At 56.6% G+C, this 56,587-nt stretch carries 55 protein-coding genes and 1 tRNA gene (2 of these 56 only partly in view); 24 read left to right on the top strand and 32 right to left on the bottom strand.

The genetic code is table 11. The features are described 5' to 3' along the window. The 4 genes in view from yidC to rpmH are tightly spaced (at most 14 nt apart) and all read right to left on the bottom strand, a layout consistent with a single transcriptional unit that may run on beyond the window. On the bottom strand, positions 1-331 hold the beginning of the coding sequence (yidC, locus tag K5Y33_RS20665) for a membrane protein insertase YidC (protein ID WP_137386829.1). The gene continues 1,316 nt to the left of window position 1, outside the view; 331 of the gene's 1,647 nt are visible here — the first part of the coding sequence; it begins with the start codon at positions 329-331; its stop codon lies off the left edge, out of view. A 2-nt stretch (positions 332-333) separates the two neighbouring features. Beyond that, entirely contained in the window at positions 334-591 is a 258-nt protein-coding gene (gene yidD / locus K5Y33_RS20660; RefSeq protein ID WP_007893564.1) for a membrane protein insertion efficiency factor YidD, read from the bottom strand. Next, complete coding sequence (gene rnpA / locus K5Y33_RS20655) at positions 555-914, bottom strand: ribonuclease P protein component (protein WP_036648555.1); 360 nt, start codon at positions 912-914, stop codon at positions 555-557. The genes yidD and rnpA overlap by 37 nt, the downstream gene beginning before the upstream one ends. A gap of 14 nt (positions 915-928) precedes the next feature. Next, positions 929-1,069, bottom strand: a complete 141-nt coding sequence (gene rpmH / locus K5Y33_RS20650; RefSeq protein WP_003849659.1) for a 50S ribosomal protein L34 — start codon at positions 1,067-1,069, stop codon at positions 929-931. 602 nt (positions 1,070-1,671) lie between these two features. On the opposite strand from rpmH, the gene dnaA reads away from it, so the two are divergent. The 11 genes from dnaA (at position 1,672) to K5Y33_RS20595 (ending at position 15,424) form a co-directional block, all read left to right on the top strand. Beyond that, on the top strand, positions 1,672-3,072 hold the full coding sequence (gene dnaA, locus K5Y33_RS20645) for a chromosomal replication initiator protein DnaA (RefSeq protein WP_222235015.1): 1,401 nt from the start codon (positions 1,672-1,674) through the stop codon (positions 3,070-3,072). Positions 3,073-3,077: 5 nt separating this feature from the next. After that, a complete protein-coding gene (gene dnaN / locus K5Y33_RS20640; RefSeq protein ID WP_008105300.1) occupies positions 3,078-4,178 on the top strand; it encodes a DNA polymerase III subunit beta in 1,101 nt (366 codons plus the stop codon). Between the two features lie 167 nt (positions 4,179-4,345). Then, a complete protein-coding gene (gene recF / locus K5Y33_RS20635) occupies positions 4,346-5,431 on the top strand; it encodes a DNA replication/repair protein RecF (protein ID WP_101763896.1) in 1,086 nt (361 codons plus the stop codon). 17 nt (positions 5,432-5,448) lie between these two features. Further along, a complete protein-coding gene (gene gyrB / locus K5Y33_RS20630; RefSeq protein WP_101763895.1) occupies positions 5,449-7,854 on the top strand; it encodes a DNA topoisomerase (ATP-hydrolyzing) subunit B in 2,406 nt (801 codons plus the stop codon). Positions 7,855-8,024: 170 nt separating this feature from the next. After that, a complete protein-coding gene (yidA, locus tag K5Y33_RS20625; RefSeq protein ID WP_110868242.1) occupies positions 8,025-8,834 on the top strand; it encodes a sugar-phosphatase in 810 nt (269 codons plus the stop codon). 260 nt (positions 8,835-9,094) lie between these two features. Continuing rightward, positions 9,095-9,793: a FadR/GntR family transcriptional regulator gene (locus K5Y33_RS20620; RefSeq protein ID WP_101763893.1), complete on the top strand. Its 699-nt coding sequence runs from the start codon at positions 9,095-9,097 to the stop codon at positions 9,791-9,793. Next, entirely contained in the window at positions 9,790-10,668 is an 879-nt protein-coding gene (locus tag K5Y33_RS20615) for a 2-dehydro-3-deoxygalactonokinase (protein ID WP_222235014.1), read from the top strand. The genes K5Y33_RS20620 and K5Y33_RS20615 overlap by 4 nt, the downstream gene beginning before the upstream one ends. Further along, on the top strand, positions 10,652-11,269 hold the full coding sequence (locus K5Y33_RS20610; RefSeq protein WP_222235013.1) for a 2-dehydro-3-deoxy-6-phosphogalactonate aldolase: 618 nt from the start codon (positions 10,652-10,654) through the stop codon (positions 11,267-11,269). The genes K5Y33_RS20615 and K5Y33_RS20610 overlap by 17 nt, the downstream gene beginning before the upstream one ends. Beyond that, complete coding sequence (gene dgoD / locus K5Y33_RS20605; RefSeq protein WP_210081073.1) at positions 11,266-12,414, top strand: galactonate dehydratase; 1,149 nt, start codon at positions 11,266-11,268, stop codon at positions 12,412-12,414. The genes K5Y33_RS20610 and dgoD overlap by 4 nt, the downstream gene beginning before the upstream one ends. Positions 12,415-12,720: 306 nt before the next feature. After that, positions 12,721-14,016: an MFS transporter gene (locus tag K5Y33_RS20600; protein WP_101763891.1), complete on the top strand. Its 1,296-nt coding sequence runs from the start codon at positions 12,721-12,723 to the stop codon at positions 14,014-14,016. A gap of 145 nt (positions 14,017-14,161) precedes the next feature. Then, a complete protein-coding gene (locus tag K5Y33_RS20595; protein WP_222235012.1) occupies positions 14,162-15,424 on the top strand; it encodes a DUF3748 domain-containing protein in 1,263 nt (420 codons plus the stop codon). On the opposite strand, the gene K5Y33_RS20590 is transcribed toward K5Y33_RS20595, so the two are convergent. Further along, positions 15,402-15,761 carry a YceK/YidQ family lipoprotein gene (locus tag K5Y33_RS20590; RefSeq protein WP_304622225.1) on the bottom strand — a complete coding sequence of 120 codons (360 nt, stop codon included), beginning with the start codon at positions 15,759-15,761 and terminating at the stop codon, positions 15,402-15,404. The genes K5Y33_RS20595 and K5Y33_RS20590 overlap by 23 nt on opposite strands. 286 nt (positions 15,762-16,047) lie before the next feature. Here K5Y33_RS20590 and ibpA point away from each other — a divergent pair, with 286 nt between their 5' ends. Then, positions 16,048-16,461, top strand: coding sequence for a small heat shock chaperone IbpA (ibpA, locus tag K5Y33_RS20585; protein WP_101763888.1), 414 nt, complete (start codon positions 16,048-16,050; stop codon positions 16,459-16,461). A 46-nt stretch (positions 16,462-16,507) separates the two neighbouring features. On the opposite strand, the gene K5Y33_RS20580 is transcribed toward ibpA, so the two are convergent. Genes K5Y33_RS20580 through K5Y33_RS20555 form a run of 6 tightly spaced genes read right to left on the bottom strand, consistent with a single transcriptional unit; the run spans position 16,508 to position 22,225 of the window. Further along, positions 16,508-17,413, bottom strand: coding sequence for an EamA family transporter (locus tag K5Y33_RS20580; RefSeq protein ID WP_222235011.1), 906 nt, complete (start codon positions 17,411-17,413; stop codon positions 16,508-16,510). A gap of 21 nt (positions 17,414-17,434) precedes the next feature. Next, positions 17,435-17,935, bottom strand: coding sequence for a YbaK/EbsC family protein (locus K5Y33_RS20575; protein ID WP_217549521.1), 501 nt, complete (start codon positions 17,933-17,935; stop codon positions 17,435-17,437). A gap of 27 nt (positions 17,936-17,962) precedes the next feature. Beyond that, the gene (locus tag K5Y33_RS20570) at positions 17,963-18,763 is read right to left on the bottom strand and encodes a hypothetical protein (RefSeq protein WP_192236807.1); all 801 of its coding nucleotides are present in this window, start codon (positions 18,761-18,763) and stop codon (positions 17,963-17,965) included. 5 nt (positions 18,764-18,768) lie between these two features. Next, entirely contained in the window at positions 18,769-19,476 is a 708-nt protein-coding gene (locus K5Y33_RS20565) for a class II glutamine amidotransferase (protein WP_110868247.1), read from the bottom strand. Then, positions 19,464-20,741 carry an acetyl-CoA carboxylase biotin carboxylase subunit family protein gene (locus K5Y33_RS20560; RefSeq protein ID WP_222235010.1) on the bottom strand — a complete coding sequence of 426 codons (1,278 nt, stop codon included), beginning with the start codon at positions 20,739-20,741 and terminating at the stop codon, positions 19,464-19,466. Before K5Y33_RS20560 ends, K5Y33_RS20565 begins: the two co-directional genes overlap by 13 nt. Before the next feature lie 17 nt (positions 20,742-20,758). Beyond that, positions 20,759-22,225: a hypothetical protein gene (locus K5Y33_RS20555; RefSeq protein ID WP_222235009.1), complete on the bottom strand. Its 1,467-nt coding sequence runs from the start codon at positions 22,223-22,225 to the stop codon at positions 20,759-20,761. Between the two features lie 196 nt (positions 22,226-22,421). On the opposite strand from K5Y33_RS20555, the gene K5Y33_RS20550 reads away from it, so the two are divergent. Then, positions 22,422-23,855, top strand: coding sequence for a PLP-dependent aminotransferase family protein (locus K5Y33_RS20550; protein WP_101763882.1), 1,434 nt, complete (start codon positions 22,422-22,424; stop codon positions 23,853-23,855). A 72-nt stretch (positions 23,856-23,927) separates the two neighbouring features. On the opposite strand, the gene K5Y33_RS20545 is transcribed toward K5Y33_RS20550, so the two are convergent. The 9 genes from K5Y33_RS20545 to K5Y33_RS20505 all read right to left on the bottom strand — a co-directional run bounded on the left by K5Y33_RS20545 (position 23,928) and on the right by K5Y33_RS20505 (position 33,152). Then, a complete protein-coding gene (locus K5Y33_RS20545; protein ID WP_192236810.1) occupies positions 23,928-25,175 on the bottom strand; it encodes a valine--pyruvate transaminase in 1,248 nt (415 codons plus the stop codon). Between the two features lie 81 nt (positions 25,176-25,256). Continuing rightward, the gene (gene ghrB / locus K5Y33_RS20540; protein WP_222235008.1) at positions 25,257-26,231 is read right to left on the bottom strand and encodes a glyoxylate/hydroxypyruvate reductase GhrB; all 975 of its coding nucleotides are present in this window, start codon (positions 26,229-26,231) and stop codon (positions 25,257-25,259) included. Positions 26,232-26,281: 50 nt separating this feature from the next. Then, on the bottom strand, positions 26,282-27,565 hold the full coding sequence (locus K5Y33_RS20535; RefSeq protein WP_101763879.1) for an MFS transporter: 1,284 nt from the start codon (positions 27,563-27,565) through the stop codon (positions 26,282-26,284). Between the two features lie 179 nt (positions 27,566-27,744). Further along, a complete protein-coding gene (locus tag K5Y33_RS20530; protein WP_222235007.1) occupies positions 27,745-28,689 on the bottom strand; it encodes a sugar kinase in 945 nt (314 codons plus the stop codon). A gap of 10 nt (positions 28,690-28,699) precedes the next feature. Beyond that, a complete protein-coding gene (locus K5Y33_RS20525; RefSeq protein WP_192236812.1) occupies positions 28,700-29,446 on the bottom strand; it encodes a sugar phosphate isomerase/epimerase in 747 nt (248 codons plus the stop codon). A gap of 125 nt (positions 29,447-29,571) precedes the next feature. Beyond that, positions 29,572-30,597, bottom strand: a complete 1,026-nt coding sequence (locus K5Y33_RS20520; protein ID WP_222235006.1) for a LacI family DNA-binding transcriptional regulator — start codon at positions 30,595-30,597, stop codon at positions 29,572-29,574. Positions 30,598-30,655: 58 nt separating this feature from the next. Further along, a complete protein-coding gene (locus K5Y33_RS20515) occupies positions 30,656-31,660 on the bottom strand; it encodes a LacI family DNA-binding transcriptional regulator (RefSeq protein WP_137384838.1) in 1,005 nt (334 codons plus the stop codon). Between the two features lie 159 nt (positions 31,661-31,819). Further along, positions 31,820-32,482: an OmpA family lipoprotein gene (locus tag K5Y33_RS20510; RefSeq protein WP_222235005.1), complete on the bottom strand. Its 663-nt coding sequence runs from the start codon at positions 32,480-32,482 to the stop codon at positions 31,820-31,822. A 109-nt stretch (positions 32,483-32,591) separates the two neighbouring features. Further along, a complete protein-coding gene (locus K5Y33_RS20505; protein ID WP_222235004.1) occupies positions 32,592-33,152 on the bottom strand; it encodes a DNA-3-methyladenine glycosylase I in 561 nt (186 codons plus the stop codon). Between the two features lie 140 nt (positions 33,153-33,292). Here K5Y33_RS20505 and K5Y33_RS20500 point away from each other — a divergent pair, with 140 nt between their 5' ends. The 5 genes from K5Y33_RS20500 to K5Y33_RS20480 all read left to right on the top strand — a co-directional run bounded on the left by K5Y33_RS20500 (position 33,293) and on the right by K5Y33_RS20480 (position 37,266). Further along, a complete protein-coding gene (locus K5Y33_RS20500) occupies positions 33,293-33,988 on the top strand; it encodes an autotransporter (RefSeq protein WP_192414301.1) in 696 nt (231 codons plus the stop codon). A 73-nt stretch (positions 33,989-34,061) separates the two neighbouring features. After that, a complete protein-coding gene (locus tag K5Y33_RS20495) occupies positions 34,062-34,739 on the top strand; it encodes a hypothetical protein (RefSeq protein ID WP_192236815.1) in 678 nt (225 codons plus the stop codon). A 111-nt stretch (positions 34,740-34,850) separates the two neighbouring features. Continuing rightward, a complete protein-coding gene (gene dnaT, locus K5Y33_RS20490) occupies positions 34,851-35,387 on the top strand; it encodes a primosomal protein DnaT (protein WP_101763871.1) in 537 nt (178 codons plus the stop codon). Further along, entirely contained in the window at positions 35,387-36,127 is a 741-nt protein-coding gene (dnaC, locus tag K5Y33_RS20485; protein ID WP_007893471.1) for a DNA replication protein DnaC, read from the top strand. The genes dnaT and dnaC overlap by 1 nt, the downstream gene beginning before the upstream one ends. A gap of 8 nt (positions 36,128-36,135) precedes the next feature. Beyond that, positions 36,136-37,266 carry an ROK family protein gene (locus tag K5Y33_RS20480; RefSeq protein ID WP_137384842.1) on the top strand — a complete coding sequence of 377 codons (1,131 nt, stop codon included), beginning with the start codon at positions 36,136-36,138 and terminating at the stop codon, positions 37,264-37,266. Positions 37,267-37,311: 45 nt separating this feature from the next. Here K5Y33_RS20480 and K5Y33_RS20475 read toward each other — a convergent pair whose 3' ends face one another. Next, positions 37,312-38,775 (bottom strand): sugar porter family MFS transporter, encoded by a 1,464-nt coding sequence (locus K5Y33_RS20475; RefSeq protein WP_101763868.1) that lies wholly within the window; start codon positions 38,773-38,775, stop codon positions 37,312-37,314. A 401-nt stretch (positions 38,776-39,176) separates the two neighbouring features. Between K5Y33_RS20475 and K5Y33_RS20470 the strand changes: the two genes are divergently transcribed. Beyond that, positions 39,177-40,169, top strand: a complete 993-nt coding sequence (locus K5Y33_RS20470; protein ID WP_101763867.1) for a LacI family DNA-binding transcriptional regulator — start codon at positions 39,177-39,179, stop codon at positions 40,167-40,169. 334 nt (positions 40,170-40,503) lie between these two features. Next, on the top strand, positions 40,504-40,902 hold the full coding sequence (locus K5Y33_RS20465) for a helix-turn-helix domain-containing protein (protein WP_101763864.1): 399 nt from the start codon (positions 40,504-40,506) through the stop codon (positions 40,900-40,902). Here K5Y33_RS20465 and K5Y33_RS20460 read toward each other — a convergent pair. Beyond that, complete coding sequence (locus tag K5Y33_RS20460) at positions 40,859-41,707, bottom strand: AraC family transcriptional regulator (RefSeq protein WP_222235003.1); 849 nt, start codon at positions 41,705-41,707, stop codon at positions 40,859-40,861. The genes K5Y33_RS20465 and K5Y33_RS20460 overlap by 44 nt on opposite strands. A 268-nt stretch (positions 41,708-41,975) precedes the next feature. Here K5Y33_RS20460 and K5Y33_RS20455 point away from each other — a divergent pair, with 268 nt between their 5' ends. Then, positions 41,976-42,635: a DUF1345 domain-containing protein gene (locus tag K5Y33_RS20455; RefSeq protein WP_101763861.1), complete on the top strand. Its 660-nt coding sequence runs from the start codon at positions 41,976-41,978 to the stop codon at positions 42,633-42,635. A gap of 18 nt (positions 42,636-42,653) precedes the next feature. On the opposite strand, the gene K5Y33_RS20450 is transcribed toward K5Y33_RS20455, so the two are convergent. From K5Y33_RS20450 to xylF, 5 genes are all read right to left on the bottom strand, one after another. Next, positions 42,654-42,748: transfer RNA gene (locus tag K5Y33_RS20450), tRNA-Sec, on the bottom strand. A 61-nt stretch (positions 42,749-42,809) separates the two neighbouring features. After that, positions 42,810-43,988: a D-xylose utilization transcriptional activator XylR gene (gene xylR / locus K5Y33_RS20445; protein ID WP_222235002.1), complete on the bottom strand. Its 1,179-nt coding sequence runs from the start codon at positions 43,986-43,988 to the stop codon at positions 42,810-42,812. Between the two features lie 93 nt (positions 43,989-44,081). Further along, positions 44,082-45,263, bottom strand: coding sequence for a xylose ABC transporter permease XylH (gene xylH, locus K5Y33_RS20440; protein ID WP_101763860.1), 1,182 nt, complete (start codon positions 45,261-45,263; stop codon positions 44,082-44,084). Further along, positions 45,256-46,776, bottom strand: a complete 1,521-nt coding sequence (locus K5Y33_RS20435; RefSeq protein ID WP_222235001.1) for a xylose ABC transporter ATP-binding protein — start codon at positions 46,774-46,776, stop codon at positions 45,256-45,258. Before K5Y33_RS20435 ends, xylH begins: the two co-directional genes overlap by 8 nt. 28 nt (positions 46,777-46,804) lie before the next feature. Next, positions 46,805-47,797, bottom strand: coding sequence for a D-xylose ABC transporter substrate-binding protein (gene xylF, locus K5Y33_RS20430; protein ID WP_101763858.1), 993 nt, complete (start codon positions 47,795-47,797; stop codon positions 46,805-46,807). 345 nt (positions 47,798-48,142) lie between these two features. On the opposite strand from xylF, the gene xylA reads away from it, so the two are divergent. The 3 genes from xylA (at position 48,143) to K5Y33_RS20415 (ending at position 52,086) form a co-directional block, all read left to right on the top strand. Beyond that, entirely contained in the window at positions 48,143-49,465 is a 1,323-nt protein-coding gene (gene xylA, locus K5Y33_RS20425) for a xylose isomerase (RefSeq protein WP_101763856.1), read from the top strand. Between the two features lie 17 nt (positions 49,466-49,482). Next, positions 49,483-50,925 carry a xylulokinase gene (gene xylB / locus K5Y33_RS20420; protein WP_222235000.1) on the top strand — a complete coding sequence of 481 codons (1,443 nt, stop codon included), beginning with the start codon at positions 49,483-49,485 and terminating at the stop codon, positions 50,923-50,925. Between the two features lie 228 nt (positions 50,926-51,153). Next, a complete protein-coding gene (locus tag K5Y33_RS20415) occupies positions 51,154-52,086 on the top strand; it encodes a GlxA family transcriptional regulator (protein WP_222234999.1) in 933 nt (310 codons plus the stop codon). On the opposite strand, the gene K5Y33_RS20410 is transcribed toward K5Y33_RS20415, so the two are convergent. The 5 genes from K5Y33_RS20410 to K5Y33_RS20390 form a co-directional block, all read right to left on the bottom strand. Next, complete coding sequence (locus K5Y33_RS20410) at positions 52,071-53,066, bottom strand: acyltransferase (RefSeq protein WP_192414326.1); 996 nt, start codon at positions 53,064-53,066, stop codon at positions 52,071-52,073. The two genes, K5Y33_RS20415 and K5Y33_RS20410, sit on opposite strands and share 16 nt — an antisense overlap. Before the next feature lie 199 nt (positions 53,067-53,265). Beyond that, on the bottom strand, positions 53,266-54,381 hold the full coding sequence (locus K5Y33_RS20405) for a mandelate racemase/muconate lactonizing enzyme family protein (protein WP_101763852.1): 1,116 nt from the start codon (positions 54,379-54,381) through the stop codon (positions 53,266-53,268). 32 nt (positions 54,382-54,413) lie between these two features. Next, on the bottom strand, positions 54,414-55,175 hold the full coding sequence (locus K5Y33_RS20400; RefSeq protein WP_101763851.1) for a GntR family transcriptional regulator: 762 nt from the start codon (positions 55,173-55,175) through the stop codon (positions 54,414-54,416). Positions 55,176-55,189: 14 nt separating this feature from the next. Further along, the gene (locus K5Y33_RS20395; RefSeq protein ID WP_222235025.1) at positions 55,190-56,566 is read right to left on the bottom strand and encodes a dihydroorotase family protein; all 1,377 of its coding nucleotides are present in this window, start codon (positions 56,564-56,566) and stop codon (positions 55,190-55,192) included. Next, positions 56,566-56,587, bottom strand: the final stretch of a protein-coding gene (locus tag K5Y33_RS20390) for an ABC transporter substrate-binding protein (protein ID WP_222234998.1). 902 nt of this gene lie beyond the right edge of the window; the window shows 22 of its 924 coding nt (coding positions 903-924); the start codon falls outside the window, past its right edge — the gene reads right to left on this strand; its stop codon occupies positions 56,566-56,568. The genes K5Y33_RS20395 and K5Y33_RS20390 overlap by 1 nt, the downstream gene beginning before the upstream one ends.

The following is a 56,587-nucleotide window of genomic DNA, read 5'->3' as shown; positions in this document are numbered from 1 at the left end:
GCGCCTGATAAACGAAGGCCGGTGTAGTTTCAAGCAGCTGGAACGGTGCATCTGAACCCAGTTTGTCCGGGTAAGTCAGCAGCTGAGCCTGCTCAATATCGCCACCACGCGTATTGATGTTGAGTGACAGGACATCTGTCTTAACGGTGATCGTTTTGCCCTGTCCGCTAGCCGGCACGCCGGAAGTGGCGGCATCACCCGCTGCGCTGTTTGTGTTTTGCGTGGTCTGGGTTTGCTGTGGCTGCGGAGCGTGGTCCGTCTGCCAGGCTTGCCAGATCATAAAAGACACGAACAGAAAAGCGATGAGAAAGAGATTGCGTTGCGAATCCATCGTTAATGTTCTCTGGTATCAAAGGTTTTTGGCGGCACAGGATCGTCACCACCCGGGTTCAAAGGGTGGCATTTTAATACGCGTTTTATCGTCAACCAACTGCCTTTTACAACGCCAAAGCGGCGCAAGGCCTCAATCCCATACTGCGAACAGGTGGGATGGAACCGGCAATGAGGTCCCAGCAGTGGGCTGATGGCGCGTTGATAAACGCGTATCAGGGCAATCAGGAGCCGCGAGCCAGGCGACAGTGACGACGCCATAGTTTCTCCAACGCTTCCGTCAGCGCACGGTTATCCAGGTCAGCAATCCCTTTTTTAGCCACGATCACAAAATCCATTGCAGGGAGCTCATGTTGACGCAGACGAAAGCTTTCGCGGGTCAATCGCTTGATCCGGTTGCGTTCATGGGCGCGTTTTACATGTTTTTTTGCGACGGTGAGACCGATGCGGGGATGCCCCAGCGCGTTAAGTCGGCCGAGTATGGTGATTTGCGGCGTACCGGCTCGTTGTGGCTGCTGGAAGACGAAAGTGAAATGAGTGGGAGTTAACAAACGTAACTCCCTGGGAAATGCGAGCTTAACCACGAGGGTTAGCTTTATTACTTAGAAACGGTCAGACGAGAACGGCCTTTAGCACGACGACGTGCCAGAACCTGACGACCATTTTTTGTTGCCATACGAGCACGGAAACCGTGTGAACGGTTGCGCTTCAGTACGGACGGTTGAAAAGTGCGTTTCATGGCGATTTCTACCTAAACTTGAAAATTTTCACTGGGTGACGCGTTTTCGGGCCAGTAAATCGACCAACGCCTCAATGTGTCTTTAATAAAGAGGCGGGATTGTAATAATTGTACAGTCCAGAGTCAATTCACTTCGCTGGTCGCGGCACCTGGAAACCCAGATACAGCCCGCTGATTCCGGGCATCAAGGCTTCACGCAATAATGCCGGGTGGGGAATTATACGGGCTGTGGGTTAAAGCGCAAGGATCGCGCAGGATCTTCTTGCGATCAGTTTGCAGATTTGCTGCACGGAAACGAGAGCTTGCCAGAAAAATTAACGCTTTCAGCCACATTAACGCTGGCTTTTTTCGCAGAAAGCGTAAACTCATTATCACTTCAGTAGCCTGTGGATAAATTGGATCAAAACTGTGTAGAAAGGGAAGATCTCTGTGCAGCTTTACGTTATGATCCGCCCTTCCGCTGACGATCCTCGCTGCGATCGCCGGGGAAGACTACCGCGAATAGCGGTCGCAGGCGTTTTCCAACCGTCTGTGTCTAAAAATTACGTTTCTATTTATTAGCGCCTAAAATTCTTATCGATTTTGTACGAGTGGAGTCCGCCGTGTCACTTACGCTTTGGCAACAGTGTCTTGCCCGTTTGCAGGATGAGCTTCCTGCCACCGAATTCAGCATGTGGATTCGTCCGCTGCAAGCTGAATTAAACGACAATACGCTGACCTTGTATGCACCAAATCGGTTTGTACTCGACTGGGTTAGAGATAAATATCTCAATAGTATCAATGGGCTGCTGAATGAATTCTGCGGTGCAAATGTGCCTTTACTGCGTTTCGAAGTCGGTACGCGCCCTGCAGCACAGGTCACCACTAACCAACCGGCGATGGCCAGTTACAATGCGCCCGCGCCGATCGAAAATCGTCCGGCACCCGCGCAAATTTTGCGTCCAAGTTGGGATTCCGTTCCCGCACCGGCCGATGTGACTTACCGCTCCAATGTGAATAACCGTCATAACTTCGACAACTTCGTTGAAGGTAAATCGAACCAGCTGGCGCGCGCGGCGGCACGTCAGGTGGCGGATAATCCTGGCGGCGCTTATAACCCACTGTTCCTTTATGGCGGCACCGGCCTGGGTAAAACTCACCTGTTGCACGCGGTGGGTAACGGCATTATTGCGCGCAAGCCCAATGCCAAAGTGGTGTACATGCACTCTGAGCGTTTTGTGCAGGACATGGTTAAAGCCTTGCAGAACAACGCCATCGAAGACTTTAAGCGTTACTACCGCTCGGTTGATGCGCTGCTGATCGATGACATTCAATTCTTTGCCAATAAAGAGCGCTCGCAGGAAGAGTTCTTCCATACCTTCAACGCGCTGCTGGAAGGCAATCAACAGATCATCCTGACCTCGGATCGCTATCCAAAAGAGATCAACGGCGTAGAAGATCGCCTGAAATCACGTTTTGGTTGGGGATTAACCGTGGCGATCGAGCCGCCTGAACTGGAAACGCGCGTCGCGATCCTGATGAAGAAAGCCGATGAAAACGATATTCGCCTGCCGGGTGAAGTCGCCTTCTTTATTGCTAAGCGTTTGCGTTCTAATGTCCGCGAGCTGGAAGGCGCGCTGAACCGCGTGATTGCCAACGCGAACTTTACCGGTCGCGCGATTACCATCGATTTCGTGCGCGAAGCGCTGCGCGATCTGCTGGCGCTGCAGGAAAAGCTGGTCACCATCGATAATATTCAGAAAACGGTGGCCGAGTATTACAAAATTAAAGTGGCGGATTTGCTGTCGAAACGCCGTTCGCGTTCGGTAGCGCGTCCGCGCCAGATGGCGATGGCGATGGCGAAAGAGCTCACCAATCACAGCTTGCCGGAGATTGGCGATGCGTTTGGTGGTCGCGACCATACCACCGTGCTTCACGCTTGCCGTAAAATTGAGCAGCTGCGTGAAGAAAGCCACGACATTAAAGAAGATTTCTCTAACCTCATTCGAACACTATCTTCCTGACGCATATGAAATTTATTGTAGAACGTGAGCAGTTACTGAAGCCACTGCAACAGGTTAGCGGTCCACTTGGCGGACGCCCGACGCTGCCAATCCTCGGAAATTTACTGCTGCAAGTAAGCGAAGGCTCGCTGCGCTTGACCGGTACCGATCTGGAAATGGAAATGGTAGCCCGTGTTGCGCTGACGCAGCCACATGAGCCGGGCGCCACCACGGTTCCCGCGCGTAAATTCCTCGATATTTGCCGCGGTTTGCCGGAAGGTGCTGAGATCAGCCTGACGCTGGAAGGCGACAGAATGCTGGTGCGTTCTGGCCGCAGCCGTTTCTCGCTGTCAACGCTGCCCGCCAGCGACTTCCCGAATCTGGATGACTGGCAGAGCGAGGTGGAATTCACCTTGCCGCAGGCGACGCTAAAACGCCTGATTGAAGCCACCCAGTTCTCAATGGCGCATCAGGATGTGCGTTATTACCTCAACGGTATGCTGTTCGAAACCGAAGGCGAAGAGTTGCGTACCGTCGCCACCGATGGTCATCGCCTTGCCGTATGCTCCATGCCGATTGGTCAGGCGCTGCCGAACCATTCGGTGATCGTGCCGCGTAAAGGGGTGATTGAGTTGATGCGTTTGCTCGACGGTGGCGAAACGCCGCTGCAGGTGCAAATCGGCAGCAGCAATATCCGCGCACACGTTGGCGACTTTATCTTTACGTCGAAGCTGGTTGATGGCCGTTTCCCGGATTATCGCCGCGTACTGCCGAAGAATCCCGACAAAGCGCTGGAAGCCGGCTGTGATATTTTAAAACAGGCGTTTGCGCGTGCGGCGATTCTCTCGAATGAGAAATTCCGCGGTGTTCGCATCTACATCACCGAAAATCAGCTCAAGATCACGGCGAATAACCCAGAGCAGGAAGAAGCGGAAGAGATGCTGGATGTCTCTTACAACGGCACCGATCTGGAGATTGGCTTCAACGTCAGTTACGTGCTGGATGTGTTGAATGCGCTCAAGTGCGAGAACGTGCGTTTGCTGCTGACTGATGGCGTATCGAGCGTGCAGATTGAGGATGTGGCCAGTCCGGCTGCAGCCTACGTCGTCATGCCAATGCGTTTATAAATATCGGCCTGGCTTACTTGCCATTCTGGTCCCGGGCAGTGCTCGCCCTTGGTCACATACTTCAGTATGCTCCCAAGTTCTGCGCGCTGGCCGTAACCAGACTGGCTGCGCCGTCGACGGCCTGGATCTCAAATGTTAGGTAAAATCCCCTTCTCGCTGGATTCGTTATGGCTTTAACCCGCCTCCTGATTAAAGATTTTCGCAACATCGAGCAGGCCGATCTGGCTTTGGCGCCGGGGTTTAATTTCCTTGTCGGTGCCAATGGCAGCGGTAAAACCAGCGTGCTGGAGGCGATTTACACGCTGGGGCACGGTCGCGCATTTCGCAGTTTGCAAGCGGGCCGCGTGATTCGTCACGATCAGGACGCCTTTGTGCTGCACGGCCGTATTGAAGGCAGCGAACGTGAAATGTCGGTCGGTCTGACCAAGAATCGCGCTGGCGACAGCAAAGTGCGTATTGATGGCAGCGATGGTCACAAAGTCGCCGAGTTGGCGCAGCTGCTGCCGATGCAACTGATTACGCCGGAAGGTTTTACCCTGCTCAATGGCGGTCCAAAATATCGTCGTGCCTACATCGATTGGGGCTGCTTTCACGCCTCGCCTGGTTTTTTCCATGCCTGGAGCAATTTGCGTCGCCTGCTGAAACAGCGCAATGCGGCGCTGCGTCAGGTTTCGCGCTACAGCCAGATTCGTCCCTGGGATCAGGAACTGGTGCCGCTGGCCGAACAGATCAGCGCCTGGCGCGCCGAATACAGCGCGGCGATTTCCCGCGAGATCATCGCCACCTGCGGTCAGTTTTTACCGGAGTTTGCGTTGACGTTCTCTTTCCAGCGCGGCTGGGATAAAGAGAGCGACTACGCCGAACTGCTGGAACGCAATTTCGAGCGCGACCGCGCGCTCACGTATACCGCCAGCGGCCCGCATAAAGCCGATTTTCGCATTCGTGCTGAGGGCACGCCGGTGGAAGATTTACTCTCACGCGGCCAGTTAAAACTGCTGATGTGCGCGCTGCGCTTAGCGCAGGGTGAATACCTGACGCGCAGCAGCGGACAACGCTGTTTGTATTTGATTGATGACTTTGCCTCAGAGCTGGATGACACCCGTCGTCGGCTGTTAGCTGAACGCCTAAAAGCCACGCAGGCTCAAGTATTTGTCAGCGCCATTGGTGTCGAGCATGTAATCGACATGAGTGATGAAAAGGGCAAGATGTTCCGCGTGGAACAGGGTAAAATAGTGGTTCAACCTGAAGATTAAATGAGCGAGAAACGTTGATGTCGAATTCTTATGACTCCTCAAGTATCAAAGTCCTGAAAGGGCTTGATGCGGTACGCAAACGCCCGGGTATGTACATCGGCGATACGGATGACGGCACCGGTCTGCATCACATGGTATTCGAAGTCGTGGATAACGCAATCGACGAAGCGCTCGCCGGTCACTGTAGTGATATTACCGTTACTATTCATGCAGATAACTCTGTCTCGGTGCAAGATGATGGCCGTGGTATTCCTACCGGCATTCACCCGGAAGAGGGAGTCTCTGCTGCTGAAGTGATCATGACCGTCCTGCACGCAGGCGGTAAATTTGATGATAACTCATATAAAGTTTCCGGTGGTCTACATGGCGTTGGCGTTTCAGTCGTAAACGCCCTGTCACAGAAGCTGGAGCTGACCATTCGCCGTGAAGGCAAAGTGCATCAGCAGGTTTATCAGCACGGCGTGCCGCAGGCACCGCTGGCGGTGTCCGGTGATACCGATGCAACCGGTACTCGCGTGCGTTTCTGGCCGAGCTACGAAACCTTCACCAATGTGATTGAGTTTGAGTACGAAATCCTGGCGAAACGCCTGCGTGAACTGTCGTTCCTGAACTCTGGCGTTTCGATTCGTCTGGAAGACAAACGCGACGGCAAGAACGATCACTTCCACTACGAAGGCGGCATCAAGGCGTTCGTTGAGTATCTCAACAAGAACAAAACCCCGATTCACCCAACGGTGTTCTACTTCTCGACGGAGAAAGATGGCATTGGCGTGGAAGTGGCGCTGCAGTGGAACGATGGTTTCCAGGAAAACATCTACTGCTTCACCAACAACATTCCACAGCGCGACGGCGGTACGCACCTGGCGGGCTTCCGTGCGGCAATGACGCGTACGCTGAATGCCTACATGGATAAAGAAGGCTACAGCAAAAAAGCCAAAGTCAGTGCGACCGGTGACGATGCGCGTGAAGGCCTGATTGCAGTGGTTTCCGTGAAAGTGCCGGATCCGAAATTCTCTTCTCAGACCAAAGATAAGCTGGTCTCTTCTGAAGTGAAATCGGCGGTTGAGCAGCAGATGAACGAACTGCTGGCGGAATACCTGCTGGAAAACCCGTCTGACGCGAAAATCGTGGTTGGCAAAATCATCGATGCAGCGCGTGCGCGTGAAGCTGCCCGCCGTGCTCGTGAGATGACGCGCCGCAAAGGCGCGCTGGATTTGGCCGGTCTGCCGGGCAAACTGGCCGACTGTCAGGAGCGCGATCCGGCGCTGTCTGAAATCTACCTGGTGGAGGGTGACTCTGCAGGCGGATCAGCCAAACAGGGTCGTAACCGTAAGAATCAGGCGATTCTGCCGCTGAAGGGTAAAATCCTGAACGTGGAGAAAGCGCGTTTCGACAAGATGCTCGCTTCGCAGGAAGTAGCCACGCTGATCACCGCGCTGGGCTGTGGTATCGGTCGTGACGAATACAATCCGGACAAACTGCGTTATCACAGCATCATCATCATGACCGATGCGGACGTCGACGGCTCGCACATTCGTACGCTGCTGTTGACCTTCTTCTACCGTCAGATGCCAGAAATCGTCGAACGTGGTCACGTCTATATTGCGCAGCCGCCACTGTACAAAGTGAAGAAAGGCAAGCAAGAACAGTATATTAAAGACGACGAAGCGATGGATCAGTATCAGATTTCCATCGCCCTCGACGGCGCAACGCTGCACACCAACGCCAGCGCACCGGCGTTAGGCGGCCAGCCGCTGGAAACGCTGGTGGCGGATTTCAACGGCACGCAGCGCATGATCAAACGTATGGAGCGCCGTTTCCCTACGGCTCTGCTGCGCGGCCTGATCTACCATCCGACCTTAAGCGACCTCAGCGATGAAGCCGCTGTAAAAGGCTGGATCGACGGTTTAGTGGCGTATCTGACTGAGCGTGAAGCGCACGGCAGCAGCTATCTGGCCCATGTCCGCGCCAACCATGAGCAGAAGTTTGAACCGGTGCTGCGTGTGCGCACGCACGGCGTTGATACCGATTATCCGCTGGATAGCGAATTCATCGATGGACCGGAATACCGCAAAATCTGTGCGCTGGGCGAGCAGCTGCGCGGCCTGATCGAAGAAGATGCCTATATCGAACGTGGCGAACGTCGTCAGCCGGTCACCAGCTTCGAGCAGGCGATTGAGTGGCTGGTGAAAGAGTCGCGTCGCGGTCTGTCAGTACAGCGTTATAAAGGTTTGGGTGAGATGAACCCAGAGCAGCTGTGGGAAACCACCATGGATCCCGATAGCCGCCGCATGTTGCGCGTGACCATCAAGGATGCGATTGCTGCCGATCAGCTGTTCACCACCTTGATGGGCGATGCGGTAGAACCGCGCCGCGCCTTCATCGAAGAGAATGCGCTGAAAGCCGCCAACATCGATATCTGATCGACACGGCAACACGTAAAAACCCTTCCCTGGTGGAAGGGTTTTTTGTTTTCCGCCCGGCAAAACGCGCAAAGCCCGCTGCGGTAAAAAATCTGAATGGGGCGCGAAACTGGTCAATGTGAGCTGAATCGCGCTAGCATTGATCAAAACCCTGACTCAATGAGGACGTTATGGCTATAAAACTGGTTGCAATCGATATGGACGGCACGCTGCTCAATCCGCAGCACGAGATCACGCCTGCCGTTAAATCGGCCATTGAACGCGCGCATAAAAAAGGTGTGATGGTGGTGCTCACCACCGGCCGTCCGTTTGTCGGTATTCAGCGCTATCTGATGGAGCTGAATCTGGTTGATGAAGGCCAATATTGCATCAGCTATAACGGTGCGCTGGTGCATCGCGCTAATGATGGCGAGTGCGTCGCGGAAATCACCTTGGGTTTTGACGACTATCTGTATATCGAACAGCTGGCGCGCGATCTTGGTGTCCACTTCCAGGCCTTCGATAAATCTTTCCTCTATACGCCGAACAAAGACATCAGTGAGTTCACCATCCACGAAGCGAGCCTGACCGGCATTCCGGTGCGCTATCGTTCTGTGGAAGAGATGGATCGCGCCACGCGTTTCCCTAAGCTGATGATGATCGATAAGCCCGATCTGCTGGATTCTGCCATTCAGCGCTTGCCGCAGCAGGCGCGTGACAACTACACCATCCTCAAAAGCGCACCTTATTATCTCGAAATCCTCGATGCCCGCGTGAATAAAGGGCAAGGCGTGAAAATGCTGGCTGAGAAGCTCGGCCTGGCGCGTGAAGAGGTGATGGCGATTGGCGATCAGGAAAACGATCTGGCGATGATTGAGTATGCTGGAACCGGCGTAGCAATGGGCAATGCGATTGATTCCGTGAAGAAAATCGCGCAGTTCATTACCAAAACCAACATGGAACACGGCGTAGCGCACGCCATAGAAGAGCTGGTGCTGTAAACCCTCGTTATTCCTCGTCACGCTGTTTTTAGGTTGCCATACATGGTGACCCTTCAAATCTCACCAAGCCTTCATAAGGTCGCCATTTATGGCGACCTTGTCGCGTTATGACACATGACTTGTCTAATTTGTGATCCACATTGTAGTACAACTTAGATTAATGGTACTACAATCGACAACGCAGGCCAGGGCGGCCGTTAGGCTTCGCTACGCGAAAGCAGTAATCTGATGCGTACCTGCCTTTCACTGAATGGAACATCATGACGCAAGAACAACTAAGCAAAACAGAGCGCATCATCCTGACGCTGGGTGAAGAGATTGTGGCCGGCAAGTTTGTGCCGGGCGCGGCGTTACCCGCGGAAGCTGAGCTGTGTGAACGCTTCGGCACCTCGCGCAATATCATCCGCGAAGTGTTTCGCTCGCTGATGGCGAAACGCTTGATGGAGATGAAACGCTATCGCGGCGCGTTCGTCACGCCGCGCAATCACTGGAACTATCTGGATAGCGACGTATTGCAGTGGGCGCTGGCGCACGATCAGGACCCGCGTCTGATTGCTGCCATGAACGAAGTGCGTGTGCTGGTCGAGCCGCAGATTGCGCGCTGGTCTGCCGAACGCGCCACCTCAAGCGATCTGGCTGCGATTGAACTGGCGTACAACGACATGGTGGCCAATCATCTCAATCGTGATGCCTTTAATGAAGCGGATATCCGCTATCACGAAGCGGTGCTGAATTCGGTACACAATCCGGTGCTGCAGCAACTCAATGTGGCGATCAGCCAGCTGCAAAAAGCGGTGTTCGCGCAAACCTACATGGCGGACGAAGGCAACATGCCGCGCACGCTCGCCGAACACAAAGCGCTGTTCGATGCCATTCGTCATCAGGATGGCGATGCTGCCGAGCAGGCGGCGAAAGCGATGATTGCCAGCTCAACGGCGCGACTCAAGGAGATTATGTGACCAGCTATATCGCGATTGATTGGGGCTCAACCAACCTGCGCGCCTGGCATTATCAAGCCGGCGTTTGCATCGATGAACGTCGTTCGGAAGCCGGCGTCACGCGCCTGGGCGATCGCACGCCAGCCGAAGTGTTTGCCAGCGTCACCGCAGGTTGGCCAGTCGATGACGTGCCGGTGGTGATGGCGGGCATGGTAGGCAGCAATGCCGGCTGGCTGTCGGTGCCCTATCTCTCCTGTCCGGTGGCGCTGGGCGACATCGCTAGCCGCCTGACGCGCGTCGAGGATAAAGCGTGGATCGTGCCGGGATTGAGCGTCGAACGTGCCGACAATTACAACGTGATGCGCGGTGAAGAGACGCAGCTGCTTGGCGCGCTGGAACTGCAGCCTGCGCCGCTCTATGTGATGCCAGGCACGCACGCCAAATGGGTGCAGATGGAACAGGATCGCGTGCTGGATTTCCGCACCGTGATGACCGGCGAACTGCATCATCTGCTGCTCAAACAGTCGCTGGTTGGCGCAGGTTTACCCGAACAGCAAGAGAACGCGGCGGCTTTCCGCGCAGGTGTGCAAGTCGGCAGCAACGATGCCTCGATTCTCTCGCGCCTGTTTGAAGTGCGTGCTTCACACGTACTCGGCGCGCGCGATCGCCGCCATATTAGCGACTTTCTTTCAGGCTTGCTGATTGGTCACGAAGTGGCGCTGATGACGCAGCAGGCCGACGCCGCAAGCCAACCGATCACCATTATTGCCGGTAGCGCGCTGGCGCAACGTTATCAGCAGGCGCTGCAGTTTATCGGTATGGATTCAGTCACGCTGGAAGGCGATCGTGCTTTCCAGCACGGAATAAGGAGTATTGCGAATGTCCTGGCAAACTAAAGTCCCGCTGATCGCCATTCTGCGCGGCATCACGCCGGATGAAGCCGAAGCGCACGTTGGCGCGCTGATTGAAGCGGGTTTCGATGCGATTGAAATCCCGCTCAACTCACCGGAGTGGGCGAAAAGCATCGGCGCGATGGTGAAAACCTTCGGCGATAAAGCGCTGATTGGCGCCGGTACGGTGCTGAATCCGGCGCAGGTCGATGAGTTGGCGACGCTGAACAGCAAATTGGTTGTCACACCGAACACCGATGCTGCGGTGATCCGCCAGGCGGCCGCCAAAGGGATGATCGTTGCCGCCGGTTGCGCTACCGCGACAGAAGCGTTCACCGCCTTACAGGCCGGTGCGCAGGCGCTGAAAATTTTCCCATCGTCAGCCTTTGGTCCGGGCTACATCAAAGCGCTTAAAGCGGTGCTGCCGCCAGAGGTGCCGGTGTTTGCCGTGGGCGGCGTGACGCCGGAAAACCTGCATGAATTTATGGCCGCAGGCTGCATTGGCGCGGGCTTAGGCAGCGATCTCTATCGCGCCGGTCAACCGCTGTCACGCACTGTGGAACAAGCTCGCGCATTTATTGCTGCATATAAGGACGCTGTACGATGAAAATTACCAAACTGACCACTTATCGCCTGCCGCCGCGCTGGATGTTCCTGAAAATCGAAACTGACGAAGGCATCGTTGGCTGGGGCGAACCGGTGATTGAAGGCCGCGCGCGCAGCGTGGAAGCGGCGGTGCATGAGCTATCGGAATACCTGATTGGTCAGGATCCAGCGCGCATTAACGACTTATGGCAGGTGATGTATCGCGGCGGCTTCTATCGTGGCGGCCCGATTCTGATGAGCGCCATCGCCGGTATCGATCAGGCTTTGTGGGATATCAAAGGCAAAGCGCTCGGCGTGCCGGTTTATCAACTGCTTGGCGGATTAGTGCGTGACAGCATTAAAGCCTACAGCTGGGTGGGCGGCGATCGTCCGGCCGACGTGATTGATGGCATTAAGAAACTGCGCACCATCGGTTTTGATACCTTCAAACTCAACGGCTGCGAAGAGATGGGCATTATCGATAACGCGCGCAAAGTCGATGAGGCGGTGAATACCGTAGCGCAAATTCGTGAAGCCTTCGGTAAAGAGATTGAATTTGGCCTCGATTTCCACGGCCGCGTCAGCGCGCCAATGGCAAAAGTGCTGATCAAAGAGCTGGAGCCGTATCGCCCGCTGTTTATCGAAGAGCCGGTGCTGGCGGAGCAGGCGGAATATTATCCGCGTCTGGCGGCGCAGACTCATATTCCGATCGCCGCTGGCGAACGCATGTTCTCGCGCTTCGAGTTCAAACGCGTGCTGGAAGCGGGTGGACTGGCGATTCTGCAACCGGATCTGTCACACGCGGGCGGTATCACCGAGTGCTACAAAATTGCCGCGATGGCCGAATCTTACGATGTGGCGCTGGCGCCTCACTGTCCGCTCGGCCCAATTGCGCTGGCTGCGTGCCTGCACGTTGACTTCGTGTCACGCAATGCGGTGTTCCAGGAACAGAGCATGGGCATTCACTATAATCAGGGCGCTGAACTGCTCGATTATGTGATCAATAAAGACGATTTCAAAATGGATGACGGTCATTTCTATCCGTTAAATAAACCGGGCCTCGGCGTGGAAATTAACGAAGAGCTGGTGATCGAGCGCAGTAAAAATGCCCCTGACTGGCGTAATCCATTATGGCGATTCCCGGACGGTTCAGTCGCTGAATGGTAAATACCCGTCATAATTCAAGCTACAGATGCGTTGGCTGCGCTCATTCTTCCAGTCACTTACTAGTGTAAGCTCCGGGGGATTCATTCGCTTGCCGCCTTTCTGCAACTCGAATTCTTTAGGGTATTAAATTTTATTAAATCTCGATAATTATATGCCGGTGAAATAAGGCATAGGGCTGCGCTCAGCCTGATTCCCGGCACAGCTTATTTACCGCTGACGCGGTTTTACCTTTGATATCGCTACCCTACATTTGCCGGGGCGTGCTCTGTCGTGCCCAAACGGCAAAACCGATTACGGAGAAACACCATGGATCTCTCTGCTGTTCACGCCAAACCGACGCGCCGTCGTTATATCACGCTGCTGATGATATTTATTACGGTGGTCATTTGTTATGTCGATCGCGCTAATTTAGCCGTCGCTTCCGCGCATATTCAAGAAGAGTTCGGTATTACTAAAGCGCAAATGGGTTATGTATTTTCGGCCTTTGCCTGGTTATATACGTTATGCCAGATTCCCGGCGGCTGGTTCCTTGACCGCGTGGGTTCACGCTTAACCTATTTTATTGCCATCTTTGGCTGGTCGGTTGCGACGTTATTGCAGGGTTTTGCCACCGGCTTATTATCATTAATTGGTCTGCGTGCGATTACCGGCATATTTGAAGCGCCGGCTTTCCCGACCAATAACCGGCTGGTGACCAGCTGGTTCCCGGAGCAGGAGCGCGCTTCCGCCGTCGGCTTCTACACGTCCGGTCAGTTTGTTGGTCTGGCGTTCCTCACGCCCTTGCTGATCTGGATTCAGGAACTGCTGAGCTGGCATTGGGTCTTCATTATTACCGGCGGCATCGGCATCATCTGGTCTTTCATCTGGATTAAGTTCTATCAGGCACCCAGCCAAAGCAAAGGCATCAATAAAGCCGAGCTGGATTACATCCGTGAAGGTGGCGCGATGGTGGATGGTGATGCGCCGAGCGAAAAGAAAGCCCGCACCAAACTTACCGCCGCCGACTGGAAACTGGTGTTCCACCGCAAGCTGTGCGGCGTCTATCTTGGCCAGTTCGCCGTCACATCCACGCTGTGGTTCTTCCTGACCTGGTTCCCGAACTATCTGACGCAGGAAAAACACATCGCGGCGCTCACCGCGGGCTTCATGACCACCGTGCCCTTCCTCGCGGCATTCGTTGGCGTGATTCTCTCGGGTATCGTCGCCGATCGTCTGGTGCGCAGTGGCCGTTCGCTGGGCTTTGCGCGCAAAACGCCGATCATCTGCGGTCTGCTGATCTCCACCTGCATCATGGGCGCGAACTACACCAACGATCCAATATGGATTATGACGCTGATGGCGATCGCCTTCTTCGGCAACGGTTTCGCCTCAATTACCTGGTCGCTGGTCTCCTCGCTGGCACCGGTGCGCCTGATTGGTTTGACCGGCGGCATGTTCAACTTTGTTGGCGGCTTGGGTGGCATCACCGTGCCGCTGGTGGTGGGTTATCTGGCGCAGGATTACGGCTTTGCACCGGCGCTGGTGTATATCTCGGCGGTGGCGCTGATTGGCGCGCTCTCCTACATCCTGCTGGTCGGTGATGTAAAACGCGTAGGTGAATAAATTCGCGCGATGAATCGCGCCGCTACAAATACGGGCACAATCCGTAGCGGCGCCGTTCATTGCGTAATCAACAGCGGTGAAATTGCTGCTTCTCACTGCAGAATCACGTAATTTATCCGGCAACTGTTAGATGGAAGGTTGCCTCATGTCAGAAAAACAAATCACCTTTGCCGCGCGTCATCATCAACTTACCAACATCAACGTCTGGACCGGCGACAGCCAGTGGCTGGCATTTGATGTGCGACCTTCCGGTGCCTCTTTTACCAGCCTGACTATCGAGCGCGTCAACGTGGCGAGCGGTGCCGTTGAAGTGTTGTATCAGGCTCGCGATGGTGCGCACGTTGGCGTGGTCACCGTCAGTCCGGATCTGCCGCCGCGTTACGTTTGCATTCATGGTCCGGAACATCCGGATGCGCACTGGCGCTACGATTTTCATCATCGGCGCGGCGTGATCGTGCAGCAAGGCATCGCCGAGAACCTCGATGCCTGCGATATCACCTCGCCTTACACGCCTGGCGCGCTGCGCGGTGGCTCGCATGTCCACGTCTTCAGCCCGGATGGTTCGCGCCTGAGCTTTACCTACAACGATCATGTGATGCATGAAAAGGATGCCGGCGAAGACCTGCGTAACGTCGGCGTGGCCGTGCCGCTGCATCCGGTGTGTCCGCCCAAACAGCATCCGCGTGAATATGAGGGCAGCCATTATTGCGTGCTGGTTAGCCAGACGCAGCGCGATCCTCAGCCGGGCAGCGACCAGATTGACCGCGCCTATGAAGAGTGCTGGATCGGGAATCAAGGCTATCAGAAAGCGGATGGCAGCTGGCAGCGCTGGGCTATCGCCTTTATCGGCGATACGCGCGCCGCCAACGGCGACAAAGTGCCGGAAGTGTTTGTGGTGGATCTGCCCGCCGCGTTAGCCGATTACGCCAAAGCGGGCGCTTCGCCCTTACAGGGCACGGCGGATAAATTGCCTGCGCCGCCAGCTGGCGTGCAGCAGCGACGCATCACGCACACCCATGGCCTGGCACTGCAACCGCGCCACTGGCTGCGCGCCTCCGCGGATGGCAGCGCCATCGCCTTTTTGCTGGCGGACGAACAGGGCGTGATTCAGCTGTGGACGGTTTCACCGAATGGCGGCCAGCCACGCCAGGTGACGCAGCTGGCGAGTAGCATTCAGTCGGCCTTTAGCTGGCATCCACAAGGCGGCGCGATATGCTTTATCTGTGATAACAGTGTGATGCGCTGTGAAATGGCGACGGGAGCCTGTACGCGCTTAACGCCGCGTAGCGATCACGCGCCATCCGGTGATGCAGTGGTCTGGTCGCCGGATGGAGAAAAGATCGCTTATATGCGGGAAGTGGACGGCTGGCGGCAGCTGTTTTGCGTCAGTGCGGCTGCGCGGGCATAGACGCGGCGGTCGCCAGGCTGGCTTGCGTGCCGGCCATTTTTTCGCTCTGCATCACGCGCTCGTGAATCGAATCCTTACTTTTATCGTCGTCAGAACGGAAGTAATCCCATGGCAGCAGCACGGTGTCCATCACCGCTGAGAACGGGAGATCGATCAGCGCCAGCGGCTTGATCGCCCAGCTGGTGTTGTCGTCAGTGATCATCTCTGCGCTGGCGCGCGTGCCGGGATAGTAGCCCTGACTGGCGCCAGTGTGAGACATAACGCTGGAGCAACCTGAAGTAACAAAGGTACTGCAAACCAGCACAGCTGTGAGTGGAAAGCGTTTCATCATATTCATCATCATCATCCCTTCAGTCATGGCATGGCCCTGGCTGGAGTGTGTCACCTGACGTTAAGCAAAGCTCTGTGGCTGCGTCTTGGATCTCAGGCGATTGGTCCCCTGAGTGTATGTCATATCGTCAGATTTGCTGTAAAAAAATACGCATCAGCCCTTGAAAGCGACCAGGCTGCACCCACTTTTAAGGAACGGTCTTGTTGCTGTTGCCGGAAGGGACAGCAACGGACTGCACAACCTGTCCATGGTGGAAGGTTGCCTAAACTTGCTGAATATCAGGAGTCTTATTATGCGTAACTTTGATCTCACCCCACTTTATCGTTCTGCCATTGGTTTCGATCGCCTGTTTAACCTGCTTGAGTCCAACCAAAACCAGGCCAATGGTGGCTACCCTCCGTATAACGTTGAGCTGGTGGATGAGAATTTCTACCGTATCACCATTGCCGTGGCGGGCTTTGCCCAGAGCGAGTTAGATATCACCTCGCATGACAACGTGCTGGTGGTGCGTGGCGCACATCCTGAAGAGCAGCCGGAGCGTAAATACCTGTATCAGGGTATCGCCGAGCGCAACTTCGAGCGCAAATTCCAGCTGGCCGATCACATCACGGTGCGCGATGCGCGTCTGGAAAATGGTCTGCTGAGCATCGATCTGATTCGCATCGTCCCGGAAGAGGCGAAACCGCGTCGTATCGAAATTCTGTAATCAGGATGTGAGTTAAAAAAACGCCGCTGAAAAGCGGCGTTTTTGTTTAGGTGCGCACCAATAATCGCTGACTGACCATGCCGCCAAACACATTCACCAGCAGGCCGAGGATGATCACTGAAACGCCGATCATCTGCTGAATCGACAAGGTTTCACCGAGGATCAGCGCCGCGCTGAGAATCCCCACCACCGGCACCAGCAGCGACAGCGGTGCCACGCGCCAGGTTTCATAGCGGCTCAGCAAATTACCCCATATCGCGTAGCCGACAATGGTGGCGATAAAGGCGAGATAGATCAGCGCCAACACCGTTTGCAGTGAAATGTGCAGCAGGCTGGTGATAATCGCCGCTTCGCCATCGAACAGCCATGAGCAGGCAAAGAACGGCACGATCGGCACCAGCGCACTCCACACCACCAGCGACATCACCGGCACTTTGCGGTTACGCAAAATGATTTTGTTGGTGATATTGCCGAGGCCCCACGACAGCGCCGCAGCCAGCGTCAGCATCATGGTAGTGAGCGTAATGCCCGCTGTGGTTTGGCCTGCCATGCCTGCGGTTGCCAGCATAAACATGCCGAGCGTCGCCACCAAAATACCGACGATATGATTCCAGCGTAACTTCTCCCCCAGGAACAGCGCCCCCAACAGTAGCGTGAAAAAGGCCTGCGCCTGTAACACCAGCGACGCCAATCCTGCCGGCATGCCCAGCTTGATCGCGAGGAACAGAAAGGCGAACTGGCCGAAGCTGATGGTCATGCCGTAGACGATCAGCCAGCGCAGCGGAATCGCCGGACGCTTCACAAACAAGATCGCCGGAAACGCCACCAGGCTAAACCGCAATCCCGCCAGTAAAAAAGGCGGCATATCCTGCAGGCCCAGCTTAATCACCACAAAATTCACGCCCCACGCCACCACAACCAGCAGGGCTAACAACATATCTTTCACTGACATACACAGTCCTTACTGCCGCGATCAGGCGGTTGCCGTCACCGGTGTTGCGATCTCGGCACAACATTCATCACCGACAACCTTAAAGAAATCATCCACCTGTAAAGCCACGGAGCGATCCAGTGCCCCGGCGTTAAACCACAGCGTGCCGACATCGCGCAGGCGCACATCGACGCGCAGCGCTAGCCGGTCATCAAAACTAAACGGCGGCACCGCGCCCATCACGCACTGGGTTAACTCCTGCGCTTTCTCTGGCGCCGCAAAGCTCGACTTCTTGCCGCCAATGGCGCGTGCGGCGCTTTTGAAGTTGATCTTGCAGTCGCCTGGCACAATCGCCAGCAGATAGCGCGCATCCGCGCCATCCGGCATCGTCACTTCCAGCACCATCGCTTTGGCCGCCTGATTGAGATCGTTACCGCGAATCTCGCTAATCAGGTCGGTCTGGCCGATGGCTTCATGCTCCACCACGCGATAACGCGCCTGATGGTGATCCAGCAGGGCCGCTACTTTTTCAAAGGTATTCATGTTCGTCTCCTCGTCGAAAACCTGGCGTTAACTCCAGGCGATGGCGTGTTTCATTTTTTTGTCGGTCAGGCCAAAGAAGAAGCCCATGGTGATGCGCGTGTCGCCTTCCACGCGATCAATTTCGTGATAAAACGCCGGATTAAACAGATAGATATCGCCACTGCGCGGTGAGAACTCGCATACCTCGCTGTGTTCGATGACGCCGGTTTGATAACCCAGTTCGCCCGGCGTTTTGTACCATTCATCCACCGGCTGCCACTTCTTGTTGAAGATGCGCAGCGCGCCGCCGGCGTTGCACTCCTGCAAACAAACCACGCAACTCAGCTGGTGCAAGATGCGGGTCACCGCCAATCCGCTGCCGGCGGCATCGCGCACGATGTTGTCGTTATGCAGGGGATTGGCGACGCCGTCAGCGTGGAAGCGCACAATCGAACCGGCGTAATCGCCAAGTTCGGGCTCATTAGCGGTTTGCAGGCTTTCCAGGCGCAGCGCGTGCTGCACCCAGTTGTAGATCTGATCGCGCAGGCAGTGCAGCGACGACGGCAGCGCGTGCTGAATATCGCGCAGCTCTGTGAAGTAGTTTTCCGGCGCGGCGGTGTGCTTCGCCAGATAAGGGCCGAGCGTGGTCAGCGCGCCGTTTGGATAGTGCGATACCCGCACCTGTTCGCGGCACTGCTGCAAATCCTCCACTACCGCTGCGCGCACGTCCGGCTTGAGGAAGTTACGTAACACCAGCAGCGGCACGCGCGCCGTCACGATGTCATCCAGCCAGGTGCTCTCCACAAACATGTTTGGATGAATAACGCGGATCTGATTGAAAATCGCCATGTTGATCACTCCCCAATTGGAAATTCATGAAGTTCATGGTTGTTCATACGACGCCATTCAGACGCCGTGCCCAGTGCTGAAATAGGTTCAGAAGAGATGAAAGTGGTGTCGTTTTTCTGTAAGCGGTGCAGCGTGAAATAGTTGGGATAGGGCGTGTCGTCGGGATGCCATTGCCACGCCCAGGCTTTATCGCGGGTGACAAAAATGGCGTTGGCCGAACTGCCGCCCGGCGCGACCTGCGCCATCTTGTCGCGCAGATAATCGCGGGTGAAATCGGCGGGCGTGGCGCGATCCACCATATATTCGAGATACTCCGCGGAATCGAAACGCGACTCCGCCATGCCCAATTGCTGATAAACGGTGGGCAAAAAACCGTTATGCATCATGTACCACTGCGTGTCGCCGCTGGTGCGCCACAGCGGATGGGAAAATTCGATACCGTGATTTTTGCTCAGCGTGGCGTGGCGCACATGTACCGCCAGAAAGCGGCCGCGCAGGCGATCAACATCAATGGTCGGCAGCGCATCGGCGAACGTGCCGGTGCCGTGCAGCGTGCGAATGTGCCCTTGCTCCAGCCATAAACAGCCCCAACCGTTAGGATGCTGTTTAATCGGACCTTCGTGCGTGGCGGTTTCGCCGCAGCTCATGGCACGCGCGGCGTCCAGCACTGCGGCGGCATCAAATTGGCCGTGCGCCACAATCATTCTGCACATAGTAAATCTCTCCGAATGGTGAGCGATGAGGCCTCAAGGATCTGATGGAACACCGCCAGAATGTCGTCGCGGCTGGTGGCTGCGAGACGCAAGGTGGCGAGAATGCCGGCGTGGCGGGTTAAATCGGCATACAGCGAAGAGCGTGGCGAAACTGCCAGCGCGGGCAGATTGAGCGGCGGCAACAGCTGACCGCGCTGATGCTGTGCGATCCAGCGCTCAGCCGCGTCATACTGCAGGCGCTGACGCAAACGCACGCGGCCCACTGCCTGCGGCTGCGCCGGAAAATGCAGCGGCGGCATGCCGTGACCGGCTTCGATGTGGAACGCCACTTCCGCCCAGTTGATGCCGGTGACTTCCTGCACCAGATTCACCACGCCCATGCCGGAAAGGCGGAAGCCCATTTCAAGGAAATGCGGTTCGCCGTTGACCAAAATGAAGTCGATGTGAAATGCGCCCTGACGATAGCCGAAGGTTTCGCAGCAGAAGCTCATCAGGCTGCTAAAGCTGGCGGGCAGCTGCTGCGCGGCGACTGCCACATGGCCGGATTCGTAAAAACTGACGCAGCCGTCGGCATCGCTATGGTGTTCGATCACCTTTTGGCAGCAGGTCAGCGCCACCGCATGGCCGTCCGCCACCACGCCTTGCAGCGAATACTCATCGCCCGCCAGCCAGCTCTCCACGATAAAACCGCTGAAGCCGCGCCCGCCGTAATTCATGGTGTCGACCAGCTTGCCGATCACCGCATCAAGCTGGCTGGCCTGTTTCACCAGCCAGACGCCAAGACCGCCGCCGCCGTCAACCGGCTTGATCACGCAGGGATAGAGCAACGCGTCTCGCGCATCCCGAATGCTGAGCGGCGAGGCAAAAAAGCGAAACTCCGGCTGCGGAAAGCGCTGCCAGGCTTTGCGCAACGCCATACGCTGCGCGTACTTATCCGGCGGAATAAAGCTGGCACCGGCGTCGGGCCCCGCCAGCAGTTCGCGTACGCGACCGGCGCTGGCGTTGTAAGCTTCAAAGCCCGCCAGCACCACGTGAGGATGCTCCATCAACCCGGCATGCAAACAGGCTTGCAGTACATCCCACGGATTTTCCGGGCGATCGAGCCGCACAATCAGATCGAACGGCAACGGGATGCTCAGCGATTGGTAATCGACGAAATCGCCCATCTCCGCCAGCACGGTAAAGTAGCCCTTGCGTTTGGCCACCGCGCAGTAAGGATTTTGTCCGTCGCGGGTGGCACCAATCTGCAGGAAAATCTTTCTCATCGCGTTGCCTTACCGGGTTAACGCCCGGAGATCACTTCAGTGACGACGTCGTGCATGACCCCGTTATTCACCTGAATCACTGCTTTGTGCGGGTCAAAACGCAGCACGCGCGAAAGCGCATCGCCGCGCTGATCGTCCAGCAGTGAACTCACCTGCTTGCTACGCCAGCAGTGACGCATCTGCGCCACGGTCAAACCAGAGCGTTGCTCCAGCTGCTGCGCCAGCCCCAGGTCGTCGCTTTCGCCGCGCAGCAAGGCGCGCACCGCCGCTTCGTCCGGCGCATCGACTAGCTGCTGCAGCCAGCTTTTCAGCTGATTGCCTTCGGCGATAAACGGCGAATAGATCATGCAAACCAGTTGGGTTTCATTGAGGCCAAATGCCTGTTCGGCGAACTGCGCGGCACGCTGGCGGGCGCGCTTAATCGCTTCATCGTCCTGATAACGTGCCGCCATCTCATCAATCAGCTGCGGCGGGAAATCTTTTTTCACCATCAGCCCGAGCGCAAAGCGCACATATTCGCGAATGCCTTCGGCGTAGCTGCGCTGCAACAGCGTCTCCGCACGCAGACCGCGAATATGTGCCATTAATGTCGGGTTCCCGCAGTCCGATTCGGAGAAGCTGAACATCAGTTCATCAAAGCGGAAATGCATAAATTCAGTCAGCAGCGCCCAGTGCGCGCCCGCTTCATAGGCGGTGTCCTGATAGATATTGAAGAACAGCGGATCGCGTTCCAGCTGCCAGGTAATGCGGTGCGCGGGCGTCACCTGATCGGCACCGTAGATATCGGCGAAATAGCGCTCGGCCACGCCATCCAGCGTCTGCAGGAAGCCGCTAAAGCCGCGCGATTTATCCGCCACCGGAGCCGCAAACAGCCGCGAAAGGTGGCGCGCCCACGCCAGATAAGCGGTTTGTTCCTGCGGCGAATCGCCGGTGATGATCACATCAACGCCGCCGTCGTAATGCGCCGCCAGGCCAAACGAGTTCACCATGCTGAGATTACAGGCGTTACAAAACGTCGAGCGCGCATCGGCGCGGAAGCGATGGCCATTCATCAGCACATCGTTGCGATTCTGCTGGCGCACGCTGTCTGGCATCGGTAAATGGCGATCGAAGTGGCGGATTTGCAGGCCGTCAGTCACCAGACATTCGGTAAAGTCATCATCGTGGATGTGCAACACGCGATACACGCGATCGATATTCTCCATTACGCTGTCGTTCATTGCTGCATGGCGATTGGTGCTGATGCGCAGCTGAAAGGTGCTGCCATGTTGCTGCCAGATCAGCCCCTGAATGTAGCGCACGTACGCCACCATATAGCTGCTGTCTTTGCCGCCGCCGTAGGCCAGCAGCACGCGGTTATTCTCCGGGTGAGTGGCATCCGGGAGCGCGGCAAGTAAACGGCGTGAACAGTGTTGCGCGGAATCAATAATCGTGGGGGTGAGATATCCACTAATCTCTCGCATCAGGGTGGACAGATTATTCATTTTTCACTTCATCCTTTGGCTAAAAAGTCGCTGCTGCCGTGCTGGCGGCATCAGACGGGAAATGGGCCACGAAGGTGCTACGGAATGAATGCCTTAAAGACGATTGCGCGGGTTATCAATTAACTAATGCAGCCTAAAGTACTTTGAATGTAATCTGGTGAAAACGCACAGATCCGGACGAAATAGGGTGGAACAGATGGCGGGTGAAACGGAACAGGGCAGTCGTTACCGTCAAATCGCAGAGCAGATAAAACAAGCCATTCACAGCGGCTCGCTGCCGCCCGACAGCCGTTTACCGTCGGTGCGCACGCTGGCGACGCAATACAGCGTCAGCATGACCACCGCGCTGAAAACATTACGCACGCTTGAGGATGAGCACTACGCGGTGGCGCGTCCCAAGTCCGGTTTTTTTGTCGCCCCGCGGCCTGTTAATAAAACCTTTCCCACGCTCATCAACGAGCAAGCGCGCGAAGTGGCGCCGCTCGATGAGCAGACCGAGCTGCATCTGGCGATGCTCGGTTCAGACTGCCGCGTGCGGCTGGATCTGGCCAACGGCGACCTTTCACTCTATCCGGTGAAGAAGATTGGTTTGCTGATGCGCCAGATGGGTTACAGCAAACCGGCGCTGCTGGGGAATACCGTAAAAGGCACCGGCTACGCGCCGCTGAAAAATGAAATTGCACGCCGCGCGGTGGATTATGGCTGCAATATCAATGCGGATGACATCCTGATCACCAACGGCTGCATCGAAGCGATTTCGCTGGCGCTACGCGCCACCACGCGGCCAGGCGATATCGTCGCGGTGGAATCGCCGTGCTATTTCGTGTTGCTGCAGATGCTGCATAACCTCAATCTGCGGGTGATTGAGGTGGAAGCCGGGCCGGAAGGTTATGTCAATGTGGAAAAACTCACTTCACTGTTCCAGCGCAAAGCGGTGCAGGCGTATCTCACCATCAACAACATCAATAATCCGCTCGGCAAAAGCATTCCCAACGAGCAGAAAGCCTATATCGCGCGTCAGGCCGACGAGAACGATGTGGTGATCATTGAGGATGATATCTTCGGTGATACCGCGTTTGGCGAGCGCCGTCCGTTCCCGATGCGTGCCTTCAGCCCGAACGCTATTTTGTGCAGCGGCTTCTCGAAAACGGTTGCGCCGGGCATTCGCATTGGCTGGGTGCACAGCAGCAACTACATGCGCAAAATCGCCTCGCTGAAATACACCACCAGCATGGGCACGTCGGTGTTGTCTCAAGCAGCGATTGCCGAACTGCTGCGCAGCGGCGGCTATGATGCGCATCTGCGTAAGCTACGGCGCGAGTTGAAGAATCAAATCCAGCATATGCGTCAGGCGGTGCTGCGCTACTTCCCGCCGGGCACGCGGGTGTCTGATCCTGAAGGCGGCTATGTGTTATGGGTGGAAATGCCGATCGGTGCGCTGAATGTGCGCGCGCTGTTTCTCAAGGCGCGCAACGCGGGTATCGGTATCGCGCCGGGCCACATTTTCGCTACCGATCACCGCTACGATCACTGTTTTCGACTCAATGCCGGTTTTGGCTGGAATGCCGAAGTGGAGCAGGCGATTCAACAGCTGGCGCAGTGGTGCCAGCTATCTATAACGCAGGGATAGCGCAATAGATTGCGCCGCTACGGAATGTGCACACAATCGTAGCGGCGCGATTCATCGCGCGATTTTGAAGCTTTAATTCTTAAACGCGGCTTCCAGCTCTTCCGCCAATATCTGCACCGCGCGCTCAATCTTCTCTGCATCCGGCACATAGTTCATGCGCATGCATTGATGGGTGTGTGGCCATTCATGTTCCAGCCCGGGGAAGAAGAAGTGGCCGGGCACCATCAGCACGCCGCGCGCTTTCAGGCGCTGATACAGCGTTTCGGTGCTGATCGGCAGATCGCGGAACCACAGCCAGAGGAAAATCGCGCCTTCGGGTTTATGAATCAGGCAGCGATCTTCCGGCAAATAGCGGCGCAGAATCGCAATCGTCTCGCTGACTTTGGCCTGATAGAACGGCTTAATCACCTCTTGCGACAGCCGCAGCAAATCCCCGCGTACGATCATCTCATTAGCAATCGCTGGGCCGATGCTGCCCGGCGCCAGGCTAATAATGCCGTTCATGTTGCCAATGGCGGTGATAGTGCTCTCATCGGCGACGATAATGCCGCAACGTGCGCCGGGCAGGCCGAGTTTCGACAGGCTCATGCACAGAATGGTATTGGGGTTCCACAGCGGGCGCGCTTCGCTAAAGATGATGCCGGGGAACGGCACGCCATACGCGTTATCAATCAGCAGGGGTACGCCGTGCTGCTGCGCCAGCGCATCCAGCTGCAGCAGTTCATCATCGGTGATCACGTTGCCGGTTGGGTTGGTCGGGCGTGAAACGCAGATCAGGCCGACATCGTCATTCAGCGGCAAATGGTCGAAATCAACGTGATATTTGAACTGGCCTTCCGGCAGCAGCTCAATGTTTGGCTTGGCGGAGACAAACAGATCCTCTTCCAGGCCGGCATCGGCGTAGCCGAGATATTCCGGTGCCAGCGGGAACAGCACGCGCTTTTTGCTGCCGTCGGCGCGACGTCCGGCGAACAAGTTGAAGAGATAGAAAAACGCACTCTGGCTGCCGTTGGTCAGCGCGATGTTTTGCGCGGTTAATGGCCAGCCAAGTTCCTCACGCAGCATCTTCGCCAGCGCATCCAGCAGCAGCGCTTTGCCGCGCGGACCATCGTAGTTGCACAGCGCTTCGCTCAGCTGGCCGTCCTGATGCATCTGCATCAGCAACTGGTTGAAATAGTCATTCATCGCCGGGATCTGCGCCGGATTACCGCCACCAAGCATGATGGTGCCGGGCGTGCGCAGGCCTTCACCCATGTCTTCCATCAGACGTGAGATGCCGGAGTGTTGAGTAAATTTGTCGCCGAACTGAGAAAAGGACATAGGAAGTTAAAACGTTGTGAAATCGAATGGGGAACCACCATAGCGCCCGCCGCTGGCAGGCGCAATGGGTAAAAGGCAAGCTTAGCCTTGGATCTGCGGGTTAACGCAGTTTTTCTCGACTTTGCCGCTCAGGGCGGCGATCAGGTTATCTACCGCGTCGCGCGCCATGCCGTAACGGGTTTCATGGGTGGCGGAACCGATGTGCGGCAGCGCGACCACGTTCGGCAGCGTCAAAATTTCGGCATCGGCAGGCACCGGTTCAACTTCGAACACATCCAGACCGGCGGCGTGGATAGTGCCGTCTTTTAGCGCTGCCGTCAGCGCCTGCTCATCCACCACCGGACCGCGACCGGCGTTGATCAGAATTGCGCTTGGCTTCATCAACTTGAGCTGCGCCGCGCCAATCATATGGTGCGTCTGTTCGGTCAGCGGCAGGCTGATGCAGACAAAATCACTCTCTTTCAGCAAGGTTTCCAGATCGCAGGCACTCGCACCAAAGTGGGTTTCCGCTTCTTCATGCTGACGACGCGCGTTGTAGAGAATGTTCATGCCGAAGCCAAAGTGCGCACGCTGCGCCAGCGCGAGGCCGATGCGGCCCATGCCGAGAATGCCGAGGGTTTTGTGGTGCACATCGATGCCGAAATGATCCGGTCCGATGCTCTTTTTCCACTCGCCGTTTTTGACCCACTTATCCAGCTCGGTCACGCGGCGCGCGGTGCTCAAGACCAGCGCCATCATGGTGTCGGCGACGGTTTCGGTTAGCACGGTTGGCGTATGCATCAGCAACACTTTGTGTTGATTCAGCGCATCAACGTTGAAGTTATCGTAACCCACCGACACAGTGGAGCAGGCGCGCAGCGCGGGCATTTTTGCCAGCAGCTCGCCATCCACTTTGCCGCCAGAGCCGAGCAAACCTTGCGCCTGTTCGAACTGTGCCGCGTGCTTTTCGATAGTTTCCGGGGAAATGTCATGCACTTCAGTGACGGTGAAATGGGCATCCAGTTTGGTGCGCAGGTCATCTGGCAGGCTCTTATAAAGAATCACAGCAGGTTTCATCTTTTGCTCCCTTTAAAATGTAGGGGAGGCTTTAAGGCCTCCCGAATCGATTACGCGTGCTTCGCCCCGTGAACGGGCGGCGGCGTTTTGTTCTGGGCGGGTTTGACGATCAACGTCAGCCAAACCGAAGCCAGCAGCGCAGCACCCATGAAAATGTAGGAGGCGGCAGGCGAACCGGTCGCGCCATTAAGATAGCCTACAATCCACGATCCGACGAAGGAACCCAGTGCGCCCATGCTGTTGATTAATGCCATCGCACCACCGGCGACGTTGCGCGGCAACATCTCCGGAATGATGGCGAAGAACGGACCATAAGGCGCATACATCGCCCCACCGGCAATTACCAGCAGCGTATACGACAGCCAGAAGTTGCTGGAACCCACCAGATACGAACCGAGGAACGCCAGCGCGCCAATCAGCAGCAGCGGCCAGACAAACAGTTTACGGTTCTGAGTTTTATCCGACGCCCACGACACCACGATCATCGCAATGGTCGCCACCAGATACGGCACCGCAGACAGCCAACCGGCTTCCACCATGCCCATCTGCGAACCGTTACGCAGAATGGACGGCAGCCACAGCACGAAACCGTACACGCCGATGCTCCAGGCAAAATATTGCAGGCACAGCAGGATCACGTTGCGATTACGGAACGCTTCACCGTAGTTACGTACCGCTTTAATCCCTTCCTGCTCTTTTTGCAGCTGCGCCTGCAGCGCGGCTTTCTCGCTTTCGCTCATCCATTTGGCCTGGGCAGGTTTGTCCTGCACCAGGAACCACCAGGCCACCGCCCAGATCACTGCCGGGATGCCTTCAATGATAAACATCTCGCGCCAGCCAAAGGACTCAATCAGATAGCCGGAAACCACCGACATCCACAGCACCGTCACCGGATTACCGAGGATCAGGAAGGTATTGGCGCGCGAACGTTCGGATTTGGTAAACCAGTTGCTGATATAGATCAGCATCGCCGGCATTACCGCCGCTTCCACCACGCCGAGCACAAAGCGGATCGCCGCCAGCATCGGAATGTTGCTGACCACGCCGGTCAGCGAGGCGCAGCCGCCCCATAAAATCAGGCACCAGAAAATCAGCTTCTTCACGCTGCGACGTTCGGCGTACAGCGCGCCGGGGATCTGGAAGAAGAAGTAGCCGAGGAAGAACAGGGCGCCCAGCAGCGATGACATGCCTTTGGTGATGCCGAGATCGTCATTTATCCCTGCGGCAGAGGCGAAGCTGAAGTTCGCCCGGTCCAGATACGCCAGACTGTAGGTGATAAACACGATGGGCATGATAAACCACCAGCGTTTTGGCGCGATTGTCTGCGATTTCATGGGTGACTCCTCTGGTTGAGGTGGACGCATTCAGTGGATGCGCCTCGCGATATTGTTGTAGTGGGTACAGCTATTTGGTTTCGTACGGACCCGTAGCGGCGCAATTTATTGCGCTTCTGGCAGCGAAGCCGCTGCGAAAAGCGCGCGATGCATCGCGCCGCTAAGGGATTGTGCTGTTATCAGTAATCGCCCAATGCCGCGCGCGTCGGCAGGCCTTCACTGTCGCCAGCGACCTGAATCGCCAGCGAACCGATCTTATTACCGCGCAGAATCGCCTGCGGCAGGGATTTGCCCTCCAGCAAAGCGCTGATCAGCCCAACCGCAAAGCCGTCGCCGGCACCCACGGTATCGACCACATTCTCGACGCGAATCGGTGCGACCTGGCCTTGCTGGCCGTCGGCGGTTTTGTACCAGGCGCCGTCGCCACCGGTTTTGATCACTACCGCTTTCACCCCTTTATCGAGGTAGAAATCGGCGATGGCTTCCGGCTGGCGGTAGCCGGTGAGAATCAAACCCTCTTTCTCGCCCGGCAGCACCCAATCGGCGTATTCCGCCAGATGATTGAGTTGCTTACGCATCTCCTCTTCGCTGCGCCATAACACCGGACGCAGATTGGGATCGAAGGAGATGGTTTTGCCCCGCGCGCGCATCTCTTTTGCCGCGTGTTGCGCCAGGGCAAGCGAGCTGTCAGAGATTGCCGCCGCCACGCCGCTCAGATGCAGATGGCGCGCGCTGCCAAAGTAGCCGTCGTTGAAATCGTCGGGCGACAGATGGCTGGCGGCGGAGCCTTTGCGGAAATATTCGACTTCCGGATCGGAGCCGTCATCGACGCGGGATTTGAGCTGGAAGCCGGTGCGATAGCGCGCGTCCGTGGTGACGCAGCGGTGATCGACGCCCTCTTTTTCCAGCTGTTGCAGTGTGAAGCGACCAAAACTGTCGTCGCCGACGCGGCTCACCCAACCGACCTGCAAACCGAGGCGCGCCAGGCCAATCGCCACGTTGAGTTCGGCCCCAGCAATGCGTTTGACGAAGCCTTCTGCTGCGGCGAGATCGCCGGTTTGCTGGGCGATAAACATCGCCATCGCTTCACCAATCGTCACCACATCCAGCGTTTTTTGCGTCATCACCGGCTCCTTACGCTGCACGCAGCAGGTCAACGTAATGGCGCGTGACCGCCAGCAAATCCGCGCCTTCCAGCGGGAATTCGATGCCGCGCGGTGCGTCGGTTGGCAGCGCGTTCAGCAGCGTGCGCCAGCTATCGTCGGCCTGATCCAGCGCGATCGCGCGGAAAGTAGCGCCGTGTGGCACCGCCGCTTTAACGTGGATGTAGCTAACGTAGCGACTGAGTTGCGCGGCGGCCTGCAAACCGTCTTCGCCGGTCCACTGCCAGTTGCCCATATCGAAGGTCATATCCAGCGGCAATGCGGCATCGCAAGCCTGATGGAAGAAGCGCAGCATCGGCGCCAGTTTGCTGTCTGGCGTTTGATCGTTCTCAACCACCAGCGTCACCGTTGATGCTTTAAGTACATCGAGCAGCGCGCGCGCATCAAGTTCAACGAAATGGCCAAGCGCCACTTTCAGGCGCTGAGCGCCGATTTGTTCGGCTTCCTGCAGGAACTGCGCCAGACGCGGATTCAGCGCACCATCATCCAGCCACAACGCTTCCGGCACGGAATAGCTGGCGCTCAGCTGATGCTGGGAAATCGCATTGCCCAGCGCATGCAGCAGGCAGAGTTCATTTTCGTTGAACAGCTCGCGACGAATTTCGACGCCATCTGCGCCGGCCTGTTTGATCAGCGGCAACAGCGCGGCCTGGCCACCCAATTCCGCTACTTTCTGCGCGCCGTATGCGGCAGTTACAACAATAATTTCTGGTTTCATCACGTTTCTCCGGGCATGACCACATCCCATTCGTTATAAAAAACCTAAATGGAACCGGTTCCAAAGGAAAGGCGCAGACCGTGAAATTATGATCATGCTCACGAAGTGAGCCATAAAAGGCCGGCTTAGCGCAGCGGCTGGCTGGAGCCGCGTACGATCAGTTCGCCGGAGAAGAGCTGTTCGCTGACCGGTTGCTCGCTGCCCTCAATGCGCGCGATAACCTGCTCCAGCGCGGCGTAACCAATCTGCCAGGTGGGCTGTTTCAAGGTGGTGATGCCGACGCCCGCCAGCGCCGCCCATTCCAGTTCGTCAAAGCCCAGCAGGCCAATCGCTTCGCCCCAGCGCAGCGCAAGGCGCTGCAGCGCGCGCGCCACTTGCAAGGTCAGCGCGCCGTTGGCGGCGATCACCGCACAGCGTTTGTCGGGATGGCGCTGGTGGAATTCCCGCAGCTGTTTTTCCAGCGCGTCGGGCTGATGCAGCGCTACCTCGGCATTCTCTGCCGCAATCTGAGGTACGTTTTTTACCGTATCGTAGAAGGCGCGCAGACGTTCACGGCGCGTATTAACGCTGCCGAGCGGCTCGCTAAGGAAGAGCAGGGCTTGATAGCCGTTATCCAGCAAATGTTGGGTCGCAACCGTGGAGGCTTCAACGTTGTTGAGCCCCACCATATCGCAGGCGAAATCAGGGATTTTCCGGTCAATCAATACCATCGGCAGCATCGACTGTTGCAGGCGATTGAGCACTTCTTCATGCATGCCCACGGCATTAACCACAATGCCTTCCACCTGATAGCTGCTGAGCAGTTGCAGGTAATGTTGTTCGAGATCGACTTCATTGTTGGTGTTACACATCAGCAGGGTAAAGCCCTGCGCACGACACGCCGCTTCAATGCCGCTCAGCACGTCAACCGAGTATGGATTGGTGATGTCGGCAATGATCAGGCCAATCAAACGCGTGCGGCCGCGTTTCAGTCCGCGCGCCATCTGGCTGGGACGATAGTTGAGTTCGGCGATGGCCTGTTCGATACGGGCTTTGAGATCGGGCGAGAGCAGATTCACTTCGCCATTCAGATAGCGGGAAACGCTGGTTTTACCGGTTTTTGCCGTACGGGCAACGTCACTGATTGTGGCTCGTGGCGGCCTGGTTTTCATTGCTTACACCTGCTGAAAAGAAACAGGCGAAGACTAACACAGCTCGCGCCAGGCGCAATCATTGCGCGTCAGAAGTGAGTCGCAGCACCGGCTGCCAGAGCGTTTGCAGATCGCCAGGCGGCACATCATCGAGCAGTTGCAGCACCATTTCGGCGATGCGCTCGCCAATGTGCTGCTGCGATGATTGCAGAATGGTGTTCACCGGCTGATCGACAATCGAATCGGGCGGCAATCCATCATACACATACAGCGGAATCGCCTGCGCGCCCTTAAGGCGGGCCGCCTGCTGCAGCGCAATCGCGGCACCTTCACCCAGCGTGCTGCAATCGGTGATGATCGCCTGCGGCGCATCGCCTTGGGCCAGCCAGGCATTGGTTTGCTGATAGCCGGAGCGGCGCGTGGCGGGTAGCGCGGCCATCAGGGATTGATCGACCGGCGCCTGATGCTGAATCAATGCATCAATAAAACCCTGGCGGCGATCGAGGATGTACGTTGCCGTTTCGTTACTGCCGAGATAAGCCAGACGCGGCCACCCTTGTTGCAGGCAGTGTTCTGCCGCCAGAAAGGTACCGGCGTGATTATCGTAATCAATCCACGCGTACGGCAGCGGCAGCTCGCTGCGGCCGAGCGTCAGGAAGCGGAAACCCTTCTGCTGCAAGCGTTGCAGTCGCGCATCCTGCGGCAGGGTGTGGGTTAAAATCAGCGCATCGATGGCGCCGCTGCGCAGCATGCGGATCAGCTTACGCTGTTGCCCTTGCGGTTTGTCAGGCAGCAACAGCAAATCAATATCGTGCTGGGCGAGGCGTTGATCCAGCATCAGCAGCATTTGGCTGTAATAGCTGTCATTGAGCGAGGCGTGGCTGATGGGAAAGAGCAGACCGACCGCATTGGCGCGCCCGGTTTTCAGGCGGCGGGCAGCGTCGTTGGGGCGATAGCCGCGCGCATTCGCTTCGTCTTCAATGCGTTTACGCGTGACGGCCGCTACATCGTCATAGCCATTTAGCGCCCGGCTCACGGTAGTAACAGAGAGGCCAAGGGTAGCGGCGATGGCTTTGAGTGACATGATAGCGTCCCACTGATCAATTTTTGATCACGCTAGCATAAAGGAAAAGGCGGCTCTATCGGTTACGAATTTTTTAGCTTTTTCTAACAAAGATGGCGTCAAAAGAGGCGAAAAAATGTGACAAAAGCCGATCTGTTCGTGCAGATCGGCTCTTTACTTTTAGCCCAGCGGGCTGAGGGTGATCTCAACGCGACGGTTCTGCGCTTTGCCGTCTTCGGTGCTGTTGCTGGCAACCGGATTATCCGGGCCTAAACCCTGGGTGCGCAGACGGTTTTGCGCCACGCCTTGCAGAATCAGACCGCTGGCCACGCTTTCGGCGCGCTGCTGTGACAGGCGCATATTCAGCGCGCGCGTGCCGGTGCTGTCGGTGTAGCCCACCACATTCACGGCGGTTTTTGGATACTCTTTCAGCACCATCGCCACGCCGGTCAGGGTGTTGGCGCCCGCCGGTTTCAGGTTGCTACTGTTGGAATCAAAGGTGACGTTATTTGGCATGTTGAGCACGATGTTGTCGCCCTGACGTGTCACGCTGACGCCGGTGCCGCGCATTTTGTCGCGCAGTTTCGCTTCCTGCACATCCATATAATAGCCCGCGCCGCCGCCCAGTGCGGCACCGGATGCTGCACCAATCAGCGCACCTTTACCGCGATCTTTCTTCGACGACGACAGCACGCCCACGCCCGCACCCAGCACCGCGCCCAAACCGGCGCCGATACCCGATTTGCCCGCCTGCGATTCGCCGGTATAGGGATTGGTGGTACAACCCGACAGCGCGAGGCTGCCGCTCAGTAACAAGGTCAGCGCCAAAATACGCTTATTCATGAAAAATCCCTCACAGATTTAAACGGGGAAAAGCCCCAAAACGGCACTATTATGCCGTTCAATTATGGGGAAATGCGTGAGGGTCAGTCTTAATTTGTAAACTTTTGCTTTAAAGATTATCAGGATGGCAAAAACAGCTGGTTTGATGATCGTTAATTAAGCCGCAGGCCTGTAGAAATGAGTGGCAGGTTGTGGGGCCGACGAATTTAAAACCACGCTTCTTAAGTGCTTTCGACAGCGCAATGGCGGGCTCGGAGGTCGTTGGCGCGTCTTTGTAATTCGCGTAACGGTGCAAAATCGGCGTATGGTCGACAAAAGACCAGATAAAGCGTGAAAACTCCTCTTCGGTAGCTTCCAGCGCCAGCAAGGCACGCGCATTGTTGATGATCGCTTCCAGCTTGCCGCGATGGCGAATCAGTCCCGCATTTTGCATCAACCGTGCCATGTCGCTTTCATCCATCAACGCCACGGCTGCGGGATCAAATTCATGGAACGCGCGGCGGTAGTTTTCGCGTTTTTTCAGTACCGTAATCCATGAAAGTCCGGCCTGTTGGCCTTCAAGACAGACCATTTCAAATAAGACTCGCTTATCGGTTTGCGGCACGCCCCACTCTTTATCGTGGTACGCCAGATACAGTGGATCCTCAGTTACCCAGCCACAACGTTGCATTGCATCACTCCCTTAGCCTATGAAATAGCGGTAGTTCCCTTGACGAATGGCAAAAGCGATTAATAGTTATACAAGGGGCGCCGATATAGATCTTATAAAACCTAAACGCCCATCTCTTCCCGGCTCGTCAGGAGTCCTTCATGTTGCAGAAAAGTCAGCGGACAGGCCAGCATATAATCGCGCTAGCTTTTGGCAGTGTATGGCTATTTTTTCTGGCCGGGAATACCTATGCCTTTGATCAATCGAGCCAGAATAGCGCACCCGATTACAACGCCATACTTGCTGAAAAAATTTCCAGTAATCACCTGATGTTGACAGAAAACCCCGATGCAAACCTGTTTGACGCCGCGCTTAACTCGCCGAATGACTACGCGCTGGTGATGCACAGTGAAACCGCCAGCGTCGGCGCTACGCCTTTTGTTAATCGCTACTCTGCCGGTTGGTCGATGCCGATGAGTAAAGCGGTGAGCACCGGGCCGGTGGCGCAGTTTGCGGTAGATGATTCGACTTTGAGCTGTCCGAAGTGCGCAGGAGTGGATAGCAACAACGCCGAGCACATTGCCTCCGTTGGCTGGCGCGTGGATTCCAGCCTTAGTGGGATATCGCCGTGGGCGCAGGTGAGTTACAGCCATCTGGTAAATGAAGAGTTGCCATCGCCCACCCGCGAACGAGCCGAGGATATCAACGGACGGGAAAGCAATTGGGTGGATGTCAGCGTCGGCGCAAATATGCCGCTGGGGCAAAATATGGCGGCCTTTGCTTCTTTCGCGCAAACTGGCGCAGTGACCAGCGGCGAGCAGTTTATTTATAGCCTGGGCGTCAGCGCCAGCTTCTAATCGGCATAAAAAGAGAAGTGACAAAACCTGAGGTCCATATACTAAGCGCGCTAATCATTACTTTGGTCACAATATGCGCAACAATATTATTCTTATTAGCCGTGAAGTTACGGCCTTTCTCATCAGTGGATTGGTACTCGTTTTCTGTATGGCGATGGTCTACATCGACGTCAACTGGATGAACGATGCCCTGCACGAAACTTCCTTCACCGAAATCACCCAGGAGCTGATGCTCTTGCTCATCGCCACCTTCTATTTCCTCTCGGCCTGGCAGCGGCCATCACAACGCAGCGTGCTGATCCTGGTCGGCGGTTTTTACAGCTGCATGCTGATTCGTGAGATGGACTTCCTGTTCGATTTCATCAGGCACGGCGCCTGGCTGTGGTTTGCGCTGGCGACGACGGCGGCCTGTCTGGCGATGGCCTTCCGCCAGCCGCGCCAAATCCTGCCCGGGCTGGCGTCGCTGGTTCAGCATCGCAGCTGGCAGATGATGGCCGCAGGTTTACTGGCTATTTTGGTGTTTTCGCGCCTGTTTGGCATGCATCAGCTGTGGGAACATCTGATGCTCGATGGCTATAACCGCGTGGTAAAAAACATGGCGGAAGAGGGCAGCGAGATGTTTGGCTACAGCCTGTGCCTGATCGCATCGGCTCGCTATCTTTGGCAAACCCGGCCCCAGCCTGTCGCGGTTCGGGTGCCGCACGCGTCACGCCATGTGGATCGCGCCGAACCGCTGACGATGCCACGCTAATCGCTGCGACCTTTTTGACGATCACTTGTCCTAAAACAGGTACACTTACCGCATAACGCCGGGCTGAATTTGCCGCCCGGCGCACCATGCTGGTTAACGTCAGGTTTCTTCATGTCAGTCAAAATCTTATCTTCAACGTTGGTGGGGCTGGATGGCTTCTGCCATGACCCGCTCGCCGTACTGCAGCAGGCCGATAACGGCACGCTGGCGGTGCTGCATAACAATACGCCGGCGTTTTATGCGCTCACGCCGCAGCGTCTGGCGCAGCTGCTGGCGCTGGAAGCCGCCGCGCAGCAGCCCAATGATGTCACGCTGGATGAGAGTCTGTTTCAGACCGAAAGCGCGCCCATCGCCACGCCGGTGGGCAAGTTCGCGATGTATGAAGGCTGGCAGCCCGATAGCGATTTTCAGCGTCAGGCCGCCATCTGGGGCGTGGCGTTGAGTGAACCGGTTACCGCCGCCGAGCTGGCCACGTTTGTGGCGTACTGGCAGGCGGAAGGCCGTTTGTTCCATCATGTGCAGTGGCAGCAGAAGTTAGCGCGCAGCGTGCAGATGAATCGCGCCGCCAATGGCGGACAGCCAAAGCGCGATCTCACGCAAATCAGCAATACTGATTACGATATTCCCGATGGATTCCGAGGTGAGTAATGAAAACGCCGAACGATCTTTTTAGTCGCCTGAAAAAGATGATGCCGTCCGAAGTGCAGCCGAAATTCAAAAACGGCGCGGAGCTGCTGGCCTGGAACCAGGAGCAGGGCCGCTTGCGCTCGGAAGCGATTGTGCGAGAAAACCGCGCGATGAAAATGCAGCGCATCATGGGGCGCTCGGGCATCCGCGAGCTGCACATGAACTGCTCGTTCGACAACTATCGCGTGGAAAATGATGGGCAGCGCAAAGCGCTGGCCATGGCGCGCGAATACGCCGCCGGATTTGAAAACAGCATCTCCAGTTTTGTTTTTTCCGGTCGTCCCGGCACCGGTAAAAACCACCTTGCCGCAGCGATTGGTAACGATCTGATTATTCGCGGTAAAAGCGTGCTGATTGTGACCGTGGCCGACTTGATGTCGAGCATGAAGGGCACTTTCAGCGGCGGCAGCGATTTAACTGAAGAGCGCCTGCTGCACGATCTCAGCCATGTGGATCTGCTGGTGATCGATGAGATCGGCATGCAGAGTGAATCGCGCTATGAAAAAGTGATCATCAATCAGATTGTTGATCGCCGCTCATCGTCGAAACGCCCAACGGGCATGTTATCGAACCTCGATCCCGCCGGCATGAATTCGCTGCTGGGTGAACGCGTGATGGACCGTATGCGCCTCGGCAACAGCTTGTGGGTGCGCTTTGACTGGGAAAGTTATCGCAGCCGTGTGCGCGGTGATGAGTATTGAGGAGTGCTATGAAAGCAGCCGGTAAAGGTCCAGCACTACTTCGCCTGAACAACCTGAAGCGGGTGATGATGCAACTGCGCACCACCCGCATCACCTCCCGCCAGGATCTGGCATTAGCGCTCGAGCTGAGCAAAAACACCGTTTCACTGATTGTCGATGATTTGCTGGAAGCCGGGCTGATCAATGAGCTCGGCCCGGTTAGCGTGGCGTCAGCGGGACGACCGAAAATCGAAATCTCGTTGCGCGCCGAAAAGCTGAAAAGCGCGGGCATCATGGTGGAGCGCCAGGCAATTCACTGGCGCGTGTGCGACTATTTCTCGCAGGTGATTGCCGAGCAAACCTGGCGCACCGAAACCAGCGATCCCGAGCAGTTGCTGCATGAGCTGGTGGAAGTGTGCCAGACCTTGCACGCGGCACATCCCGAGCTGCTCGGCGTGGCGATTGGTTTCCCTGGCATCATCGATCCGCATCGCGGCTGGGTGCATTTTTCCGCGCATCTGGGCTGGCAGGATGTGGATGTGATGACCATCCTCAGCCACGAGATGCCGCTGCCGCTGCGCATCATGAATAACGTCAAAGCTGCGGCGCTGCTTTCGGTGCAGCAACTCGAACTGAATAAGTCGCAAAGCCACTTCTATCTGCGAATTTCTGAAGGGTTAGGTGGCGCGCTGGTGGAACACGGCGAAGTGTTTACCGGCAGCAGCTGGACGGCGGGCGAGATCGGCCATCTTACCGTGCAACCCAACGGCGAACGCTGTAGCTGCGGTCGCTTAGGTTGTCTGGAAACGCTGGTGAGCAAACCGGCCATTCAGCAGCAGCTGGCAAAACGTAAACCGGGCCTGCGCTGGCAGAATGGCGAGAGCGAACCGGAAATCCTGAAAGAGGTGATGACGCAGGCGGGCACCCACTTGGGCAACGCGTTGAGTCAGGTGATGCAGCTGGTGAATCCGGCCAGCATCATTATTGATGGGCCGTGGAATGCGCAGCCAGCGTTTGTGCAGGCGGTGCAGCAGGCGGCGCAGGCCGGTGCGCTGGCCTTTACCTTCGCCCATACCGCGCTGCATTTCCTGCCGCTGCGTATCGATCCGGCCAACGGCTTAGCGCTGGCGGTGATTGAGCAGTACGAACGCCTGAGTTAACAAGGGCGCCATAAAGGGCGCCCTGCAGATTCGTATCCTTACCGCTTAATGCCGTGGAATATCAAATGATTCGCTCGCCTTCACGGTGGACGTCGTCTCCGGCAACTCTGCTTCGACGTTAAATTTACGCAGCACCAACGCATGAATCTTCTCAAGCGACACGCCGGCCGTTTCTGGCAGATAGCGGAAGGTGAAGAAGTACATACCCAGCGAGAAGATTGCGAACAGCAACAGCGGGAAGCCACCGTGGAACATATCCAGCAGCATCGGGCTGCTGTTCATGATCGGGAAGGTGCTGCTGATAACAAAGTTGGCCATCGACATCGCGCAGATGGAAATCCCCACGCAAATCGAACGAATCTCGGTTGGGAACACTTCGCCCAGCACCGTCCAGACGATCTGGCCCCACGTCATACCGAAGAAAATCATGTAAGCGAACAGGCCAATAACCGCCAGCATACCCGGCAAGTGGTAATAGAAGGCGATGAAGGAGTAGGTCAGGCACACGCAAGAGGTGATTGCGCCCAGCAGCAGCAGCTTACGACGACCGACTTTATCGATCAGCATCATCCCCGCCAGCACGCCAATAAACTGACAAATCGACAGCCAGAAGGTTTGCAGCAGCGCTGAGTCAGTGCTGCCCGCGACGTTTTTCAGCAAGGTTGGCCCAAAGTACTGAATGACGTTGATACCGCTGATCTGGTTACCCACCGCCAAACCGATGCCGACAATCAGCAATGGAATGGTGGTTTTATCCAGACGCAGACGCGATTTGTGCTGCTGCGCGGTTTTATCAGAAAACGAATGTTTGATTTCGTTGAACACGCTCTCGGCATGTTCGCGGTTAGAGATTTTGGTCAGCGTATCCAGCGCTTCATCGTACTTGCCTTTCAGCACGTTCCAGCGCGGTGATTCCGGGATAAAGGCGATGAACAAAATAAACAGCGCGCACGGCACCAGCGCGGTGGCGAGGATGTAGCGCCAGCCCATGTTGATCATCACATCCGGCAAGGTGGATTTGGTGATGAAGTAGTTGGTCAGCAACACCACCGATTGTCCGCCGACGCAGCACACCGCATAGAGCGCGGTGGTACGGCCACGAAACTTCGAAGGCGACAGCTCGGCCAGATAGATAGGCGAAATTACCGACGCCAGGCCAATCGCTAATCCGCCAATCATGCGGAAGATGACGAACACGGTGAAGTTATGCGCCAGCGCCGTGCCGATCACCGAAACGGTAAACAGCAGGGCGGTGATGGCGAGGGATTTTTTACGTCCCAGCTTGTCACTGAGGCGCGGTGCCATAAAGCAGCCGATCAAACTGCCGAGCAGGATATTGGAAACGGCCCAGCCGGTTTCAGCGGGCGTTAACTGGAAATATTCACTTAAGGGTTCGATTGCACCGGAGATAATGGAAGAGTCATATCCCATCAGCAGACCGCCGAATGCCGCGACAGTACAGCAGAGAATGACATACTTCATGTTGTAGCGTTTTTGCCTGGTATCCATTGTTATAGCCCCTTGTCTCTACGGCCTGAACGTTACTTGTCCAGTAAGAGGGTGGTGTAGGTTTCGATGTTCAACTTTTATTCACGCGAGGTCTTCGTGTTGGAATATATGTTCTAAATGATGGTATTTGGATCATTTTTTCCGAAAAGTGTGAGGGGGGTGGCGAAAATTGCTGAATAAGTCGTCAGGGGTATGCTTATAGCTCAATGAAATGATAGGTTTTTCATCAATTCACGCTGTAAGGGCATTGCAAAATTTGCTTTTTATTGGAATTTTCATTCTGTTAAACACGCGGGTTTGCCGAGTTTATTTCACCCGACTGAGCGCACGGGTGCGTTTCATTTTTTAACAGGCAACGGGCATAATACGTTGATTATCAGCCCCTCTTTGCGGACGCCGTAATGAAAACGCAGCGCATCACTCTGGACGATATTGCTACCCTGGCGGGCGTCACCAAAATGACGGTAAGTCGCTATCTGCGCACGCCGGAAAAGGTCAAAACGGAAACGGCGGAGAAAATCGCCAGCGTGATTGCCGAAATTGGCTACGTCGCGGATAGCGAAAATGTCGCAGCGACCAAACAGAACCCACCGCGCATCGGCGTGTTAATTCCTTCTTTTAATAATCAAATCTTTGCCGACTTGCTGGCGGGCATTGAATCGGTGACCAGCGCGCACGGTTATCAAACGCTGGTGGTCAATTACGACTACAACGCCCAGCGTGAAGAGGAGCAGATCGCCACGGTGCTGGCCTTTAACATCAAAGGGCTGATCCTGACCGAATCTGTGCACACCGTGCGCGCAGAAAAATACCTAAACGCCGCCAACATTCCTGTGGCGGAAGTGATGGGGCTGACCGAGGCGCGTGGACGCATCAATGTGGGCTTCGACAACTATCGCGCCGGCTACGACATGACGGCGATGCTGCTGGCCAGCGGCAAACAGCGCGTTATCTATTTTGGTTCGATGTCCGATCGCCGTGATGAGCAACGCTACGCCGGTTATCGCGATGCGGTTGAAGCGGCCGGGTTGCCTGCGGGCCGGATTGTGCCGAACAAGGTCTCTTCGGTATCGATTGGTACCGGCATGATGACGCTGGCGCGCCAGCTCTATCCGGAGATGGATGCGATTCTTTGTACCAATGACGATCTGGCGGTTGGCGTGCTGCAGGAGTGTCAGGCGGCGCGCATTGCCGTGCCACAAGCGATGGCGATTGCCGGTTTTCACGGGCTGGAAATTGGTCAGGCAACCACGCCACGCTTAGCTAGCGTGATCACGCCGCGCTTTGAGATGGGAAAAGTGGCGACGGAGATCATCCTGAAAAAGATCAACCAGCAGCCCACCATCGAGCAGGTCGACCTGCATTATCGCCTTTCAATGGGAGCGACCATTTAAATCACGGCGCATAGCGCAGATGAAGCAGCGGAAAAGGATTTCCCTGACCATCCAGCGGCGAGCGGCCGGTGATGACAAATCCCTCTCGTTTTGACAACTATCGAACTGGATGTGGCGCAGCCATAAATTGGCGAGTTATCGTTATTTATTGGCTTTTGTCCATCACATAGCCAGCTAACGTCTTCTTATAATGCTTATCAGTTAATCGCTGACACCGAAATTTCAGAGCGCACTGATCGTAGCGGCGCAATTTATTGCGCGATAAATCGCGCCGCTACGGGATGTGCGACGATTTATCGGTATCACGGTATTCATTTCGACATCAGGAGGAAAGATGGATATGCACGCCGCCTTTATGCAGCAACTGATGCTCTGGATTGAGGACAACATTGAGCAGAAACTCATTCTGGAAACCGTGGCGCGCCGCGCCGGCTATTCGCAGTGGCACCTGCAGCGACTGTTTCGCAGTTACACCGGCGTCGCGCTGGGCACCTACATTCGCGAGCGCAAGTTAACGGCTTCGGTGATTGCGCTGTTGAACAGCAATATGCCGCTGATGGATATCGCCATCAAATATGGCTTCGACTCGCAGCAAACTTACTGCCGCACCTTCCGCCGCATGTTCGACCTGCCGCCAGGCGCGTTCCGTCGCAAATATCAGCACAGTTTGCCGGACATTGACGGGCCCGCTAGTTTGCTGTTTTTGCATCCGCAGAGTCGGCTGGCGGCGTAAAGTATTTGCCGGGCGTTGAGCCAAACTCGCTGCGAAAAGCGCTGATATAGCTGCTAACGCTGTCGAATCCGACCTGCCACGCCACTTGCTGCACACTTTTGCCCGCCGCCAATCCTTCCAGTGATTTGAGTAAACGTGAAACCTGGCGATAGCGCGTCAAACTCATGCCGACCGCGCTGGCCCAATGACGGCTGAGGCTGCGCGGGCTGAGTCCCGCCCAGCGCGCCAGTTCGGGCCCGGTACGCGTATCGGCGGGGTCGTCCATTAACAGGCGCGCAATCTGCAGTAAGCGCGGTTCCGTCGGCAGCGGTAACGTCAGCGGATGTTCGGTCGATTCATATAACTCATCCAAAAACACTTCGCACAGGCGATGGTAGCGCGCGCTGCCCCAGTGATCGGGCGACAAGATTGCCAGTCTTTCCGCCAGCGGCTCCAGCACCGACGGGCAGGAAAGCAGGACGGGATGATCCGGCAAGGGCGCGGCCAGCGCGTCGTCCACCAATACCGTCCAGCCAAGCACCGGGCCCGGCCCGATGATTGCATGTTCAAAGTAGGGCGGAATCCAGCCAACCAGTCGCGGCGGATTGGCGAAAATACCCGACGGCGTTTTCACCGTCATCAATCCCTGCTTCAAACAGAAGAGCTGCCCGGCGGCGTGGCGATGGGTGAAGGTTTCACGGTCCAGCTGCTTCGCTAACGCAGCGGCAATAACTTTCGGCGCATCCGGCTGCAGCAGGCGTTGACGCAGCTCAGCCTGACGCGGATTGCCGGAAAAAGTCAGAGTATCGGTTGGATGGATTAGCATGCCTGGCTCCACAATGCGATGAAGGAGCAAAGTGGCGGAGATAGGTGGGGAAGTAAAGCGTAGGTGTGTATAAGTTGGGAGGGCCTTCCTAAACTTCCTTTCTATTGAACTTGTAACTAAAACTTACAGGTTACGCTTTGTTCACACTCACCTTTATTTTGCAGTTTTAGAGTGCCATGTGATGGATTGAGACGAAATCCTGAGAGATTACTGACCAAATGCGTCTACAGTTAACCTATCCACCTTCCTTCACTAAGCCTCTGACACCATGAGCCTTTCTCTGATGCATTATCTTCGTGCGCGCCTGCGTTTGTTGATTTCGATTGTCGCTGGCGTGGCCTGTTATTTCTTCCTGCCTGCGCATCTGGGCATGTTGCAGCGTCTGCTGATTGGCTGGAACGTGCTGGCATGGCTCTATCTCGCATTTCTGTGGCTGCGCATGTTAGGCACCGAGGCCAAAGATATTCCGCATATTGCTAAAATCGAGGATGAAAGCGCGACGCTGGTGTTGAGTATGGTAACGCTCACCTGCCTGGTCAGCATTCTGGCGATTCTGATGGAACTCACCACGCTGAAGAGCCTGACGGGAACGCCGCGCGTGCTGCATCTGCTGCTGACCGCGGCAACCTTGGTGGTTTCCTGGGCGCTGCTTCCGACGTCATTCGCCATGCATTACGCGCACCATCACTATCTGCGGCGCAGCAAGGATGTCACGCCGATGATCTTTCCTGAAAAGCCCGAGCAGCCGGGATACTGGGATTTTCTCTACTTCTCTTTCACCATCGCGGTAGCATCGCAAACCGCCGATGTGGCAACGGGCACCACGGATATGCGGCAAATCGCTCTGTTACAGTCGGTGATTTCGTTTGTATTCAATCTGGCGATTTTGGGATTGTCGGTGAATGTGGGGGCGGGGTTGTTGAGTTAGTGGGGGATGAACTGGAAGTGGCGGAAGATCACAGGAGTCGAACCTGCCCAGGACCGCTGGCGGCCCCAACCGGATTTGAAATCCGGCCGCCTCACCGGAGACGACGATCTTCCTTTGAAGATGCCGCAGGAGTATAGCGACAATCGCGGCGGAATTCTTGATCTCAGCCGTGCGTCACAGCACGTTTTCACCGTGAAGTTGCCGATACTCCTTCGGCGTATTGGCGTAACTCTTTTTAAACACCGAATAGAAATATTGCAGCGACGGGTAACCACACATTTGTGAGATCTCATTGATGCTCAGCGAAGAACACGCCAGCAGCTCGCGCGCTTTCTCCAGTTTTTCGCGGTGAATCATGGCGTGAATGGTGTCGCCGGTTTCATCACGGAAGCGTTTTTCCAGATTCGATCGCGAGATGCCGATGGCATCCAGCACCTGTTCAACCTTAATACCTTTGCAGGCGTTAAAGCGGATGTAATGCATCGCCTGAATCACTGCGGGATCGTGCAAGGAGCGGAAATCGGTGGAGCGGCGCGCAATCACTTTTACCGGTGGTACCAGAATTCGTTGCAGTTGCAGAGGCTGATTATCCAGCAGGCGATGCAGCAGTTTTGCCGCCTGATAACCCATCTGGCGTGAACCCTGCGCCACGGACGAGAGCGCCACGCGCGACAGATAACGCGTCAGTTCCTCGTTATCAATCCCGATCACCGTGAGCTTCTCCGGCACCGGAATTTTGAGGTATTCACAGGCCTGCAGCAGATGGCGCGCACGGGCATCGGTGACGGCGATAATGCCGGTTTGCTGCGGCAGGGTTTGCAGCCAGTCAGCCAGACGGTTTTGAGCGTGCTGCCAATTTTCCGGCGCGGTTTCCATGCCCTGATAGACCACGCCTTGATAACGCTCGCGCGCCACCAGCTGGCGAAACGCATGTTCACGCTCTTGCGCCCAGCGTTTGCCGCTGGCTGCGGGCAAGCCATAGAAAGCAAAACGGTTCACGCCTTTCTCTTTCAAATGCATAAAGGCGCTCTCGACCAGCGCGGCGTTGTCGGTGGCGATGTAATGCACCGGCGGATAATCCTGCGGCTGATGGTACGATCCGCCAACGCCGACTATCGGCACCGACACGTTCGCCAGCAGTTTTTCAATCGAGGGATCGTCGTAATCCGCAATAACTCCGTCGCCCAGCCATTCACGGATATTGTCGATGCGGCAACGAAAATCCTCTTCAATGAAAATGTCCCAATCCGTTTGTGATGCCTGTAAATACTCACCGACGCCCTCAACCACCTGGCGGTCATAGACCTTATTGGCGTTGAACAGCAACGTAATGCGAAAGCGTTTCTCATGCATCGTGGCGCACTCTCCTAAATCGACAGCACCTTGCATAGCATGGCACGACGGACAGCAGAAAGAATTTGCGCCACATTGTGATCCCCCACGCGATTACACCCGGCGGCGCGTCGCGGTATCCATCCACACCGCCAGCAGCAGGATGGCGCCCTTGACGATGTACTGCCAAAAGGTCGGGACATCCATCATGCTCATGCCGTTATCCAGCGACGCCATGATAAATGCGCCGATGACCGCGCCCGCCACCGAGCCAACGCCGCCCGCCAGGCTGGTGCCGCCAATCACACAGGCGGCGATAGCATCCAGCTCGGCAATGTTGCCTGCCGAAGGCGAACCCGCGCCAAGGCGTGAGCTCAGGATCAGGCCAGCAATCGCCACCATCACGCCATTGATGGCGAAAACCGCCAGCTTGGTGCGGGCCACATTAATGCCGGAAAGGCGCGCGGCATCCAGGTTGCCACCGATGGCATAAATCCGGCGACCAAAGGCCGTGCGCGTCGCCATAAACATGCCGCCGAGCAGCAGCAGCGCCAGCAGCAAGACCGGCGTTGGCACGCCGCGATAATCGTTGAGCAGCCAGATCGCGCCTAACACCAGAACAGCGGTGACGACCTGCCGCACCAGCGCACCGCTGACGGAAGTTTGCGCCAGACCAAGCTGTTGGCGACGCAGACGCAAGCGCCATTGCCAGAGGATAAACAGCGCCAGGCCAGCAAAGCCGAAGCCAAATCCGATCCCGCCAGGCAGATAGCTTTGGCCAATCTGCGACATCGCCGGGCTGGTAGGCGCTACCGTGGTGCCATCGGTGATGCCGACCAGAATGCCGCGAAACGCCAGCATCCCCGCCAGCGTGACAATAAACGACGGAACTTTGCGATAAGCCACCCACCAGCCGTTCCAGGTGCCGAGCAGCAAACCCATCACCAAAGTCACGACGATGGTGAGCGGCAGCGGCCAACCGAGCCAGACGTCAAAGATAGCTGCAGCACCGCCGAGCAACCCCATCATCGAACCCACTGAGAGATCGATCTCCGCAGAGATAATGACGAACACCATGCCGACCGCAAGAATGCCGGTGATGGCGGTCTGGCGCAGCAGGTTGGAAACATTACGTGCGCTGAGCCAGGCACCGTCGGTGGTCCAGGTGAAGAACAGGGCGATTAGCACAATCGCACCCAGCATCACCAGCACCTGCAGATTTGGCAGCGAGAATTTACCTGGCGCACCTTTACCCGGCGTAGTGAGGCCGCGTTGCGTACTTTCGGTCTTAAACATAGTGTTCACTCCGCAGGGCGGCTTCCATCACCTGCTCCTGAGTCAGGTTATCGTTAATCAGATCGGCTTTGATTTTGCCTTCATGCATCACCAAAACCCGATCGCTCAGGCCCAGCACTTCGGGCAGCTCAGACGAAATGACAATCACGGCAATCCCTTGCTGCACTAGCGAATTGATCAGCAGATAGATTTCCTGGCGCGCGCCCACATCAATGCCGCGCGTCGGCTCATCAAGAATTAAGATTTTTGGATTGAGCAGCAGGCATTTAGCGAGGATCGCTTTCTGTTGATTCCCGCCGCTCAGGCGACCAATCGGCAGTTCCGCCGACGAGGTTTTCACCCGCAGGCGCGCAATGGCCTGATTAATTGCCTGTTGTTCCTGCGCGTCGTCCAGCAGCGAAAGCCGGGGGCTAAATTGGTCCAGCGCGGCCAGTGTGATGTTTTTGCCCACGCCCATTAGCGGCACGATGCCATCCTTTTTGCGATCTTCCGGCACCATCGCGATGCCGTGCGCGATGGCGGCGCGGCAGTCCTTGATACGGACTTTCTTGCCGTTGATATGAATATCGCCCTGCCAGCGTCCCGGCCAAACGCCAAACAGACACTGCACGGTTTCGGTTCGCCCGGCACCAACCAGCCCGGCAATGCCAAGAATTTCGCCGCGCTTCAGGCTAAAAGAGACGTTATCCACCCGGCGGATATGGCGGTTGATGGGATGCCACGCCGTGAGGTTCTCCACCTGCAACACGGTTTCGCCAATCTCGTGAGGGCTATGCGGATAGAGCGCCGTCAGCTCGCGTCCGACCATCATGGTGATGATGTCATCCTCACTCAGCCCGGCGGCCGCGCGGGTCGCGATATGCTGACCATCGCGGATCACGCAGACGGTGTCCGAAATCGCTTTTACCTCGTTGAGTTTGTGCGAAATGTAGATGCAGGCGATGCCATGTGCGCGCAGGTTTTTGATGATGCTTAGCAGCACCTCCGTTTCCTGTTCGGTGAGCGAAGAGGTCGGTTCGTCGAGGATCAGCAGGCGCACCTGTTTATTCAAGGCGCGTGCAATCTCCACCAGCTGTTGCTGGCCTAATCCCAGTTCGCCGACGCGCGTATCCGGCGATACCTGCAGCTTGACCCGCTCCAGCAGTTGCTGGCAACGCAACGTCATGGTTTCGTCATCCACCATGCCGAAACGTCCCAGCTCTGCGCCGAGGAAAATGTTCTCCATCACCGTCAGCTGCCGCACCAGCGCCAGCTCTTGATGGATGATCACGATCCCTTTGCGTTCGGTATCACGAATGGTCTGCGCCTGAATCTCGTCGCCCGCAAAATGGATACTGCCTTCAAAGTCACCGTGCGGATACAGCCCGCACAGGATCTTCATCAGGGTCGATTTCCCCGAGCCGTTTTCGCCGCACAGCGACATCACTTCACCGGCTTCCAGCTGCAGGCTCACGTCATCCAGAGCTTTCACCGCGCCGAAACGCTTGGTGATATGGTTCATTTCCAGCAACATCGGCCTCTCTCCTTTACGGGCTCGCGCCTCAGAGTTCGCTCTGCTTGTGGAAGCCGTCTTTGACTACCGTGCTTTCAATGTTGTCTTTGTTCACCGGAATAGGATTCAGCAGGCGCGATGGCACATCTTTCAGGCCATTATTCAGCTTGCTGTTGCTGGCGGGTTGTTTGTCGTCACCGAGTTCCACCGCGATTTTGGCTGCTTCAGTCGCCAGTTCGGTGATGGGTTTGTAAACCGTCATGGTTTGCGTGCCGTTCATAATGCGTTTAATGGCGGCAAGATCGGCATCCTGGCCGGAGATCGCAACTTTGCCGGAAAGTCCCTGCGCGCTTAATGCCTGAATCGCACCGCCTGCGGTGGCATCATTCGACGCCACAACGGCATCAATGTGGTTGCTGTTTGCCGTTAAGGCGTTCTCCATTATTTTCAGCGCATTTTCCGGCAGCCACGCATCAACCCACTGATCGCCGACCACTTTAATGCTGCCATTATCAATATAAGGTTTTAACACTTTCATCTGACCGGCACGGAACAGGCGCGCGTTATTATCCACCGGCGAGCCACCCATCAGGAAGTAATTACCTTTTGGTACTTGCTTCACAATACTTTCGGCCTGTAATTCGCCCACTTTTTCATTATCGAATGAGATGTAAAAATCAATATCGGCGTTATTTATCATGCGGTCATACGCCAGCACTTTAATGCCTTCACGTTTCGCTTCCGCCACCACGTTACTTAAAACCTGGCCGTTATAAGGAATGATGACCAATACATCGACGCCGCGATTAATCATATTTTCAATTTGCGACATCTGCGTTTCTTCGTTGCCGTTGGCCGATTGCACAAACACTTTGGCGCCCAGTGATTCGGCTTGTTTAACAAAGATATCGCGATCTTTTTGCCAGCGTTCCAGACGTAAATCATCAATAGCCATACCGATTTTGACTTCTTTAGCGCTACCCGCGTGACTAAACAGGGCCAGAGCCGCGCAGGCGGCCAACAGTGATTTTTTCATGTTCATGGTATTAATCCTGTAGGTTGAGGCTGTTGTCGTTGTAAGGCTGATAACCAGGCCGATGAATTGTTGCCCTGAGTTTCAGATGACATCAATTACTGATTTTTATCCGGCTATTACGTTTTTTGGTTTATTTGCGATTTTATGAGCGCGATCGATATTTCAACGCTTTCAGAAAAAACGACGTAAGAGAGGCTGAATGAAAATAACGACATTATTTTGCGAGCTGGCGCACAAATAATAATTATCTTACGTTGAGTGTTAAATATCGTAATTGAGCAGCAGTAAATTACATCATCACAATAACCGCTCAAAGCTGACCATTCGGGTCCTCATGCTAAGGAGCTAACTATGCACGCCTATTTCGACCAGCTTGATCGCGTTCGTTATGAAGGGAGTAATACCCGCAATCCTCTGGCGTTTCGTCATTACAACCCGGACGAGGTGATTCTCGGTAAAACCATGGCGGAGCATCTGCGCTTTGCAGCCTGTTACTGGCATACCTTCTGCTGGAACGGCGCGGATATGTTTGGCGTTGGCGCGTTTGATCGTCCGTGGCAGAAGCCGGGTGATGCGCTTGAGCTGGCGAAGCAAAAGGCCGATGTCGCCTTTGAGTTCTTCCATAAACTGAATGTGCCTTATTACTGCTTCCACGATGTGGATGTCTCACCGGAAGGCGATTCGCTGAAAAGCTATCGTGAAAATTTCGCGGTGATGACCGATAAATTACTGGAGAAACAGCAGGAAACGGGCGTGAAACTGCTGTGGGGAACCGCCAACTGCTTTACCCATCCGCGTTACGGTGCGGGTGCGGCGACCAATCCGGATCCGGAAATTTTTGCCTGGGCCGCCAGCCAGGTGTGCAGCGCCATGCAGGCCACGCAAACTCTGGGCGGCGAGAACTATGTGCTGTGGGGCGGACGCGAAGGGTATGAAACCCTGCTGAATACCGATCTGCGTCAGGAGCGCGAGCAGATTGGCCGGTTTATGCAGATGGTGGTGGAGCACAAACATAAGATCGGTTTCCACGGTATGTTGCTGATTGAACCTAAGCCACAGGAGCCGACGAAACATCAGTATGACTATGATGTCGCGACAGTTTATGGCTTCCTGAAGCAGTTCGGGCTGGAGAAAGAGATCAAAGTGAATGTGGAAGCCAACCATGCGACGCTGGCGGGGCACTCATTCCATCATGAGATCGCAACGGCCATTGCGCTGGGCATTTTTGGCTCGGTGGATGCTAACCGTGGCGATATACAGTGTGGCTGGGATACCGACCAGTTCCCGGTCAGCGTGGAAGAGAATGCGCTGGTGCTGTACGAAATTATCAAAGCGGGCGGATTTACCACCGGCGGCTTAAACTTTGATGCCAAAGTCCGCCGCCAGAGCACCGATAAATATGACCTGTTCTACGGCCATATCGGCGCAATGGATACCATGGCGCTGGCGTTGAAAGTCGCGGCACGCATGGTGGCGGATGGCGAGCTGGATAAGCGTGTGGCGCAGCGCTACAGCGGCTGGAACGGCGAGTTCGGACAGCAGATCCTGAAGGGAGAATTTTCCCTAGCCGCTCTGGCGGAGCAGGCGCAGCAACAGCAATTTAATCCACAGCATCGTAGTGGACGCCAGGAACAGCTGGAGAATCTGGTGAATCACTACTTGTTTGATTTTTAACTTTTCAGGAGCGCAGCATGGTTATCGGCATCGATTTAGGCACCTCCGGCGTGAAAGTGGCATTGCTGGATGCTCACGGCAAAGTGATTGCAGTGGAGAGTGCGCCGCTGGAGGTGTCGCGGCCGCAGCCGTTATGGAGCGAGCAAGATGCCGAAAGCTGGTGGCGGGCGACCGATCGTGCCATGCAGGCGCTGGCCCAGCAGCACGATCTCAGCGGCGTGAAGGCGATTGGCCTGAGCGGGCAGATGCACGGTGCCACCTTGCTGGATAGCGAGAATCGGGTGCTGCGTCCGGCAATTTTGTGGAATGACGGGCGCAGCGGCGAGCAGTGTCAGGAACTGGAGAAGCGCGTGCCGGATTCGCGTCGCATCACCGGCAACCTGATGATGCCTGGCTTTACCGCGCCTAAGCTGCTGTGGGTAAAACAGCATGAGCCGCAGGTTTTTGCTCAGGTGGCTAAAGTGCTGCTGCCAAAGGATTATCTGCGCTTGCGCATGAGCGGTGAGTTCGCCAGCGACATGTCGGACGCGGCGGGAACGATGTGGCTGGATGTGGCGCAGCGCGACTGGAGCGATGAGATGCTCAACGCCTGCGATTTGCAACGCAGCCAGATGCCGCAACTGTTTGAAGGCAATCAGATCACCGGCACCTTGTTGCCAGATGTCGCCGCGCGCTGGGGCATGCCAAGCGTGCCGCTGGTGGCGGGCGGTGGCGATAACGCGGCGGGCGCGGTGGGTGTCGGCATGGTTGAGCCGGGACAAGGCATGCTGTCGCTCGGCACGTCGGGCGTCTATTTCCTGGTGAGCGACGGCTATCTCAGCAATCCACAGCGTGCGGTGCACAGCTTTTGCCACGCGCTGCCGCAGCGCTGGCATCTGATGTCGGTGATTCTGAGCGCGGCTTCCTGCCTTGATTGGGCGGCGGCGCTGACCGGCTGCGCCGATGTGCCGCAACTGCTAAGTGAGGCGGAAAAAGCGCGCAGCGATGTGCCGCCAGTGTGGTTCCTGCCCTATCTTTCTGGCGAGCGCACGCCGCATAACAATCCGCAGGCGCAGGGCGCGTTCTTTGGTTTAACGCATCAGCATGGCCGACCAGAACTGGCGCGCGCGGTGCTGGAAGGCGTGGGCTTCGCGCTGGCCGAAGGCATGGATGCGGTGCATGAGTGCGGCGTGCAGCCGAAAACCGTGATGCTGATTGGCGGCGGCGCACGAAGTGCGTACTGGCGTCAGATGCTGGCGGATATCAGCGGGCAAACGCTGGATTATTGTCATGGCGGCGAAGTCGGTCCGGCGCTGGGTGCGGCGCGGCTGGCGCAGCTGGCGGTTGATCCGGCGAGCGAATGGCCGTCGCTGGAACTGGCGCAGCGGCATCAACCGGATGCGGCGCGGCATCAGGCGTATCAGCCACAGCGCGAGGTGTTTGCGCGCTTGTATCAGCAGTTGCAGCCGTTGATGTCCTGATGTGGGAGAGTGATGGCTGGATTTGGCAGGGTGTTGGAGTTTTTATCGGGTATGATTGGGGTTTTGTGTTAAATGTAGTGGCCTGATTTGCCCTCACCCTAGCCCTCTCCCGCAAGCAGGAGAGGGAACCGATCGAGAGTATACGCACGATCAGCTCCCTCGCCCGTTTACGGGAGAGGGTTGGGGTGAGGGGGAAAAAAAACACACCAAACCCAACCGGAGCTCACCATGCCGCAGTCCGTCTTCTTTCTCGTGCTTCCCGGCGTGATGGCGCTGGATCTCACTGGCCCCGCTGAAACCCTGCAGCTGGCCGACGGCCACTTCGCGCTGCACTACATCGGCCCGCAGCAGAGCGTGCTGTGCTCCACCGGCATGACCCTCGCCGACATCGCGCCCTTGCCCGCACAACTGCCGGATAACAGCCTGCTGGTGGTGCCTGGCGTACACGATTCGCGCGTCTGTTTCGACACCGCACCGGCCGCGAAAGCGCGTGACTGGCTGCGCCAGCAGCAGACAGCGATTACCGATCGGCGCATCACGCTGGTGTGCATCTGTTCCGGCGCGCTGCTCTCAGCGCAGGCGGGATTACTGGATGGCATCCAATGCACCACGCATCACGATGTGTTACCGCGTCTGAAAGCGGCAGCGCCAGCGGCGTTGGTAAAAGATAACCGGGTTTTCGTCGAAGATGGCGGCATCTGGACCAGCGCGGGCATTACTGCGGGCATCGATCTGGCGCTGCATCTCATCAATCGGCTGTGCGGCGCGCCGCAGGCATTGAAAGTGGCGCGCGAAATGGTGGTGTGGTTCCGCCGTTCCGGCGACGATCCGCAACTGTCGCCGTGGCTGCGCTATCGCAATCACATGCATCCGGCGATTCATCGCGCGCAGGATGTGATGATTGCCCATCCCGAACATGATTGGTCGCTTACCGCGCTGGCCGAACGGGCGCACGTCAGCGAGCGTCATCTGACGCGCCTGTTCCGCCAGCATCTGGGCATCAGCGTGCGCGAATACCACGAACAGCTGCGCTTAGTGATTGCGCGGCAACGCCAGCAGCAGGGCGAAGCGGCGGAGAAAGCGGCGCTGGCCGCCGGATTCTCCTCGGCACGCCAGCTGCGCCGCGCGCACCAGCGCTGGGACGATCAGCTCACCAGATGACGCTTATCCACGCGTTGTAATCCCATCGCCAGCAGCAGGCTACCGATCAGCGTCGTGCCCATCACCCACGGCAAATCGAGCCACGGGCGCGACATGTCGTCGTAGTGATGGGTACGCAGAAAGTGGATAAACAGCGCGTGAAAACCGTAGATCGGCAGGGAATAGCGCGAGAGGGTGGCGAGCCCCGGCAGCGCGCGCTGATTCAGGGTGTTTTTGAACAGAATCAACAGGCTGATGGCGGCAATAAACACCAGCGGCCCGCAGTAGAGATACCAGGTATCGTTGAACGCGCCGTTGATTTTCAGCATCTGTTTGGTGCCGAGCGCAATGCCAATCACGCAGGCCACAAAGCCTAATCCCGCCAGCCAGCTGATGCTGCGCTTGTCGGTCTCCATACAGCCAATCGCGCGCCCGAGTAGCGCATACAGCAGGTAGTAAATGCTGTCGCCGCTGACATACAGATTCACCGGCAGCCAGTGGAACGGTCCCAGCGATTGGCTCACGGTATTCGGATTCGCCAGCACCGCCAGCACGATCACCAGTATCGCGACATAGCGCGGTGCCACGCTTTTCACCTGAATCAGCGGGGATAACAGGTAGATGCCGATAATGGCGAAGAAGAACCACAGGTGATAGAACACCGGTCTTTGCAGCAGTTTGAGCAGCGATCGACCTTCGCTGATCGGCGTCAGCCAGGTGATATAGGCCAGCGCCACCGCGCTGTAGAACAGCAGGCACAGCACGATGCGCAGCAGATGCCGCCCTTGTGCGCTGCGTTCGCCGAAAAACAGATAGCCTGAAATCATAAAGAACAGCGGCACACAGACGCGTGACGCTGAGTTAAGCAGGTTCGCCACATCCCAGCTCAGGCCTGTTACCGCCATCGGCCCGGTGATGTACCAGGTTGTGGTGTGAATGACGATCACCATCAGGCAGGCAACCGCACGTAAGTTGTCGATCCAGTAAATTTTTTGCTGCATGGCACCCTCTTGCATTGGCTGCGAAGAAGGGTAGCCAGTGAGCCGCGCGCCAACAACCTTTAGCGTTGTAATTCAGATCACTCTGTTATTCGACACTCGACACCAGAATCAATTCGCGCGCACTGCGTAGCGGCGCGATTCATCGCGCAATAAATTGCGCCGCTACAATGTGTGCTTCGTTGTTAGGCGGTGACAGCCGTTAATCACGCACCAAAAACGTCTCGATCACCGCTTCGTCGGGTTCAACGCCGAGGCCTGGCTCGCTCGGCAGCCACGCGTAACCGTCGGCGATGCGCACCGGATTCTTCGCCAGCGAGCGGCTGATTTCGCCCGGCTCGACGCAATACTCCATCACCAGCGCATTCTCAATCGCGCACAGGAAATGCAGCGAGGCGGCGGTATTAATGTCGGTGGTGAAGTTGTGGTTGCACACTTTGCGTCCACGGCTGTGCGCGTAGCTGGCGATCTCCATTGCCTGCGTAAAGCCGGTGCGCGTCAGGTCGATCTGCACGATATCGATGCCGCCTTCATCTATCAGGCGCTGGAAACCCGTTACCGAACACTCTTGCTCACCGGCGGCGATATGCTGCTGGCAGGCGGCGGAAACCTGGCCGTAACCGGCGTAGTTATCGGGATGCAGCGGCTCTTCAATCCAGAACAGATTGAGGTGTTCATAGCGCTGGCTGCGGCGGATGGTGGTTTTGGCATCCCACACGTGGCCGACGTCCAGCATCAGATCCACATCGTCGCCCATCGCTTTACGCAGGGCGTCGAGATAGCGTAGATCCAGCGCTTCGTCAGTGCCAAACGGCTCCCAGCCAAACTTCACGCCGCTATGGCCGGTATCCATCGCATGCTGCGCGCGCGCGACCGTCTCTTCCACGCTGAACTGGAACATGTTGGAGGAGTAAACGCGCATTTTGTCGCGCATGGCGCCGCCCAGCAGTTCAACAATCGGCTTGCCGAGTGCTTTACCTTTGATGTCCCACAAGGCGATGTCGATGCCGGCCATCGCCTGTAGTACCGCGCCGCTGCGGCCGTAATAGAGGGTGGCTTTGTGCATCTTCTTCCATAAACGGCCGGTTTCCAGCGGGTTTTCGCCGATTAACAGCGACTTCAGGCCGGTGACCATGGTGTGCGAATAGGGCGCTTCAATGATGGCTTTGGTGACATACGGGCTGCCATCCACTTCGCCCCAGCCGGTGATGCCGGCATCGGTGGTGATTTTGATCAGCAGCGCATCCTGAGAGCTGTCGGTGCGCTGCTCAATCACTGGCAGGCGCAGGTAAAACGCCTCAACGTTAATGATTTTCATGGTGTTTTCCCTGGTGTAAAGGCAAGGCGAAATTAGCCGAGAGCGGAACGGTGCTGTCGGCGCTGTGTTATCAGGGTTTCGTAATCCACGTCCAGCGCCTGAATGCGGATGTGGTTCTCAACCTCGTCGGTCATTTTGGCGATGTCGCCATCGGCAAAGACATTAATCAGCCGCTGATGCTCCTCAATGATGTCGCTCATCGATTTGCCCATGGTGGAGAGGCCGAAAATCACCGTCAGCTGACGGGCAATCGACTCCCACAAATTGCTCAGCACCGGGTTGTGCGCGAAGCTGCACAGCGTGCGGTGGAAATCGGTATCGGCGGAGGCAAAACCGTAAACGTTATCGCTTTGCATCATCGCCTGCATCTGCGCCACGCCCTGATAGAGCTGATTAAGCTGCTCAGCGCTGTTGCGTCCGGCCTCAATCGCCCGGCGACAGGCCAGCGTCTCCAGCGGGATGCGCACATCGATAATCTGCTCCAGCCGCTGATGCGAAATCTCCATCAGGCGGATACCTTTATACGGCTCGCTGGTGACAATGCCCTGGCTCTCCAGAATGCGCAGCGCTTCGCGGATCGGCACGCGGCTCATACCGAGTTTCGCCACCAGCTCGGGTTCTGCGATGCGGTCGCCGGGCAGGATCAGGCCGCGCGAGGCGGCGCTGAGAATGGCATCCACGGCGTGATCGACCAGCGTGCGCGGACGCGCACTATTCCAGCTGTTATCGGTGGCCGCGTCCTGCGCCAGCGGGGCGCTGTTTTTACGACGAGCGGTAGAGGGTTTTCCTGCCATGTTGTTTGTCCTGTTTAAACCTGTCGGGTCACGAATTGACCGAAGCCGGGTTCAACCTGCATCTGGTCATCCTGGAATACCGTGACGCCACGAATCAATGTGCGCACCACTCTACCCTGACAGCGCATCCCTTCAAATGCGCTCCACTTGCCGAGTCCCTGAAAATTGGCGCCGCGCACCGTCCAGCTTTGGCTGGCGTCGTAGAACACCAAATCGGCGTCGAAGCCGGGCGCAATCGCCCCTTTTTTGCCCCACAGCTGGAAGGCTTTGGCCGGGCCGCTGGCGGTCATGCGCGCAAACTCGCTGAGCGCCACGCCACGTTCAATATGGGCCGCGCTGAAGAACATCGGGCTGAGGGTTTCCACGCCGGTCAGGCCCATGCCCGCCTCCCAGATGCTGGCTTCACCCGCCTGTTTTTGTGCGGGCGTGTACGGACAATGGTCAGACGCGATCATGTCGATATCGCCGCGCAGCAGCACCTGCCACAGCGCATCCACCACCGGACGCGGGCGGATCGGTGGGCCGCAGCGCGCGTTGGGGCCGATGCGCACCAAATCGTCTTCGTCGAGCAGTAAATAGTGCGGACAGGTTTCGAAGCTGGCGCGTACGCGGGTTTTGGCAGCGACAATGGTTTCCGCCGCGCGCGCCGAGCTGACGTGCACGATATGGCAGCGCGCGTCGGTCTCTTCGGCAATCGCTAACACGCGTCCCACCGCTTCGATCTCGGCAATTTCCGGCCCCGCCAGCGCATGAGCGCGCGCATCTTTGCGTCCGGCGCGGCGCTGTTCGCTGCCGGCACCGATCAAAATCTCGTGATTCTCAGCGTGCACGCCAATCAGCCCGTCAAACGTGGCCAACTCGCGCATGGCGCGCAGCAGGCCGTCATCGTCGAGACGCGGCAAACCTTTCTCGTCGGTGGCGTCGCCGTTGGGGGCGCCGCTGCACAGGAAGGCTTTGAAGGCCAGCGCACCGGCCTGATTCAGCGCCGCCAGTTCATGCACGTTATTTCCATCTAACCCAGCCCACAGGGCGTAATCCACCGAGCAGTTGTCTGCCAGCCAGCTTTTTTTGGCGCTGAAGTTAGCCAGCGATGTGGCAGGTGGCAGAGAATGCGGCATCTCGACGATGGTGGTAACGCCGTGCGCCGCCGCACCGCGTGTGCCTTCACGCAGCTCCTGTTCGGGAAAATCGTGCGAGCCGGTGAAATGGGTATGCACGTCAATCGCGCCGGGCACGATGATCAAGCCACGTGCATCGATCACTTCGTCAACGCCGTGCGTGATGGCGCCAGGCGATAACACGCCACTGATCTTGCCGTTTTCGATCAGCAGATCGGCCAGTTCAGCGCGGGTTTCTGTCACCACCAAACCATTAATAATCAGCTGTTTCATCATTCTGCTCCTGCCTGCGTC

This window comes from Pantoea sp. DY-17, from assembly GCF_019795975.1.
Classification (GTDB): domain Bacteria; phylum Pseudomonadota; class Gammaproteobacteria; order Enterobacterales; family Enterobacteriaceae; genus Pantoea; species Pantoea leporis.
The sequence above is the reverse complement of the archived record's forward strand: the minus strand, read 5'-3'. Positions and strand labels throughout refer to the sequence as shown.

Excerpts from the sequence above, each read along its gene's own strand:
- yidD (WP_007893564.1), bottom strand. The coding sequence starts at position 591 with ATGGCGTCGTCACTGTCGCCTGGCTCGCGGCTCCTGATTGCCCTGATA.
- rpmH (WP_003849659.1), bottom strand. The coding sequence starts at position 1,069 with ATGAAACGCACTTTTCAACCGTCCGTACTGAAGCGCAACCGTTCACAC.
- dnaN (WP_008105300.1), top strand. The coding sequence starts at position 3,078 with ATGAAATTTATTGTAGAACGTGAGCAGTTACTGAAGCCACTGCAACAG.
- recF (WP_101763896.1), top strand. The coding sequence starts at position 4,346 with ATGGCTTTAACCCGCCTCCTGATTAAAGATTTTCGCAACATCGAGCAG.
- gyrB (WP_101763895.1), top strand. The coding sequence starts at position 5,449 with ATGTCGAATTCTTATGACTCCTCAAGTATCAAAGTCCTGAAAGGGCTT.
- yidA (WP_110868242.1), top strand. The coding sequence starts at position 8,025 with ATGGCTATAAAACTGGTTGCAATCGATATGGACGGCACGCTGCTCAAT.
- K5Y33_RS20620 (WP_101763893.1), top strand. The coding sequence starts at position 9,095 with ATGACGCAAGAACAACTAAGCAAAACAGAGCGCATCATCCTGACGCTG.
- K5Y33_RS20610 (WP_222235013.1), top strand. The coding sequence starts at position 10,652 with ATGTCCTGGCAAACTAAAGTCCCGCTGATCGCCATTCTGCGCGGCATC.
- dgoD (WP_210081073.1), top strand. The coding sequence starts at position 11,266 with ATGAAAATTACCAAACTGACCACTTATCGCCTGCCGCCGCGCTGGATG.
- K5Y33_RS20600 (WP_101763891.1), top strand. The coding sequence starts at position 12,721 with ATGGATCTCTCTGCTGTTCACGCCAAACCGACGCGCCGTCGTTATATC.
- K5Y33_RS20595 (WP_222235012.1), top strand. The coding sequence starts at position 14,162 with ATGTCAGAAAAACAAATCACCTTTGCCGCGCGTCATCATCAACTTACC.
- K5Y33_RS20590 (WP_304622225.1), bottom strand. The coding sequence starts at position 15,761 with ATGAATATGATGAAACGCTTTCCACTCACAGCTGTGCTGGTTTGCAGT.
- ibpA (WP_101763888.1), top strand. The coding sequence starts at position 16,048 with ATGCGTAACTTTGATCTCACCCCACTTTATCGTTCTGCCATTGGTTTC.
- K5Y33_RS20580 (WP_222235011.1), bottom strand. The coding sequence starts at position 17,413 with ATGTCAGTGAAAGATATGTTGTTAGCCCTGCTGGTTGTGGTGGCGTGG.
- K5Y33_RS20575 (WP_217549521.1), bottom strand. The coding sequence starts at position 17,935 with ATGAATACCTTTGAAAAAGTAGCGGCCCTGCTGGATCACCATCAGGCG.
- K5Y33_RS20570 (WP_192236807.1), bottom strand. The coding sequence starts at position 18,763 with ATGGCGATTTTCAATCAGATCCGCGTTATTCATCCAAACATGTTTGTG.
- K5Y33_RS20565 (WP_110868247.1), bottom strand. The coding sequence starts at position 19,476 with ATGTGCAGAATGATTGTGGCGCACGGCCAATTTGATGCCGCCGCAGTG.
- K5Y33_RS20560 (WP_222235010.1), bottom strand. The coding sequence starts at position 20,741 with ATGAGAAAGATTTTCCTGCAGATTGGTGCCACCCGCGACGGACAAAAT.
- K5Y33_RS20555 (WP_222235009.1), bottom strand. The coding sequence starts at position 22,225 with ATGAATAATCTGTCCACCCTGATGCGAGAGATTAGTGGATATCTCACC.
- K5Y33_RS20550 (WP_101763882.1), top strand. The coding sequence starts at position 22,422 with ATGGCGGGTGAAACGGAACAGGGCAGTCGTTACCGTCAAATCGCAGAG.
- K5Y33_RS20545 (WP_192236810.1), bottom strand. The coding sequence starts at position 25,175 with ATGTCCTTTTCTCAGTTCGGCGACAAATTTACTCAACACTCCGGCATC.
- ghrB (WP_222235008.1), bottom strand. The coding sequence starts at position 26,231 with ATGAAACCTGCTGTGATTCTTTATAAGAGCCTGCCAGATGACCTGCGC.
- K5Y33_RS20535 (WP_101763879.1), bottom strand. The coding sequence starts at position 27,565 with ATGAAATCGCAGACAATCGCGCCAAAACGCTGGTGGTTTATCATGCCC.
- K5Y33_RS20530 (WP_222235007.1), bottom strand. The coding sequence starts at position 28,689 with ATGACGCAAAAAACGCTGGATGTGGTGACGATTGGTGAAGCGATGGCG.
- K5Y33_RS20525 (WP_192236812.1), bottom strand. The coding sequence starts at position 29,446 with ATGAAACCAGAAATTATTGTTGTAACTGCCGCATACGGCGCGCAGAAA.
- K5Y33_RS20520 (WP_222235006.1), bottom strand. The coding sequence starts at position 30,597 with ATGAAAACCAGGCCGCCACGAGCCACAATCAGTGACGTTGCCCGTACG.
- K5Y33_RS20515 (WP_137384838.1), bottom strand. The coding sequence starts at position 31,660 with ATGTCACTCAAAGCCATCGCCGCTACCCTTGGCCTCTCTGTTACTACC.
- K5Y33_RS20510 (WP_222235005.1), bottom strand. The coding sequence starts at position 32,482 with ATGAATAAGCGTATTTTGGCGCTGACCTTGTTACTGAGCGGCAGCCTC.
- K5Y33_RS20505 (WP_222235004.1), bottom strand. The coding sequence starts at position 33,152 with ATGCAACGTTGTGGCTGGGTAACTGAGGATCCACTGTATCTGGCGTAC.
- K5Y33_RS20500 (WP_192414301.1), top strand. The coding sequence starts at position 33,293 with ATGTTGCAGAAAAGTCAGCGGACAGGCCAGCATATAATCGCGCTAGCT.
- K5Y33_RS20495 (WP_192236815.1), top strand. The coding sequence starts at position 34,062 with ATGCGCAACAATATTATTCTTATTAGCCGTGAAGTTACGGCCTTTCTC.
- dnaT (WP_101763871.1), top strand. The coding sequence starts at position 34,851 with ATGTCAGTCAAAATCTTATCTTCAACGTTGGTGGGGCTGGATGGCTTC.
- dnaC (WP_007893471.1), top strand. The coding sequence starts at position 35,387 with ATGAAAACGCCGAACGATCTTTTTAGTCGCCTGAAAAAGATGATGCCG.
- K5Y33_RS20480 (WP_137384842.1), top strand. The coding sequence starts at position 36,136 with ATGAAAGCAGCCGGTAAAGGTCCAGCACTACTTCGCCTGAACAACCTG.
- K5Y33_RS20475 (WP_101763868.1), bottom strand. The coding sequence starts at position 38,775 with ATGGATACCAGGCAAAAACGCTACAACATGAAGTATGTCATTCTCTGC.
- K5Y33_RS20470 (WP_101763867.1), top strand. The coding sequence starts at position 39,177 with ATGAAAACGCAGCGCATCACTCTGGACGATATTGCTACCCTGGCGGGC.
- K5Y33_RS20465 (WP_101763864.1), top strand. The coding sequence starts at position 40,504 with ATGGATATGCACGCCGCCTTTATGCAGCAACTGATGCTCTGGATTGAG.
- K5Y33_RS20460 (WP_222235003.1), bottom strand. The coding sequence starts at position 41,707 with ATGCTAATCCATCCAACCGATACTCTGACTTTTTCCGGCAATCCGCGT.
- K5Y33_RS20455 (WP_101763861.1), top strand. The coding sequence starts at position 41,976 with ATGAGCCTTTCTCTGATGCATTATCTTCGTGCGCGCCTGCGTTTGTTG.
- xylR (WP_222235002.1), bottom strand. The coding sequence starts at position 43,988 with ATGCATGAGAAACGCTTTCGCATTACGTTGCTGTTCAACGCCAATAAG.
- xylH (WP_101763860.1), bottom strand. The coding sequence starts at position 45,263 with ATGTTTAAGACCGAAAGTACGCAACGCGGCCTCACTACGCCGGGTAAA.
- K5Y33_RS20435 (WP_222235001.1), bottom strand. The coding sequence starts at position 46,776 with ATGTTGCTGGAAATGAACCATATCACCAAGCGTTTCGGCGCGGTGAAA.
- xylF (WP_101763858.1), bottom strand. The coding sequence starts at position 47,797 with ATGAACATGAAAAAATCACTGTTGGCCGCCTGCGCGGCTCTGGCCCTG.
- xylA (WP_101763856.1), top strand. The coding sequence starts at position 48,143 with ATGCACGCCTATTTCGACCAGCTTGATCGCGTTCGTTATGAAGGGAGT.
- xylB (WP_222235000.1), top strand. The coding sequence starts at position 49,483 with ATGGTTATCGGCATCGATTTAGGCACCTCCGGCGTGAAAGTGGCATTG.
- K5Y33_RS20415 (WP_222234999.1), top strand. The coding sequence starts at position 51,154 with ATGCCGCAGTCCGTCTTCTTTCTCGTGCTTCCCGGCGTGATGGCGCTG.
- K5Y33_RS20410 (WP_192414326.1), bottom strand. The coding sequence starts at position 53,066 with ATGCAGCAAAAAATTTACTGGATCGACAACTTACGTGCGGTTGCCTGC.
- K5Y33_RS20405 (WP_101763852.1), bottom strand. The coding sequence starts at position 54,381 with ATGAAAATCATTAACGTTGAGGCGTTTTACCTGCGCCTGCCAGTGATT.
- K5Y33_RS20400 (WP_101763851.1), bottom strand. The coding sequence starts at position 55,175 with ATGGCAGGAAAACCCTCTACCGCTCGTCGTAAAAACAGCGCCCCGCTG.
- K5Y33_RS20395 (WP_222235025.1), bottom strand. The coding sequence starts at position 56,566 with ATGAAACAGCTGATTATTAATGGTTTGGTGGTGACAGAAACCCGCGCT.